The organism is Pseudomonas sp. 8O, from assembly GCF_902506495.1.
Lineage (GTDB): Bacteria > Pseudomonadota > Gammaproteobacteria > Pseudomonadales > Pseudomonadaceae > Aquipseudomonas > Aquipseudomonas chaetocerotis.
In genome coordinates this window covers 1-41,710 of the sequence record NZ_LR733266.1, presented here as the reverse complement: position 1 = coordinate 41,710, position 41,710 = coordinate 1, and the positions used below count along the sequence as shown (strand labels likewise).

General features: G+C 63.3%; 40 protein-coding genes, 1 other RNA gene and 2 pseudogenes. 24 read left to right on the top strand and 19 right to left on the bottom strand.

The window, feature by feature from the left end; translation table 11 throughout:
* Positions 1-299: 299 nt before the first annotated feature.
* Positions 300-1,490 (bottom strand): benzoate/H(+) symporter BenE family transporter, encoded by a 1,191-nt coding sequence (locus tag GV002_RS21115; protein WP_160020247.1) that lies wholly within the window; start codon positions 1,488-1,490, stop codon positions 300-302.
* Positions 1,490-2,101, bottom strand: a complete 612-nt coding sequence (locus GV002_RS21110; RefSeq protein ID WP_160020246.1) for a LysE family translocator — start codon at positions 2,099-2,101, stop codon at positions 1,490-1,492. Before GV002_RS21110 ends, GV002_RS21115 begins: the two co-directional genes overlap by 1 nt.
* A 143-nt stretch (positions 2,102-2,244) precedes the next feature.
* On the opposite strand from GV002_RS21110, the gene GV002_RS21105 reads away from it, so the two are divergent.
* Positions 2,245-2,892 (top strand): hypothetical protein, encoded by a 648-nt coding sequence (locus GV002_RS21105; protein WP_160020245.1) that lies wholly within the window; start codon positions 2,245-2,247, stop codon positions 2,890-2,892.
* A gap of 203 nt (positions 2,893-3,095) precedes the next feature.
* Here GV002_RS21105 and GV002_RS21100 read toward each other — a convergent pair whose 3' ends face one another.
* The 4 genes from GV002_RS21100 to GV002_RS21085 form a co-directional block, all read right to left on the bottom strand.
* Positions 3,096-5,504 (bottom strand): TonB-dependent siderophore receptor, encoded by a 2,409-nt coding sequence (locus GV002_RS21100; RefSeq protein ID WP_160020244.1) that lies wholly within the window; start codon positions 5,502-5,504, stop codon positions 3,096-3,098.
* Between the two features lie 79 nt (positions 5,505-5,583).
* Entirely contained in the window at positions 5,584-6,543 is a 960-nt protein-coding gene (locus tag GV002_RS21095) for a FecR domain-containing protein (RefSeq protein WP_160020243.1), read from the bottom strand.
* Positions 6,540-7,058, bottom strand: a complete 519-nt coding sequence (locus tag GV002_RS21090; RefSeq protein ID WP_160020242.1) for an RNA polymerase sigma factor — start codon at positions 7,056-7,058, stop codon at positions 6,540-6,542. The genes GV002_RS21095 and GV002_RS21090 overlap by 4 nt, the downstream gene beginning before the upstream one ends.
* Before the next feature lie 217 nt (positions 7,059-7,275).
* Positions 7,276-7,797 carry a MarR family winged helix-turn-helix transcriptional regulator gene (locus GV002_RS21085; protein WP_160020241.1) on the bottom strand — a complete coding sequence of 174 codons (522 nt, stop codon included), beginning with the start codon at positions 7,795-7,797 and terminating at the stop codon, positions 7,276-7,278.
* Between the two features lie 83 nt (positions 7,798-7,880).
* Here GV002_RS21085 and GV002_RS21080 point away from each other — a divergent pair, with 83 nt between their 5' ends.
* Both GV002_RS21080 and GV002_RS21075 read left to right on the top strand, forming a co-directional pair.
* Complete coding sequence (locus tag GV002_RS21080) at positions 7,881-9,038, top strand: PLP-dependent aminotransferase family protein (RefSeq protein ID WP_160020240.1); 1,158 nt, start codon at positions 7,881-7,883, stop codon at positions 9,036-9,038.
* A 107-nt stretch (positions 9,039-9,145) separates the two neighbouring features.
* A complete protein-coding gene (locus tag GV002_RS21075; RefSeq protein WP_160020239.1) occupies positions 9,146-9,748 on the top strand; it encodes a glutathione S-transferase family protein in 603 nt (200 codons plus the stop codon).
* On the opposite strand, the gene GV002_RS21070 is transcribed toward GV002_RS21075, so the two are convergent.
* The 8 genes from GV002_RS21070 to GV002_RS21035 all read right to left on the bottom strand — a co-directional run bounded on the left by GV002_RS21070 (position 9,749) and on the right by GV002_RS21035 (position 19,815).
* On the bottom strand, positions 9,749-10,318 hold the full coding sequence (locus GV002_RS21070; protein ID WP_160020238.1) for an AraC family transcriptional regulator: 570 nt from the start codon (positions 10,316-10,318) through the stop codon (positions 9,749-9,751).
* A gap of 86 nt (positions 10,319-10,404) precedes the next feature.
* Positions 10,405-11,046, bottom strand: coding sequence for a response regulator (locus GV002_RS21065; protein WP_160020237.1), 642 nt, complete (start codon positions 11,044-11,046; stop codon positions 10,405-10,407).
* Entirely contained in the window at positions 11,046-14,054 is a 3,009-nt protein-coding gene (locus GV002_RS21060) for a sensor histidine kinase (protein ID WP_160020236.1), read from the bottom strand. The genes GV002_RS21065 and GV002_RS21060 overlap by 1 nt, the downstream gene beginning before the upstream one ends.
* Positions 14,055-14,085: 31 nt before the next feature.
* Positions 14,086-14,823: an alpha/beta fold hydrolase gene (locus tag GV002_RS21055; RefSeq protein ID WP_160020235.1), complete on the bottom strand. Its 738-nt coding sequence runs from the start codon at positions 14,821-14,823 to the stop codon at positions 14,086-14,088.
* A 44-nt stretch (positions 14,824-14,867) separates the two neighbouring features.
* Complete coding sequence (locus GV002_RS21050; RefSeq protein ID WP_160020234.1) at positions 14,868-16,472, bottom strand: MFS transporter; 1,605 nt, start codon at positions 16,470-16,472, stop codon at positions 14,868-14,870.
* A 1-nt stretch (position 16,473) separates the two neighbouring features.
* Positions 16,474-18,315 carry an amidohydrolase gene (locus GV002_RS21045; protein ID WP_178094781.1) on the bottom strand — a complete coding sequence of 614 codons (1,842 nt, stop codon included), beginning with the start codon at positions 18,313-18,315 and terminating at the stop codon, positions 16,474-16,476.
* Between the two features lie 137 nt (positions 18,316-18,452).
* Positions 18,453-19,031 (bottom strand): antibiotic biosynthesis monooxygenase, encoded by a 579-nt coding sequence (locus tag GV002_RS21040; protein WP_178094779.1) that lies wholly within the window; start codon positions 19,029-19,031, stop codon positions 18,453-18,455.
* Positions 19,032-19,128: 97 nt separating this feature from the next.
* Positions 19,129-19,815, bottom strand: a complete 687-nt coding sequence (locus GV002_RS21035) for a hydrolase (protein WP_021489897.1) — start codon at positions 19,813-19,815, stop codon at positions 19,129-19,131.
* Between the two features lie 204 nt (positions 19,816-20,019).
* On the opposite strand from GV002_RS21035, the gene arcD reads away from it, so the two are divergent.
* From arcD to GV002_RS21000, 7 genes are all read left to right on the top strand, one after another.
* Complete coding sequence (arcD, locus tag GV002_RS21030) at positions 20,020-21,447, top strand: arginine-ornithine antiporter (protein ID WP_160020231.1); 1,428 nt, start codon at positions 20,020-20,022, stop codon at positions 21,445-21,447.
* Between the two features lie 68 nt (positions 21,448-21,515).
* Positions 21,516-21,911, top strand: a complete 396-nt coding sequence (locus GV002_RS21025) for a hypothetical protein (protein ID WP_160020230.1) — start codon at positions 21,516-21,518, stop codon at positions 21,909-21,911.
* A 74-nt stretch (positions 21,912-21,985) separates the two neighbouring features.
* Positions 21,986-22,285 (top strand): hypothetical protein, encoded by a 300-nt coding sequence (locus tag GV002_RS21020; RefSeq protein ID WP_160020229.1) that lies wholly within the window; start codon positions 21,986-21,988, stop codon positions 22,283-22,285.
* Positions 22,272-23,672: a TolC family protein gene (locus GV002_RS21015; RefSeq protein WP_160020228.1), complete on the top strand. Its 1,401-nt coding sequence runs from the start codon at positions 22,272-22,274 to the stop codon at positions 23,670-23,672. The genes GV002_RS21020 and GV002_RS21015 overlap by 14 nt, the downstream gene beginning before the upstream one ends.
* A 15-nt stretch (positions 23,673-23,687) precedes the next feature.
* A complete protein-coding gene (locus GV002_RS21010) occupies positions 23,688-25,103 on the top strand; it encodes a multicopper oxidase family protein (RefSeq protein WP_160020227.1) in 1,416 nt (471 codons plus the stop codon).
* 117 nt (positions 25,104-25,220) lie between these two features.
* Positions 25,221-25,718, top strand: coding sequence for a cupredoxin domain-containing protein (locus GV002_RS21005; RefSeq protein ID WP_178094777.1), 498 nt, complete (start codon positions 25,221-25,223; stop codon positions 25,716-25,718).
* A gap of 19 nt (positions 25,719-25,737) precedes the next feature.
* Positions 25,738-26,031: a copper-binding protein gene (locus tag GV002_RS21000; RefSeq protein ID WP_160020226.1), complete on the top strand. Its 294-nt coding sequence runs from the start codon at positions 25,738-25,740 to the stop codon at positions 26,029-26,031.
* A 45-nt stretch (positions 26,032-26,076) separates the two neighbouring features.
* Here the strand turns inward: GV002_RS21000 and GV002_RS20995 are convergent, their stop codons facing one another.
* Positions 26,077-26,355: an HU family DNA-binding protein gene (locus tag GV002_RS20995; protein WP_160020225.1), complete on the bottom strand. Its 279-nt coding sequence runs from the start codon at positions 26,353-26,355 to the stop codon at positions 26,077-26,079.
* Between the two features lie 137 nt (positions 26,356-26,492).
* Positions 26,493-28,085 (bottom strand): hypothetical protein, encoded by a 1,593-nt coding sequence (locus tag GV002_RS20990; protein WP_160020224.1) that lies wholly within the window; start codon positions 28,083-28,085, stop codon positions 26,493-26,495.
* A gap of 196 nt (positions 28,086-28,281) precedes the next feature.
* On the opposite strand from GV002_RS20990, the pseudogene GV002_RS24690 reads away from it, so the two are divergent.
* From GV002_RS24690 to ffs, 3 genes and pseudogenes are all read left to right on the top strand, one after another.
* Positions 28,282-29,058: pseudogene (locus GV002_RS24690) on the top strand (MCP four helix bundle domain-containing protein); the annotation flags it as partial.
* A 78-nt stretch (positions 29,059-29,136) separates the two neighbouring features.
* The gene (locus tag GV002_RS24685) at positions 29,137-29,916 is read left to right on the top strand and encodes a methyl-accepting chemotaxis protein (protein ID WP_370604793.1); all 780 of its coding nucleotides are present in this window, start codon (positions 29,137-29,139) and stop codon (positions 29,914-29,916) included.
* 104 nt (positions 29,917-30,020) lie between these two features.
* Positions 30,021-30,117: signal recognition particle sRNA small type (gene ffs / locus GV002_RS20980), an RNA gene on the top strand.
* Between the two features lie 125 nt (positions 30,118-30,242).
* Here the strand turns inward: ffs and GV002_RS20975 are convergent.
* Positions 30,243-30,530 carry a DUF3509 domain-containing protein gene (locus GV002_RS20975; RefSeq protein WP_119691084.1) on the bottom strand — a complete coding sequence of 96 codons (288 nt, stop codon included), beginning with the start codon at positions 30,528-30,530 and terminating at the stop codon, positions 30,243-30,245.
* A 53-nt stretch (positions 30,531-30,583) separates the two neighbouring features.
* Positions 30,584-30,805 (bottom strand): hypothetical protein, encoded by a 222-nt coding sequence (locus GV002_RS20970; RefSeq protein WP_037004057.1) that lies wholly within the window; start codon positions 30,803-30,805, stop codon positions 30,584-30,586.
* A 465-nt stretch (positions 30,806-31,270) separates the two neighbouring features.
* Between GV002_RS20970 and dnaX the strand changes: the two genes are divergently transcribed.
* The 5 genes from dnaX (at position 31,271) to GV002_RS20945 (ending at position 36,382) form a co-directional block, all read left to right on the top strand.
* Complete coding sequence (dnaX, locus tag GV002_RS20965) at positions 31,271-33,355, top strand: DNA polymerase III subunit gamma/tau (RefSeq protein ID WP_160020222.1); 2,085 nt, start codon at positions 31,271-31,273, stop codon at positions 33,353-33,355.
* A gap of 24 nt (positions 33,356-33,379) precedes the next feature.
* Positions 33,380-33,706, top strand: coding sequence for a YbaB/EbfC family nucleoid-associated protein (locus GV002_RS20960; protein ID WP_003460931.1), 327 nt, complete (start codon positions 33,380-33,382; stop codon positions 33,704-33,706).
* A 252-nt stretch (positions 33,707-33,958) separates the two neighbouring features.
* Positions 33,959-34,558 (top strand): recombination mediator RecR, encoded by a 600-nt coding sequence (gene recR / locus GV002_RS20955; RefSeq protein WP_074674874.1) that lies wholly within the window; start codon positions 33,959-33,961, stop codon positions 34,556-34,558.
* Between the two features lie 30 nt (positions 34,559-34,588).
* Entirely contained in the window at positions 34,589-35,167 is a 579-nt protein-coding gene (locus GV002_RS20950; protein WP_160020221.1) for a DUF4157 domain-containing protein, read from the top strand.
* Between the two features lie 66 nt (positions 35,168-35,233).
* On the top strand, positions 35,234-36,382 hold the full coding sequence (locus GV002_RS20945) for an acyl-CoA dehydrogenase family protein (protein ID WP_160020220.1): 1,149 nt from the start codon (positions 35,234-35,236) through the stop codon (positions 36,380-36,382).
* Between the two features lie 99 nt (positions 36,383-36,481).
* Here the strand turns inward: GV002_RS20945 and GV002_RS20940 are convergent, their stop codons facing one another.
* Positions 36,482-37,429: an AraC family transcriptional regulator gene (locus tag GV002_RS20940; RefSeq protein WP_160020219.1), complete on the bottom strand. Its 948-nt coding sequence runs from the start codon at positions 37,427-37,429 to the stop codon at positions 36,482-36,484.
* Positions 37,430-37,758: 329 nt separating this feature from the next.
* Here GV002_RS20940 and GV002_RS24180 point away from each other — a divergent pair, with 329 nt between their 5' ends.
* From GV002_RS24180 to GV002_RS20915, 6 genes and pseudogenes are all read left to right on the top strand, one after another.
* The gene (locus tag GV002_RS24180; RefSeq protein WP_017677236.1) at positions 37,759-37,905 is read left to right on the top strand and encodes a hypothetical protein; all 147 of its coding nucleotides are present in this window, start codon (positions 37,759-37,761) and stop codon (positions 37,903-37,905) included.
* 20 nt (positions 37,906-37,925) lie between these two features.
* Positions 37,926-38,225, top strand: a complete 300-nt coding sequence (locus GV002_RS20935) for an antibiotic biosynthesis monooxygenase family protein (RefSeq protein ID WP_160020218.1) — start codon at positions 37,926-37,928, stop codon at positions 38,223-38,225.
* Between the two features lie 78 nt (positions 38,226-38,303).
* On the top strand, positions 38,304-39,593 hold the full coding sequence (locus GV002_RS20930) for an NAD(P)/FAD-dependent oxidoreductase (protein ID WP_160020217.1): 1,290 nt from the start codon (positions 38,304-38,306) through the stop codon (positions 39,591-39,593).
* Positions 39,594-39,609: 16 nt separating this feature from the next.
* Positions 39,610-40,167 (top strand): helix-turn-helix domain-containing protein, encoded by a 558-nt coding sequence (locus GV002_RS20925; protein ID WP_160020216.1) that lies wholly within the window; start codon positions 39,610-39,612, stop codon positions 40,165-40,167.
* 28 nt (positions 40,168-40,195) lie between these two features.
* Positions 40,196-41,542 carry a glutamine synthetase family protein gene (locus GV002_RS20920; protein WP_160020215.1) on the top strand — a complete coding sequence of 449 codons (1,347 nt, stop codon included), beginning with the start codon at positions 40,196-40,198 and terminating at the stop codon, positions 41,540-41,542.
* A 23-nt stretch (positions 41,543-41,565) separates the two neighbouring features.
* Positions 41,566-41,710: pseudogene (locus GV002_RS20915) on the top strand (aspartate aminotransferase family protein); the annotation flags it as partial.

Below are 41,710 nucleotides of genomic sequence, written 5' to 3'. Positions count from 1 at the left end.
GCGCGCAACGGGAAGGCCGTATGGCTGGCGGTGCGCACGGCGCACCCTACTGCTTGCCCCAGAACCGTAGCCCGGATGCAATCCGGGGCGGCCTTACGGCGGTACTGTTCGGTTTGTGCGGCAACCGCATGCATGGCACCGAACTGGCCCACGAAGCGGTGGCCGAACGGTAGGGTGCGCTGCGCGCACCAAGAAGACCGCGTCGCTGGCGGTGCGCACGGCGCACCCTACTGCTTGCCCTGAACCGTAGCCCGGATGCAATCCGGGGTGGCCTTGCAGAGCGTTCCCGTACGGGGTGGCTAGCGTTTGCCGGAGTTGAGGATCGCCAGGGTCAACAGGCCAGCAACGATACCCCAGAATGCCGAGCCGACGCCGGCCAGGCTCATGCCGGAGGCGGTGACCAGGAAGGTGATCAGCGCCGCTTCGCGCTCGTTGGGCTCGCTCATGGCTTGGGTCAGGCCGCCGATGATCGAAGCGAACAGCGCCAGTGCGGCGATGGACAGGATCAACGCCGCCGGCAGCGCCGCGAACAGCGAAGCGAGGGTGGCACCGAAGATGCCGGCGATGGCGTAGAACACCCCGCACCAGACCGCCGCCGTGTAGCGCTTGCGTGGGTCCTCATGGGCCTCCGGGCCGGCGCAGATGGCGGCGCTGATGGCCGCCATGTGAATGCCATGGCTGCCGAACGGCGCCATCAGGATCGACACCAGGCCGGTGCTGGTCAGCAGCGGTGAGGCCGGCACGTCGTAGCCATTGGCGCGCAATACGGCCATGCCCGGCAGGTTCTGCGAGGCCATGGCAACGATGAACAGCGGGATGCCGATGCTGATGGCGGCGGCCAGCGAGAAGCTTGGCGTCGTCCACTCAGGCGTGGCCAGTTGCAGCTGGAAATCGCTGAAATCCAGCAGGCCGAAGATCCCGGCCAGCACGCTGCCGACGATCAACGCAGAGAGTACCGAGTAGCGCGGCCACAGGCGCTTGCCGAGCAGGTAGGCGAGCAGCATGGCAACCACCAGAATCGGCTGCTGCTCGGCGGCCACGCAGATTTCCAGGCCGATCTTGAACAGCACGCCGGCCAGCAGGGCGGCGGCGATGGAGGCGGGGATGCGGCGCATCAGGCGGTCGAAGGTGCCGGTCAGGCCGATCAGCACGATCAATCCCGAGGCCAGGATGTAGGCGCCGATGGCCTCACCGTAGGATACCTGCGGCAGGCTGGTGACCAGCAGCGCGGCGCCGGGGGTGGACCAGGCGATCATCACCGGCGCGCGATAGCGCAGCGAGAGCACGATGCAGCACAGCGCCATGCCGATCGACAGGGCCCAGATCCACGAGGAGATCTGTCCGCTGCTCAGGCCGGCAGCCTGGCCGGCCTGGAACATCAGCACCAGGGAACTGGTATAGCCGGTGAGCATGGCAATGAAGCCGGCGACCACGGCCGAGGTGGAGGTGTCCGCCAGTGGGCGCAGACGAGTAGGGGCGGCGTCTCGCATCAGAACGTTCCAGTGTCAACGATGATGGGGTAAAGCGAGGCGACCAGCAGCAGCGCCATGCCGATGTTGAAGGCGCGCAGCGCGCGTGGGTTGTCCAGCCATTTGCGCAGCAGGCTACCGGCGACGGTCCACAACCCCACGCTTGGGCAGTTGACCAGCGCGAACAGCGCGGCGATCAGCAGCACGTTGCTGAAGAAGCCATCCTGCGGCGTGTAGGTGGTGATGGCGCCGATGGCCATGATCCACGCCTTGGGGTTGACCCACTGAAAGGCCGCCGCCTGGATGAAGGTGAACGGCTTGGCCTCGGGATTCTCGCGGCTTTGCGGCGCGCCGGACTGGGCGATCTTCCAGGCCAGGTAAAGCAGGTACGCGGCGCCGACATAGCGCAGCACGTCGTGCAGCACCGGTAAGCGCTGGAACACCTGGCCGAGGCCCAGGCCCACGGCGGCCACCAGCAGCATGAAACCCAGGCTGATGCCGAGCATGTGTGGAATGCTGCGGCGCACGCCGAAGTTCACTCCAGAGGCGAGCAGCATCATGTTGTTGGGGCCGGGCGTCACCGAGGTGACGAAGGCGAAGGCGATGAAGGCGAGCAGCAGTTCGGTGGACATGGTCGTTCTCCGGTGACTGGCAAAGCCTATTGCGCGGCTGCAGTGGCGTCGCGGTACAGCCACCGGCGGGTTGAACCGTACAGTCTGGTCAAGCACTGCCTGGATGGTTAGTCTCGGTTTTTTACTGAACAAGGATAAAGGCGATGCAACCGGACAATCCCTACAGTGCACCGCAGGTGGAATTGCTCGATAGCGCTGGCGTGCAGTCGTTGCCAGGCTGGAGCGCCAGGCAGTTGCAGGTGCTGGGCTGGCTGGCACTGGTCTCGGTAGTGGTCAATGTCCTGGTAGTTGGACTGCTGTTCGCCGGTGCCCTGCTGGAGGCACATGAGGCTGAACTGCTGTTTGGCTACACCGACTGGCTGAGGCTGGCGCTGACACTACTCGGTTGCTATCTGCTGCTGCGTTTCAAGGCTTTTGCCGAAGCTCGCTTCGCTGCGCGCAACCTGAGCGTACCGGTATGGGCCGTGCTGGTAGTTTCCCTGCTGCTTGAATTGGCCGACCTGCTGTTCGGCGAGCAGCTGTTTGCAGGGCTGGACTGGCAGACGCTGAGTTATGTGGCGCTGCTGTGCCTGACGGGGCTCTGCACCACTTGGCTGGGGATACGGTTGCTTAAACTGCAATATCCCTATCCGTCGCTGAAGGTGATGGCCTGGCTCGATATCGTCGGTGGGCTGATGCTGACCAGCGTGCTGTTGATGCTGGTGGCGCTGCTGCCGTTGCTCGGTGCCGGGGTGGCGCTGATGCTGGTGTTCTTCAAGGGCGCTGCCGAGTTGCAGGGGGGGGCGCACTGACTGCGTCCAAACGGCAAGAGCTGTCTGATGGGCACAAGGCCAAATCACCGCGGGGCAGCGCTACAGCCCTGTAGGAGCCGGCTTACCGGCGATGCTTTGCCTCTGTGAGGCTGGTGCTCGCCGAGACGCTTGATCGCCAGCAAGCTGGCTCCTACACAGTCATTTTTCTACGTTTGACTGACAGGCATTAGCCCATCGGCTGGTCACCATTTGTAATCGAGGCTGGCCGTGACCCGGCGCGGGTCACCTGCGTAGCAATAGAAACCATCGCAGGTCGAAAGGTATTCCTTGTCGAACAGGTTGTTGGCGTTGAGCGATACGCTGGCGCCACGCAGGTTGGCATCGAGCTGACCGAGGTCGTAGCGCACTGCGGCGTCGTAGACGGTATAGGCGCTGCTGTGGCCGTCGGAAGGATCACGCACGAAGCCCATGCTGCCGACGGCAATGTTGTCGGTGGAGCCGACGAAGCGGGCACCAAAACCGATGCCGACGCCCGCCAGTACACCCTTGTTCCAGTCATAGTCGGCCCAGATCGACGCCTGATGTTCGGGGATCAGCGGCAGGGCGCGGTTCTTGTCGCGCGGGTCACCGACCTCGGTCATCTTGCTGTTGGTATAGCTGTAGGACGCCGTCAGGCTGAGGTTCTCGGTGACGTTACCGGTAGCCTCCAGCTCTAGGCCGCGCACTTGCACCTCGCTCACCGGCTCGGTGGCGCCGGCGGTGTTGGTGGTGACGATGTTCTGCCGCTTCAGGTCATAGACGGCGGCGGTGAACAGCATGTCGCTGCCCGGCGGTTGATACTTGATGCCCAGTTCGTACTGCTTGCCGGTGCTGGGTTTGAACGCGGCGCCGCTGTTGCCGCCCGCTTCGGCCTGGAAGGATTCGGCATAAGACACATAGGGCGTGAAGCCGGAATCGAACACGTAGCTCAGCGCTGCGTTGCCGCTGAATTGGCTGTCGCGACGGCTGTCCTTGGCGTTATTGGCGTTGTAGAACACCGAGTCGGTATCCAGCCGGTCCCAGCGACCACCCAGGGTCAGGCGCCAGGCGTCGAGTGCCATCTGATCCTGCAGGTAGAGGCCGGTGTTGCGCCGCTTCTGGTTGTAGTCCTGGAAAGCGGTATAGGCGACACCGCTGAAATCCTGACCGTAGATCGGGCGAATGATGTTGCTGCTCGGGGCAGTGCCGTACAGCCAGCGGTAATCGGTGTTGACGCGCAGATAATCTACGCCGAGCAGCAGGGTGTGACCGATTGCGCCAGTGTTGAAGTCCGCCTGGAAGTTGTTGTCCACGGCGAAGTGACTGATGTTCTCGTCGTACACGTTGGCACCGCGTGCCACCGTGCCGTCATCGGCCACGGCGCTTGCCCAGCCGCCAGCGGTGATGATCTGGTTGTCCAGTTCGAGCTTGCTGTAACGCAGGTTCTGATTGAACTGCCAGGTATCGTTGATGCGGTGCTCGAAGGCGTAGCCCAGTGCGTAGAACGTCTTGTCGTAGAACTCCCAGTCAGGGTCACCCAGGTTCTTGTTGTAATCGACCTTGCCGGCTGGCGTGCCCAGCTTGGTGCCCTGCAGGGGCAGGAACTGGCTGGTGCCGCCGGTATCGTCGCGGTTGAACTGGCCGAGGAAGGTCAGTCTGGTGTCGTCGGCAATATTCCAGGTCAGGCTGGGCGCCAGGTTGAAACGCTGGTCGTCCATATGTTCGATAACGGTGCCACTGTCACGGCCGGTACCGCTGAAACGGTAGAGAAAGCGACCTTCATCGTCGATCTTGCCGGTGCTGTCGAAGCTGATCTGCTTGTGATTGTAGTTACCAACCTGCACCTGCACTTCATGGCTGCTTTCGGCCTGCGGGCGGCGGCTGACCGCATCCACCAGGCCGCCGGGCGGGGTCTGGCCATACACGGCCGAGGCCGGGCCGCGCAGTACGGCAACGCGCTCCAGGTTCCAGGTTTCCAGCTTGGCCATGGTGTAGCTGCCCTTGGGCAGCGGCAGGCCGTCGAGCATCTGGATCGGTTCGAAGCCGCGGATCTTCATCCAGTCGGCGCGGCTGTCGCTGCCGTAGCTGCTGGCGATGACACCCGGCATATAACGCACGGCATCATCGAGGTTCTGCACCTTGCGGTCCTGCATCTGCTCGCGGGTGGCGACGGAGATCGAGCGTGGGGTTTCCAGCAGCGGCGTGTCGGCCTTGGTGCCGGTTGCGGTGCGGTTGGCCAGATAACCACGGGTCGGGCCCCAGGCGGTCTCGGCGGCCTGTTCGCTGGCTGTCACGGTCACGTCCGGCAGTGCCATTGCCGCTTCTGCTGCAGGGGCCAGGCTGTAGGTGCCACCGCTGCCGCCTTGCAGCTGCAGGCCGGTGCCACGCAGCGCCTGATCGAGGGCTTCGATGGCTTCGTAGTCGCCGCTGACCGGTGCCGAGTTTTTGCCCTCGGTCAGGGCCGGATCGATGCTCAGGGTCACGCCGGCCTGGCTGGCGATCTGGTTGAGCGTGGCTGCCAGAGGGCCGGCAGGCAGTTGGTAGGCCTCGGCATGGGCCAGCCCGGCATGGCCGGCAAAGGCGATGGTCAGGGCCAGCAGCGTGTGGCGGAAGGGAGCAGGGCGGAAGGACATTGCGAACGTCTCCTAAGAGTTAATGTATCTCAATGTCCTTTTGCCGAAGCACGAAAGAAAAATGACAGGGGGGAGAAAATTATTTTTCTGCCGGCACCACGCGAGTCCACCAGGGGCCCAGTTGTTCGCTACGCACGGGCAGGCTCAGCGCCAAAGCGGCCAGTGCCTTGTCGCTGTCGTGCAGCGGGAAGCTGCCGCTGATGCGCAGCCCGGCCAGGCTCGGATCGAGGCTCAGATAACCGCTGCGGTATTCGCCAAGCTGATCGATCAGACGCTGCAAGGGCAGGTTGTCCGCCACCAGCATGCCGCGGCTCCACGCGTCGGCGCCGATGGGGGCAGGATGGCTGTAGCCGAGGTGCTGGCTGTCCATGCGCACCTGCTCGCCGCTGTGGATGATGCGTTCCTGCGAACTGGCCAACGGCCTGGCAGCAACCGCCGACTGCAATACGATCAATTCGGTCGCAGTCCCTTCGCGTCGGACCAGAAAGCGAGTACCCAACGCACGCAGTCGCCCCTGGTCCGTCTCGACGATGAAGGGACGGGTATCGCCCTGGGCGGTCTGGATCAGGATTTCGCCGCTGCGCAGGCGCAGGCGTCGTTCGTTGTCGTCGAATTCGATATCCAGCGCACTGCGGCTGTTGAGGCGCACCTGGCTGCGGTCGGCGAGCAGCAGGTCGCGCTGTTCTCCGCTGGCGGTGTGGTAATCGGCGAGGTAATCGCCAAGCGGGCGCTGCTGAGCCAGCAGTACCAGCGTTACACCTGCGGCCAGCAGCAGGCTCAGGGCGCTACCGCCAAGACGGCGCAGGCTGCGCCGACGGCTGATGCTGCTCTGCAACAGGGCGCGCCGCGCCATCGGCGCGTTGGCGGCAGACAGTTGCTGGTCGATGCCGCCTAGGCGTCGCCAGACCAGGCCATGCTCCGGGTGCGCGGCCAGCCAGTCGGCGAAGGCGTGGCGCTGCTGCTCGCTGGCTTCGCCCGAGTCCAGGCACAGCTGCCAGGCGATGGCCTCATCGAGCACGCGAGCCGATACCTGGCTCACTGCGGCGCTCCGTACAGCGCGATGTAGCACTGGCGCAGGCCCTGGGCGAGGTATTGACGCACGCGCGACGGGGACACGCCAAGACGCTCGGCGATCTCGGCATGACCGAGGCCATCCAGACGGTTATAGAGGAAAGCGGCGCGTGCCTTACTCGACAATTGGCCGAGCAGGCGGTCGATTTCGGCCAGTTGCTCTAGCGCCAGCGCCTGTTCTTCCGGGCTGGGCTGCACGGCTTGCGGAGCCAGCGCGAGTTCTTCCAGGTAGGCACGTTCCAACGCATTGCGGCGAAACTGGTCGACCAGCAGCCCCTTGGCGATGGTGGTCAGCAGGGCTCTGGGCTCGCGCGGGCTGTGCAGGTCAGTGCGACCGAGCAGGCGGACGAAGGTGTCCTGGCTCAGGTCTTCGGCGCGCTGCGCGCAATTCAGGCTTTTGCGCAGCCAGCCGAACAGCCAGTCACGGTGATCGCGATAAAGCAGACCGACCAGTTGCTGATTGCTGGAATCCTGAACCGACACGCGCACCTCGCGAGATCTAAGTTAAGGTGATAATGATTCGCATATGATCGCAGAGGTCGTGTCAGGGTGCAATCACGCTTTGGCGTGGCGTGACCGGTGGCGCGAAGGGCAGGGGAAGGACGGCAAGGAAATTGCGGATGCAGGCGTGAGCGCGGCCCGTAAAGGGCGCGGGTTCGCGAGCAGAGCTCGCTCCTACGGGGAAGTGCGACGATGATGCTTAGGTGCGTTCCTGGCGGCTACGTGCCAGGGCGTGATTGACTTCCAGCCAGCCCTGCACGGCCTCTTCGCCCATCTCGCCGAACACGCGCTGCAACAGGCGCGCCTGTTCGCGGCGCAGAGCCTGCTCCAGTTTGGCGCCCTCGGCGGTGAAGCCGAGCACACGCTTGCGCTTGTCGTCCGCGGCTGCCTCACTCTGCACCAGATTCATCTCGATCAACTGGCGCAACGGCATGTTCAGCGCCTGCTTGCTCACGCCCAGGTAGCCCAGCAGCTCGGTCATGTTCAGGCCCGGGTACTTGGCGATGAAGAACAGGATGCGGTGATGCACGCGCGACAGGCCGCGCTTGGCGAGCATTTCGTCGGGCTTGGCAGTGAAGGCCTGGTAGCCGAAGAAGAAGGCTTCCATGGCAGCCTGCTGAGCGGCGGCGTTTTTGATGACCTGCGAACCATGACGGCCGGCCTGCGTGCCCTCGGCGGGTGACGTTAAAAATTTCTCGGGGAAATTTTTTAGGTCAGTCATATTGACGTATCTCTGTTTGGCGGCGTAGTTTCGGTCAAGCAGTTTGACTTAATTCCAATGACTTTTGCACCCCAGGACATCCCATGGCCTTCTCCGAACGCATCGCCCGCCTGAAAAGCTCCCTGATCCGTGAAATTCTTGCCGCGGCGCAGCGTCCGGAAGTGATGTCCTTCGCCGGTGGCCTGCCGGCCGAGCCGATGCTGCCGAAAGTGGACTGGGCCGAGATGCCGGCGAGCATGGGCCAGTACGGCATGAGCGAAGGCGAGCCGGCGCTGCGCGAGGCCATCGCCGCTGAGGCACGTACGCTGGGTGTGCCCTGCGATGCCAGCCAGGTACTGATCGTCAGCGGTTCGCAGCAGACCCTGGACCTGGCCTCCAAGCTGTTCATCGATCCGGGCACCGAAGTGCTGCTCGAAGCGCCGACCTACCTGGCTGCCCTGCAGGCCTTTCAACTGTTTGGTGCCGACTGCATCAGCGTACCGCAGGAGGCCGACGGCCCCGAGTTGGCGGCGCTGCGTCAGCGTCTGGAAAACCACAAGCCGGCCTTCGCCTACCTGATCCCGACTTTCCAGAATCCGTCCGGCACCCGTTACAGCGAAGCCAAGCGTGAAGCCGTGGCGGCGCTGCTCGACGAGTTCGGCGTGACCCTGATCGAGGACGAGCCGTACCGCGAGCTGGTGTTCGATGCCGGTAGCGCCACCCCCATCGTCAGCCGTCTGCAGAAGACCAGCTGGATCTACACCGGTACCGTGTCCAAGACGCTGCTGCCAGGCCTGCGCGTCGGCTATCTGATCGCCACCAAGGACCTGTATCCGCACCTGCTGCGCCTGAAACAGTCGGCTGACCTGCACACCAACCGCATCGGTCAGTGGCAGGCGCTGCAGTGGCTGGGCAGCGAGCAGTATCGTGGCCACCTGGCCGAGCTGCGCGACTTCTACCGCATTCGCCGCGACGCCATGCAGGCGGCGCTGCTGGAGCACTTCGGCGACCTGGCCGAGTGGGAAATTCCTCAGGGTGGCCTGTTCTTCTGGCTGACCCTGAAGCAGCCGCTCGACACCCGCACGCTGCTCGATGCGGCGCTGGCGCAGAACGTCGCCTTCATGCCTGGCGAGCCGTTCTTCATTGATCCGGACGCCAACCCAGGCCATCTGCGACTGAATTTCAGTCACGTGGCGCCGGAGCGCCTGGGCGAAGGGTTGCGCCGCCTGTCGGAGGTGATTCAAGCGGCACAGGCGAAGTAGAAGCTTGAAGCGTAGGAGCCGGCTCGCTGGCGATGCGCTTGCTAAGGCGGATCGCCGGCAAGCCGGCTCCTACAGGTAAAAGAAGGAAACACGGGGAGGGCAACGAGATGTTCAAGGTCTACGGCGATTACCGCTCGGGCAACTGCTACAAGGTCAAGCTGATGCTGCATCTGCTGGGCAAGGAGTACCAGTGGATTGCCATCGATATCCTCAAGGGCGAAACGCAGAGCGAAGCCTTCCTGGCCAAGAACCCCAACGGCAAGATCCCGGTGCTGGAGCTGGAAGACGGCACCTGCCTGTGGGAGTCCAACGCCATCCTCAACTACCTCGCCGATGGCAGCGAGTTCCTGCCCAGTGAGCCGCGTTTGCGCACCCAGGTGCTGCAGTGGCAGTTCTTCGAGCAATACAGTCACGAGCCATACGTCGCGGTGGCGCGTTTCATCCAGCTTTATCAGGGGATGCCGGAGGCCCGCCTTGAAGAGCATGCGCGCTGCCTGAAGCTTGGCTACAAGGCTTTGAAGGTGATGGAGAAACAGCTCGAGCGCACGTCTTATCTGGTCGGTGAGCAGTATTCCATTGCCGATATCGCCCTGTATGCCTACACCCATGTGGCGGGCGAAGGTGGCTTCAGCCTCGAAGACTTTCCGGCCGTGCGCGCCTGGATCGAGCGCGTCGCCAGTCACCCACGCCACGTGACCATGCTCGGCTGATCACGGCTCGGCGGTGGCTTTGGACTTTGCTGTGCAGCGCTGCCGCCATATCAAGGGACTCAATCCGGTCTCGCGGCGGAAGGTGCGGGTGAAATGCGACTGGTCGCAGAACCCGTGGGCGTGCGCGATCTGCGTCAATGGTTGGTCGGTGGACAGCATCATCTCTCTGGCTGCTTCGATGCGTTTGCGTGCCACATAGGCCAGCGGTGTGATGCCGAAGGTCTGTTTGAATACATGAGAGAAATGGCTGCTGCTCAGGCTGAGTTGGGCTGCCAGGTCGCAGGTGCGAATGGCGGTGGCCAGGTTGTCGCCGATGTACTGATCCAGGCGTCGCGTCTGCCAGCGTGTCAGACCGTTTGCGCAATGACGAATACCACACTGCTTGCAGGCGTTGACCTGGCGTAGCAGCGTCATGGCCTGCTCGACCTGCAAGTAGGCGCTTTGCGTGTCCTCCAGCAGTTGCCTTTCAGCCTCCGCGAGCAAGGCAGCGATACGGTCCAGTAGCTGCGGGTCGTGCCCGGCCTGGTGCGGGCAGGGCGTAATTGCCTGAAGTTCGCCGAACGAGCCCATTGCCAGCCTCCTTATCTTATTGGTTGCAAAGCATGCGCGGCGCCGTCGGCGGCGCACAGCTCACAAGGAGGGGAAGGGTGGCAACACTAAAGTGGGGTGCCGATCTCCAGTACACCGCGTTGCACGGCGATGGCCACGGCGTGTGTGCGATTGTTGGCGCGGAGCTTGTCCATGATCAGGCGCATATGGCCTTTGACCGTGTCTTCAGTGATGCGCAGTTGCAGCGCGATATCGCGATTCGAATAACCCAGAGCTGCTGCCTGCAGAACCTCCACTTCACGTGGGCTGAGGCACTGCTGGCCGATGTGCTGGGCCAGGTCGGCGGCGATCTCGGGCGGAATATGGCGTCTGCCGGCGGCTAGGCTGCGAATGGTCTCCACCAGCTCCTTGCGCAGTGTGCTTTTCAGTAGATAGGCCTGCGCGCCCGCCTGGATCGCATGCAGCGCACGCACGTCACCGCGATAGGTCGTGAGGATCGCGATGCGTGCATCCGGGCATTCGCCGCGAATCGCCAGGATGCTGTCGATGCCGTTCATATGAGGCATTTGCAGGTCCATCAGGGTAACGTCCGGTCGCAGGTGGCGAAAACATTCCAGTGCTTCGCGGCCGTCGCTGGCTTCGCCGACCAGATCGATATCCGCCTGTCCGGCGAGCACGGCAGCGATGCCCTCGCGCAGCAGAGGGTGGTCGTCGGCGACCAGCACGCGGATGGGGTTGGCAGCGGTCATTACTGCGAGCTCCTGATCAATCTTTTCCAGTTTAGCCAACGCCGCGCGCGAGGGGGCGACTGGCGGTAGGCCAATGGTCCGGCCAGGGTCAGTCGTACCTGGCAACCGTGGCCGGGGGTGCTGTCGATATTAAGTGTGCCGCCAATCTTGGCGGCGCGTTCATACATGCCTCTCAGGCCCCAGTGATCGACCGGCTCTGCGCCCAGCAGGTACTCGGCCAGCAGGCCGCGGCCATCGTCGATAACGCGCAATGAGAACTGCCGGGGGTGGTAATCCAGCTGCACGCAAATATGGCGAGCCCCGGCATGACGAAAGGCATTGCTGACCGCCTCGCGGGCGAGTTGGCTGAGCTCGTCATGCACCACCGGGTGTAGGGCGCAGGGTGTGCCTGCGATCTCGACTCGGTACTCGGTATCCGCATGTTCATGCAATTGATCGAACTCGTGTAGCGTCTGCGGCAAGTCATTCGACGCCTCTTGTGCGTGGCGCAGGTTGCGCACCCGCTCACGCCCTTCGGCAATCACCTGATCGGCACGATCCAGGGCATTCTCCAGCTTGCCCCGCGCAGGCTGATCGACTGGCAGACTGTTTGCCGCAGCCTGCACGTGGAGCATCAGCCCTTGCACGCCCTGCAACAAGGTGTCGTGCAGTTCGCGGGCGATGCGCTCGCGTTCGTCGTGACGTTCTTCCAGACGTGTGCGCAGGCGTTCGGCTGCGCGCTGCATGTTATTGCGATAGAGCAGGTGCAGGGTCAGTAGCACGACCAATGCCATGGTCAGGATGAACAGCGGATGACTGTAGAACACCTGATCGATGCTGAACCTGAGTTCGGCATCCTGCTCGCTGGCCACGCCATTTTGATTGAGCGCACGCACGCGAAAGCGATAGTCGCCGGCGTGCAGGCCGGTATAGGTCGCCTCGCGCTGACGTCCGGCGGAGTGCCATTCGCTGTCGAAACCATCGAGACGGTAGAGAAAATGCAGCCCCTCGGGCGCAGACAGGCTCAGGGCGCCGTAGTGAATGACCAGGCGCTTGCTGTCTGCAGGCAGGGTTGGCGGCGTTTGCACGGAGAGGGTCGCACCGTCAGCCATGAGCGAGTCGATACGCACCCTGGGGGGCTTGTCGCTATGTATCGCCTTATGTGGACTCAAGCCGGCCACGCCGTTGCGGGTGACGAACCACAGACGACCATCGCTGCTGCGCACCGCTGTTGGTAGGGCGAGCACCTGGTGCGGGTTGTTGGCGAGCCCGCCTTGCAGATCGTAGGTACGGTAATGGATATGGTGCTTGGGATCGTTCAGCGCCTTTTCGATTTCTGCGGCCGGCAACTGAAAGACGCCACCTTTGCCGTGCAGCCAGAGGTCTTCTCCCTGAGGACCGGTGACCGGGATGATCGCGTAGAGATTGTTGAACAGCCCATTCTCGCTCAGCGGCAGATGCTGGAAGCGCTCCCCATCGAAGCGTGCCAGGCCTCGTTGACCGCCGAACCAGCTGTGGTCCTGCAAATGAGCCATCGCCGTCACGTGACCAATATCCAGCCCATCTGCGCTGCCCCACTGGCGTTCGCCCTGATCGTCATGGCTGACGATCAGGTTGTTGCGATAGCCGAACCAGCGCCTGCCATCAGGGGCGAGGGCAGAGCTCACCGGCATCAGTTGCGTCGGGTCCTTGCTGGGGGCGGGAAGTCGTCGCCAGTTGCCATTGCGCAGAACGTAGAGACCCTGACGGTTGAGTGAGAGCCAGAGCGCGCCCTGAGCGTCGATCAGCAGAGTGCGCACCGATGAATCCAGGTCGTGCTCGACCGGCAGGGCGGAGATTTTCTCCACCTGTTCGTCAGCGCTGCGCCAGATACCTTCGGGGCCGGCCAGCCAGACCGAGCCGTGAGGGCCTTTGCTGATTGCGCTGATCGGTGTACGCAGCGGCAGCTCGTGCAAACCCTGTTCATCCAGGCGCATGAGCGGCAGGTTGCTGCTGGCAGCCCAGAGATTGCCGGCGTCATCTGCGGCAATCGCCAGGTTGTTCGCCTCGGGCGGAAAGCCAGCCGGGCGCAGAGGGCGTTCGCGCAGCCGATCAAGCCCGTTCTGCGTGCCGATCCACAGGCTGCCTTCGCTGTCCTCCAGCAGCGGCCAGGCGAAGTCAGAGCTCAGACCATCACGTGAAGAAAGCCGCTCGATATCATCGAAGCTGCCGTTGTCATGTTCGTTGGGTTTGGCCACGTGCAACAGACCACCGCCAGCGGTGCTCAGCCAGAGACAGCCATGCTGGTCGAACAGCATGGCGTTGGCCACTTCGCCAAGAGCTATTTGGGTCGCCTGCAGTTGCGGCTGATCTGTCTTTACCCGCAGCAGGCTGTCGCGGTCGCGTTCGATCAACCACAGTGCGCCATCGGCGGCTTGCGCTATCTGACGCGTGCGTTGGCTGCGAACGCCGGTGTCGTGCAGCTTCCGGGTGCCAGGCGGCAGTACATAAAGGCGCTGCTCATCAGCTACCCAGAGACGGTCACTGCTGTCGACGAAGACGCTGTAGGCATTTTCGCCGATAAAACCTTCTGCGATGCCCAGTTGCTGCCAGTGTTTGCCGTCGAAACGCATCAGGCCGTCGTTGGCGGCAGCCCAGATGCTGCCGTCCGCTGTCTGTGCCAGGGCGTAGATTACCCCTCGGGCCAGATCGAAGCTGCTGGGGTGTTCCTCCCCCGATGCGATCAGGTGAACGCCGCCGTTGCGCAAACCGACCCAAAGCCCGGCGTCGCTGGCCAGCAGGCTGGATACGATACCCAGTTCATGGCCACCAGGCGTGCGATATCGGGTGAAGTCGAAGCCATCGAAGCGATACAGGGAGTCGTGAGTACCCAGCCACAGGTAGCCGTCACGGGCTTCGGCCAAAGCGCCGATCTGGCTGGGACTGTCATCGTTGAGCGTCCAGCGCCGATGTTCCAGTTGCTGCTCCAGAGCGCTTCTGTCGGCCAGCGCGACAGCGCTGAAAAACACCAGGCAAAACAGGCTTGCCATGACGCCGAGGCGAGCTTGTGGGGTGTGTGCTTTAAAAACGTCCAACTTGGTTCTGAACCCATTCGATGCTGTAGTCGGCAATTCTCTCCCAACCGGGTTCGGCGATCAGCCAGTGGCTGTAGCCGGGGAACTGCTTGAAGCTGGTGATGGCTGACGAGCCTCGGTGGCGACGATAGAGGGCGGCCACTACGCTGGCGCGAACGATGTGGGAATTGCCTGCAGCCAGCAACAACAGAGGTGCACGTTCGCCGTTGCTGAAGTCGACGGTGCTACCGATGCCTAGCGCAGCCTCGACGAACACCCGGCCGGGCGCCGGAACGATGTGGCGCGCATAGGCCGCGTTTTGCTGTGCAGGTGTCAGCGTTTGCGCCATATTGCGCGCGAAATACTGCGGTGTCATGTACAGAAGGTCACGCCAACCCACCCAAGGCAATGGCCATGGCCAGGTGCTATACAAACCCAGCAAACCGGCGCGTGGTGGCAGTGGGGCAATGGCGATGCCGGCCTGGCCCAGGCCGCGGTCGAGCAGCAATTGAACCAGCAGACCACCGAGGTCATGGCCAATCAGTAGCGGCGGCTGCTCCAGGTTGCGTACCAGTGTTTCGTAGTGAGCGAGGAGGTCGCTGATGCCGGGTTGTCGACCGCCTATGGCAACCGGCCAGGCTGGCGCCGTGCAGCGATAACCGCAGGCGCTGAAGCGTCTCTGAAATGGCTCCCAGATCGCTGGCGTGAGCCAGATGCCGTGGATGAACAGGGCGTGACGAGGCATGCTGCACTCAACCTGTCATGCCCTGGTTCGGGCGGTTGCCGTCGTCAGGGGCTGGCATGGGGCACATCCTTGGCCGGCATCAGAAAATGCTCGATGTGCACGGGCACGTCCGGATTCTGGAAATGCCTGGCCGCCGCCTCGATGCGTTGCTCGGCACGCGTTACCCGGCCGTGATGACGCAGGTGTTCGAGCCAGGATTCGTCAAAGAAGAACTCCTGCCAGTGGCGAGGATTTTCGCTGTTCTGTACCAGCCCCCAGGAGAACGCGCCGTTGCGTCTGCGCATGTGGGCGACCTCGGCCATCGCCTGGCGGAAGTCGGACGCATGCTCAGGTGCGATGTCGTACTGCAGGGTGACCATGACTGGGCCGCGCTCCAGATCGGCTTCGTCAGCCAGAATCGGCGCTGGCCAGTGCAGCGATGGGGCGAGGTCTTCGCTTTCGGTTACCGGCAGGGGGAAATGCAGCGTCAGCGACACGCCCAGCACCAGGCAAGCCGCTGCGGCGAACAGGGCGACCGGAATCGACGCCTGACTGGCGACATAACCCCAGAGTGCGCCGCCAGCAGCCATGCTGCCGAAGAACACCAGGATATACACCGACAGCGCACGGGCTCGCACCCAATCCGGTACCGAGGTCTGCGCGCTGACCTGCAGGCTCGACAGCACGGCAATCCACGCCGCACCGCTGAGCAGCATCACCGGCAGCAGCACGGCGAAGTCGCGCACCCAGGCCAGGGCCAGCAGCACCAGTGCGTAGAGCACGCTGGCCCCGGCGACAAGCGTGTTGGCGCTGATGCGCTCGCGTAGCTTGGGCAGCAGCATGGCGCCGAGCACTGCGCCGATGCCGACGCTACCCAGCAGTAGGCCAAAGTCGCTGGCACTGCCTTGCAATTCGCCACGTACGATCAGCGGCAGCAGCGACATGCCGGCGCTGGCGCCGACGAAGAACGCTGCGGCGCGTACCAGTACCGCCTGTAACGGCCGCGATGCGCGGCTGTAGCGCCAACCGGCACGCATGGCGCCGAGCAGGCGTTCGGCGGGGAAGGCAGCGACCTGGCGCTCGCGCTTCCAGGTCAGCAGCACCGCCATCACCGCGAAGAACGACAGGGCATTGAGGGCGAAGGTCGCCCAGGGGCCACTGAGGCTGACCAATACTCCGGCGATGGCCGGGCCGAGTGCGCGGGCGACATTGATGCCGAGGCTCGACAGGGCGATGGCCGAGGGCAGGTCGCGCTTGCTCACCAACTCTGGTGTCAGCGCCGACCAGGCCGGCATCATCAGCGCGGTACCGACTCCCATGGCCAGGGTCAGGCTGAGCAGCAGCCAGACCGTGGTCAGTCCGAGTAGCGTCAGGGTGGCCAGCAGTGTCGCCACTGCCGCCATCCACAGCTGCACGCCAAGCAGGTAGCGACGCTTGTCGATGATGTCGGCCATGGCTCCGGCCGGCAGCGCCAAAAGGAACATCGGCGCCGAGCCCGCGACCTGTACCAGCGCCACGTGCATGGGGTTGCTCGACAGGCCGGTCATCAGCCAGCCGGCACCGACCTCGTGCATCCAGGTGCCGATGTTCGAGGCGATGCTGGCCAGCCACAGCCAACGAAACGTGACGTGGTTGAGTGCGCTCCACGGCGAAGCTTTTTCCGCGGTCATGTCAGAACGCAAAGCACGAGCAGCCGAAGGCGCCCCAGAAGCCCTGGTGATCGCTCACCGGGATGCTGCTGCGACGTGCGCGGTCATGCTGGTGCTGATGCACCGCGCATGAGCCGATGCACTGGTGGATGCTGGCGGCCATGGGGGCGGCTGCCGGCTTCCAGTGCCCGGGTACCATGGCCACCGGCGACCAGTCCGGCAGCACTGGCAGCGTCGGCGGGGCGAGTTTGTCGAACTCGCCGGTACCATGTACGACCTTGCCGCCGACGATGGTGAGTACCGACTCCAGCCACTTGATCTGCTCTTCCTCGACGCTGAAGAAGTCTGCGTTCAAGGCCACCAGATCGGCCAGCTGGCCCACTTTGATCTGACCCTTCTTGCCCTGTTCGCTGGAGAACCAGGCGCTGCCGTGGGTGAACAGTTGTAGCGCAGTGGCGCGTGACAGGCCCTGCGGGTTGAGCGTGGTGCCGCCGACGGTCTTGCCGCTGACCAGCCAGTACAGCGCCGTCCAGGGGTTGTAGCTGGCCACGCGGGTGGCATCGGTGCCGCCGCCGACCGGCACGCCTTCGGCCAGCATGCGCTGGATCGGTGGCGTGGCTTCGGCAGCCTTGGCGCCGTAGCGGTCGATGAAGTACTCACCCTGGAAGGCCATGCGGTGCTGGATGGCGATGCCGCCACCGAGCGCACGTACCCGCTCGATATTGCGCGGGCTGATGGTCTCGGCATGGTCGAACAGCCAGGGTAGGCCGTTGAATGGCATGTCGCGGTCGACCTTCTCGAACACGTCGAGCATGCGCGAGATGGACTCGTCATAGGTGGCATGCAGGCGGAATGGCCAGCGCTGCTCGACCAGGTGACGCACCACGGGCTCCAGGTCGGCCTCCATGCTCGGCGCGAGGTCCGGGCGCGGCTCGACAAAATCTTCGAAGTCGGCAGCGGAGAACACCAGCATTTCGCCCGCGCCGTTATGGCGGAGGAAATCATCGCCCTGGTGCAGCTTGACGCTACTGGTCCAGTTCTTGAAATCGGTCAGCTCTTCCTTGGGCTTCTGGGTGAACAGGTTGTAGGCGATGCGCACGGTGAGCTGATCCTTGTCGGCCAGTTCCTGGATCACCTGGTAGTCGTCTGGGTAGTTCTGGTAGCCGCCACCGGCGTCGATGGCGCTGGTCACGCCCAGGCGGTTGAGCTCGCGCATGAACTGGCGGGTGGAGTTGACCTGATACTCCAGCGGCAGCTTCGGCCCCTTGGCCAGGGTGGCGTAGAGGATCAGCGCATTGGGTCGGGCGATCAGCATGCCGGTCGGGTTGCCATTGGCGTCACGCTGGATTTCCCCACCCGGCGGGTTGGGCGTGTTCTTGTCGTAGCCCACGGCGCGCAGAGCAGCGCGGTTGAGCAGCGCACGGTCGTAGAGGTGCAGGACGAACACTGGGGTGTCCGGCGCGGCTTTGTTCAACTCGTCGAGGGTCGGCATGCGTTTTTCGGCGAATTGGAATTCGGTCCAGCCACCGACCACGCGCACCCACTGCGGCGTCGGCGTGCGATCGGCCTGGATCTTGAGCATACGCATGGCTTCGGCCACGGACGGCACGCCTTCCCAGCGCAGCTCCAGGTTGTAGTTCAGGCCGCCGCGGATCAGGTGCAGGTGCGAGTCGTTGAGGCCGGGAATGACGGTGCGCTTTTGCAGGTCGATGACGCGGGTTGTATCACCGCGCAAGGCCATGGCCTCGGCGTCGTTGCCGACGGCGACGAAGCGCCCGTCCTTGATGGCCACGGCGCTGGCCTGGGGCTTTTCGCGGTCGACCGTGTGCAGGCGACCATTGTAGAGAATGAGGTCGGCGCTCATGTTGCCTCCTGATGAACTGACGGATGATTCGCTGGCCATGGCCGCGAAGGGCATGGCTGACCACAATGCCCCGGCTGCGCCGAGCACGCTGCTGGTGGCGAGAAAGTGGCGGCGTTTCGGGTCGGAGGGGTCCTGGCTCATGGTCGATCCTCGTCTACGGTTGGGTTCAGCCAGGCGTCGAACAGGCGCGTGGCCATGGGCATGAACAGGTACACCACGAGCAGGACGATGCTCAGGGTGATCAGGACGTTGCTCGGCAGGTAAGCGCCGAGCCAGGGAACAAGATGGAATAGGGGTTGCCAGAGCAGCGGGACCAGCAGGCTCAGCGGCAGTATCACCAGGAAGGTGACGCAGGCCTGTTTCCAGCGGGGCGGTGGCGCCTGTGCGGTTTCCGGCACGAACCAGAATTCCTTGTTCTCGGCGATTTCCAACTGGTCGCCGGCGCGTAGCAGTGGCTCGACTTCGGCGATCAACTGGCGTCGTTGTTCCGATTCGATCCAGCTCTGCAACTGCTGCAGACTGGCGAAGCGCAGCACACAGGTGAACTGCGCCAGGCAGGCTTGATGGCTACGTACCACGTCGACCCCCAAGTGGCCGGGGCATTGGCTGGCAGTCGCGATGATGCGCCGTAACCAAGCCTCGTAATGTGGCACGTGACTGGGGCGAACCTGATGGCGCACCACCAGGGTGACGGTTTCCGCTTGCGTCTCGCTCATACTGGAGACTCTGCTCAATGCTTTGGATTTGGCGATCCAGTGGCGCGCACCGATGCGCGCCACTGGTCGAGTCGAGGGCGTTTCCGCCGTCATGAGGTCAGATGGGCGCCGCTACAGGGGCCAGGGTTGGACCGTGCTCGACGCGCTCGGGCGCCTTGTGGACCATGGTGTAGGCGTAGTCCACGCCCATGCCGTAGGCGCCGGAGTGCTCCTTGACCAGGGCCATCACGGCGTCGTAGGTGTCGCGGTTCTTCCAGTCGCGTTGCCATTCCAGCAGTACTTGTTGCCAGGTCACCGGCACCACGCCGGCCTGGATCATGCGCTGCATGGAGTAGTCATGGGCGGCCTGCGAGGTACCGCCGGAAGCGTCGGCGACCATGTAGATTTCGTAGCCGGCGTCATGCATGGCGGAGAGGGCGAAGGTGGTGTTGCACACCTCGGTCCACAGGCCGGAGACGATGACCTTGTTGCGACCGTTCTTCTTCAGCGCGTCACGGACTTTCTGGTCGTCCCAGGAGTTCATCGAGGTGCGCTCGAGCAGCGGTGCGTCGGGGAACACGGCGAGCAGTTCGGGATAGGTGTGGCCGGAGAAGCTCTCGGTTTCGACCGTGGTGATGATGGTCGGCACATTGAAGATCTTGGCCGCCTTGGCCAGACCCACGGTGTTGTTCTTCAGGGTTTGCCGATCGATGCTCTGCACGCCGAAGGCCATCTGCGGCTGTTGGTCGATGAAGATCAACTGGCTGTTGTGCGGGGTCAGGACTTCGGTTTTTGGATTGCTCATAGCGGTTACCTGTTGGTGGGGCGGTAGACGATGCACGCATCCCGTCGGTCGTTGCCGTCCGGGTAGGCGAAAGGACTATTGCAGAGCCGTCGCCGCCCGGATTGGATGTAACTGCGATTCTGGTATCGGGCTGTGCCGAGGTTTGCCAACTGGTACGACGTACGGGGCTGCTAGAGTGAGTGCAGGGATTGCCAGGGGAGACGCATGACAGGGAAAAGCCACAAGCTGGGGCTGGGATCGTTGACCGCGCTGGTGGTGGGCTCGATGGTGGGCGGCGGGATCTTCTCGCTGCCGCAGAATATCGCCGCGCAGGCCGATGTCGGTGCAGTGCTGATCGGCTGGGGCATCACCGCGGTGGGCATGCTGGCGCTGGCCTTCGTCTTTCAGGGCCTGGCCAACCGCAAGCCACAGCTGGATGGCGGTGTCTACATCTATGCCAAGGCCGGTCTTGGCGATTACATGGGCTTTTCCTCGGCCTGGGGCTACTGGATCAGCGCCTGGCTGGGCAATGTCGGCTACTTCGTCCTGCTGTTCTCCACCCTCGGTTACTTCTTCCCGGTCTTCGGCCAGGGCAATACGCCGCTGGCCATTGCCTGTGCCTCGGTGTTGCTTTGGTGCGTGCACGCCCTGGTACTGCGCGGCATCAAGGAAGCGGCGCTGATCAACCTGATCACCACGGTTGCCAAGCTGGTACCGATCCTGCTGTTCATCGTCATTGTCGGCCTGGCCTTCGACCGCGACATCTTCACCCGTGACATCTGGGGGCGCAGCAATCCGCAATTCGGCGGTGTGCTGGAGCAGGTGCGGCATATGATGCTGGTCACCGTGTTCGTGTTCATCGGCATCGAAGGGGCGAGTGTGTACTCGTCGCGCGCCGAGCGCCGCCGCGATGTGGGCAAGGCCACGGTGATCGGTTTTCTCGGCGTGCTGGCGCTGCTGATGCTGGTCAACCTGCTGTCGCTGGGGGTCATGAGCCAGCCCGAACTGGCAGCGCTGCAAAACCCATCCATGGCCGGGGTGCTGGAGCATGTGGTGGGGCGCTGGGGCGCGGTATTCATCAGCATCGGCCTGGCGGTATCGCTGCTCGGTGCGCTGTTGTCCTGGGCGCTGCTGTGCGCCGAAATCCTCTTCATCTGCGCCAAGGACGGCACCATGCCGGTCTTCCTGCGCAAGGAAAACGCCAACCAGGTGCCGGTCAATGCGCTGTGGCTGACCAACGGCATGATCCAGCTGTTCTTGCTGATCACCCTGTTTTCCCAGGGCACCTACCTGTCGCTGATCTACCTGGCGTCATCGATGATCCTGGTGCCCTACCTGTGGTCGGCGGTCTATGCGCTGTTGCTGACGCTGCGCGGCGAGACCTACGAAGGCCAGGCCGGAGCGCGCCGCAAGGACCTGGCAGTCGGCCTGCTGGCGGTGGGCTACGCGATCTGGCTGCTGTATGCCGGTGGGGTGAAATACCTGCTGCTATCGGCGCTGCTCTACGCGCCGGGGGCACTGTTGCTGCGCCAGGCCAAGCGCGAGCAGGGGCAGGCGCTGTTCACCCGCTACGAATGGCCGATCTTTGCCGCGGTGTTGCTGACTGCCGTGCTGGCCGGCTATGGCCTGTATGCCGGTCACCTGACGCTCTAGGGCTGGACAAAGCGGCCGGCGCGCGGATAATCCGGCCTATCGCCCCTGACTCTGGCTTCGCCACCCCTATGCGCAAAAACCTGCGTACCGCCCTGATCTGGATGCTGATGCTGGCCCTGCCGGCACAGGCCATGGCGGCGCTCGGCATGCAACTGTGCGAGCAGGTTCATCGCAGCAGTGTCCTGCAGATGAGCGGGAGCCAGCACGGCATACAACATGACATGGCGGCCGACAGCTCGCATGGTGCGCATCAGGACGCCGCCCCGGTGGCCAGCAGCGATGTTCCCGCCGACGGTAACCTCTGTACCTTGTGCGCCTTCTGCGTCGGCGTCGCCGCGCCCAGCCAGCCGTTTCTGAACGACTCTGTCCTGCAAGCCGTCGAGCTGCCTGCGACCTGGCCCGATCGTCTTATCGTCGGCGTAGCCGACACGCCCGAACGCCCTCCGCGTTTTTCTCTCGCCTGAGCCTTTTAGGGAGCGCCGTCCTGCGGCGCCTGTAGCTCACGCGGCCGCCTGGCCGCCGTATGCGAGAACACATCATGACTTTGCATTTCCTTGCCGGAAGGCTGCTGGGCTTTGCTGCCCTGGCGCTACCCGGCATCTTGGTGGCGGCCCAGCCCGACCCGCTGGACGCCAACGCCATCGTACCGGCGCAGGATTACCGTTCCCCCCTCGAAGACTACCGCGCCCAGGCTGACGAGCCGTTGCAGGACTGGCGCGCGGCCAACGACCTGGTCGGCCGTATCGGCGGCTGGCGTACCTACAGCATGGAAGGCTGGGAGCAGCCGGACGAACAGGGCGCTGATCCGTCCGAGGGAGGTGGCCATGGCCATCACTAGACCCCTCGCGCTGCTCTGCGCCGTGTCGCTGGTGGCCGGCTGCGCCAGCTTCAGCCAGGACGGCGGTTTCGGGCCGGTGCAGCAGGCCAGCGAGCGCCAGCTGGACAAGCAACTGCTGTGGGCCCGGGACGAAGCCGGTCGCGGTCAGATCGACGCGCGGGTGACCGAGCTGCTGGCCGAACCCCTCAACCTGGATGCTGCTGTACAGCTGGCGCTGCTCAACAACCGCGGTCTGCAGGCCTCCCTCGACGAGCTGGGCATCGGCGAGGCCGAGCGGGTGCAGGCCGGGCGTCTGCCCAATCCCGGCTTCTCCTACGGTCGTCTGGAGAAGGGCAGTGAGGTGGAGTACGAGCGTGGCCTGCATCTGAACCTGGCGCGGCTGATCGCCTTGCCGTTGACCTCGCGCCTGGAGGAGCGGCGCTTCGAGCAACTGCAGCGCCAGACCAGCCTGGCGGTATTCGAGTTGGCCAGCGAGACGCGCAAAGCCTGGTATGAGGCGGTCGCTGCCGAGGAAAGCCTGGTCTATGCACGGCAGGTGCTGGATGCCGCTGAGGTCGGTGCCGAACTGGCAAGGCGAATGGCTGCGGTAGGCAACTTCAGCAAACTGCAGCAGGTCGAGCAGCAGGCCTTCTACGCCGATGCCGGCATCGGCCTGCTGCGGGCCGAACAGGCGCGGGTACGCAGCCGCGAGCGCCTGACCCGGTTGCTCGGCCTGTGGGGCGAACAACTCGACTATCGCCTGCCCGAACGCCTGCCGGCGCTGCCGAAAAGTGCCGACCAGCTGCCGGACGTGGAGCGCCTGGCCATGAGCCAGCGCCAGGACGTTCAGGCCTTGCGCCTGGATGCCGAGCGCCTGGCACAGAACCTCGGGCTGACCCGCACCACGCGTTTCATCAACGTGCTGGAGTTGGGCGTGGTCAACAACCGCTCCAACGAGGAACCGACCCAGCGCGGCTACGAGATCAGCGTCGAGCTGCCGCTGTTCGACTGGAGCGGCGCCAGGGTGGCGCGGGCCGAGGCGCAGTATCGTCAGGCGCTCAACCGGGCGGCCGAGACGGCGATCAATGCCCGTTCGCAGGTGCGCGAGGCCTATCACGCCTACCGCAATGCCTTCGAGCTGGCGCAGCACTACCGTGCCGAGGTGTTGCCGCTGCGCCAGCGCATCGCCGAAGAAAATCTGCTGCGCTACAACGGTATGTTCATCAGCACCTTCGACCTGCTTGCCGACGCGCGTCGCCAGGTGCAGGCGGTGGACGGCTACCTGCAGGCGCAGCGCGAATTCTGGCTGGCCCGCGCCGACCTCGACATGGCCCTGCTGGGCGCTCCCAATTCTTCGCTCGGCGCGGCACCTGCCGCTACCGCCGAGCCGGCCGCCGCCGGCCACTGAACAAGGATTTCTCTGATGGTTTCACGACGCGATTTCTTTCTCGGGGCCAGCGCCATCGGCGCTGCGGTGGCCACTTCTTCAGTCAGCAGGGTAGCCATGGCTGCCCTACCCGAGCCGGTGCTGCAGGGCAGTGCCGAGACCCAGCCGCCGCTGCAGCCGGGCAGCGGGCGACCCTACAACCCGGTAGTTACCCTCAACGGCTGGACCCTGCCATGGCGCATGAACAACGGCGTCAAGGAGTTCCACCTGGTTGCCGAGCCGGTGGTGCGCGAGCTGGCGCCCGGCTACAAGGCCCACCTGTGGGGCTACAACGGCCAGTCGCCGGGGCCGACCATCGAGGTGGTGGAGGGCGACCGAGTGCGCGTCTTCGTCACCAACAAGCTGCCCGAACACACCAGTATCCACTGGCACGGCCAGCGTCTGCCCAACGGCATGGACGGCGTGGCGGGGCTGACCCAGCCGGCGATCCCGGTAGGCAAGACCTTCGTCTACGAGTTCGTCGCCCGCCGCCCCGGCACCTTCATGTACCACCCGCACGCCGACGAGATGGTGCAGATGGCCATGGGCATGATGGGCTTCTGGGTCACCCACCCCAGAGAGCATCACCCGCTGATCGCCGAGGTGGACCGCGACTACTGCTTCCTGCTCAGCGCCTACGACATCGAGCCGGGCGCCTACACGCCGAAGATCATGCAGATGCTCGATTTCAACCTGTGGACCTTCAACAGCCGCGTGTTCCCCGGTATCGACCCGCTGGTGGCGCGCCAGGGCGAGCGCGTGCGCCTGCGTGTCGGCAACCTGACCATGACCAACCACCCGATCCACCTGCACGGTCACGAGTTCGAGGTCACCGGCACCGACGGCGGGCCGACCCCGGTCGGCTCGCGCTGGCCGGAAGTGACCGCCGACGTGGCAGTGGGGCAGATGCGCCAGCTCGAGCTCATCGCCGACGAGGAGGGCGACTGGGCGCTGCACTGCCACAAGAGCCACCACACCATGAACGCCATGGGCCACGACGTACCGACTCTGGTCGGCGTCGATCATCGCGAGATGACCCGCAAGATTGCCAAACTGGTGCCGGACTACATGGTGATGGGCGAGCGCGGCATGGCCGACATGGCGGAGATGCAGATGCCACTACCGGACAACACCGTGCCGATGATGACCGGCGACGGCCCGTTCGGCTCGGTGGAGATGGGCGGCATGTTCACCATGCTCAAGGTGCGCAAGGACCAGGCCGCCGGCGATTACCGCGACCCCGGCTGGTTCAAGCATCCGGCCGGCACGGTGGCTTATGAATGGAAGGGGGCGGAGTTGGCCAGCCCGAGTCGCTCGCACGACGGCGGCGGCCAGTCGATGCCGCTCAAGCAGCCGATCGAGGCGCCGGTGGAGGTTCAGGTGCGTAAGCCGGACGGGCATGCCGGGCATTGACGGACACCGGAAGTAGTGTGAGTAGGAGCGGCTGGGCGGCATTCCGCTTTAGCCGCGAAGCGAACTGACGCAGCGCCAGGTTAAAGGCGTTGCCAGCGCAATTTGAGGAATCCGCAGATGAAACCGATAAATTTTTCCACCCCGATGCTCCTGGTCGGCTTGCTGGTTGCCGCTCCTGCCCTGGCCCACAGCCAGGCGCACGAGGGTCATCACGCTCAGGCGACGATCAAGGAACAGAAACCCTGGGGCATCGCCGGTGATGCCGGAGAGGTCGACCGCAGCATCGAGATTCGCATGACCGACCAGATGCGCTTCTCCCCGGATCACCTGCAGGTCAAACAGGGCGAGACAATCCGCTTCGTCCATCACAACGACGGCCAGATGCTGCACGAGTTCGTTCTCGGTACCCGCACCGAGCTGGATCGGCACGCCGAGATGATGGCCAGGTTTCCCGGCATGCAGCATGACGAGCCCTATATGGCTCACATCGCCGCGGGGCAGAGCGGCGAGATGATCTGGACCTTCAACCGCGCCGGCGAATTCGATTTCGCCTGCCTGATCGCCGGCCACTACCAAGCTGGCATGGTCGGCACCATCCATGTGCTGGCCGACTGACCTACGAGAGGAAAAACGCATGAAGAAGCAACTGATGATCGCTGCCCTGGCCGCCCTGTTCAGCCTGCCGCTGCTAGCCGCAGACCCCGCGCCGCTGAGTCAGGGCGAGGTGCGTAAGGTGGACGTCGCTGCGCAGAAAATCACCCTGCGCCACGGCCCCATCGCCAGTATTGACATGCCGCCGATGACCATGGTGTTCGAGGTCGAGAAGCCGGAACTGCTGGAAGGGGTTTCAGCGGGAGAAAAGGTGAGTTTTCAAGTGCAGCAACAAGGAAATCGCTACATCGTCACCGAGTTGCAGGTAATGCAATAAGCAGGGTCGAGCCGGCCCAGGCATTGCGCCTGGGCTGGCAAACACTCAGTTCAGACCGTCGGTCAGGGCCTTGGCAGGTACCAGCTTGACCACTTTCTTGGCAGCGATTTCGATGGCTTTGCCAGTCTGCGGGTTACGGCCGGTGCGTGCCGGGCGCTCAGTCACTTTCAGCTTGCCGATGCCTGGCAGGGTGATCTCACCGTCGTTTTCCAGTGCGTCGCCGACAATTTCGCCCAGCTGATCGATCAGGGTGCGGACAGTGGCTTTGGGCAGGGATACGGCCTCGGCCAGGTCGCTGATCAGTTGGTCTTTGGTGATTGCCATGATGTAACTCCGTTTGCAGGTGAGAGGTTCGACGCTGCAGATAGGGATCTGCGCAGCCGAAAACATGGGAACGCTAACATAAAAGGGGTGGCTCGGCAGCGCCGTAACCGGCTCTTCCGATAGGGCTTAGTGTCGCATCAGTCCTGGTGGTTCCAGCGTGCGACCAAAAAACGCAGCCGGCCGCTGATGCCGGGTTCGCTGGCGCTGTCAAACGGCACCTCGATCTCCAGACTTCCGTCCTTCAGGACGTTGCCATCGAGTTTGCGGTCGGCACCATGCACTCCCTGGTTCTGCCAGGCGTGGCTTACCTGCCAGCCACTGTCGGCACCGGGCGGGGTTATTTCCAGCACCAGACTGTTGCGGAACAGATAGCTGCCCTCGAAGTGCTGGTTGATCCAAAGCTTGCGCTCCACCTCGTAGTCCGGCACCCGCACGTTAAAGGTCAAGGTATAGGCCAGCCCCTTGCGTCTGCTGTTCACGCGCGCTCGATCAGCGAGAAACAAACTGCCAAGGTACAGCTTGCCGTTCTCCTGTGGTGCCTTGAGCCAGTGCTGATGGGCGAGACAGGCCACCGAATCCTCTTCGGCGGTACGCCGGCTCAGGTACCAGAGCTTGCCACGGGGTGCGGCGAGCACTTCGAACTGATACAGAGCGTTGATCGTTTGCCCCTGGCTTTCAGACTTGCGCAGCTCCTTGGGCAGGGTGATGGCGTCGACTTCAGCCCAGATGTCCACCCGTACATCGCCGAACAGAAAGCGCGTGAGATTCTGGTAAGCCTCCTCACTGTTGACGATGCCGAAGTAGCCGGAATGTGCTCGATAGGTAAAGGCCTTGGCGCAGGGTGCTGTCGGTTTGTCGTGAGCGTCCAGGCCGCAGAGGGTTGCGTTGTCGATGCGCACCAGGCCGTCGCTACCATGTCCGGCGAAGGTACGCGACAGGCCCAGGCCAGCTTCGTAGTCCATGCGGTTGGTGCCAACCATGCAGAAGAAACGTTTGGATGGAAAGCGTGCCTCGGGTAACCAGTCGACCCGCTCGGTAAGTGTGTAGGCGGCTTCCAGATCCAGAAAGGTCGCCAGGCGCTGGCGGTTGAAATTGCTGATGTCGCTTGGGCTCAGCCAGCTCGGCGGGTTGATGCCGAGCAGGTCGATGCCGTTGTGCGGCGTGGCGTAGGTGAACACCTTGTCCACCAGCTGAGCCGCTCCGCCCGGGTCCAGTTTGGAATTTTGCAGCAGGCCGCGGCAGACCAGGCCCCCCATCGAGTGGGCTACCAGGTAGCAGCGGAAGTCGGTCTTGGTGATGTCGTTCTTCGGGTTGGCGCACACCAGTTCGCGCACCTTGAGTATCAGCTCGCCAAGCTTGCTGGCGAACACCTCCAGGCTCGGTGTGTTGCCGATACCCAGCAGTCTTGAGGCCTCGTCGTAGTAGCGATAGATGATGATCGAACGGCTGCCCAGGCGATTGTCGGCGTTGGCGGCCCATTCCGGATCGAGAATGTCGTAGCCGTCTTCGTATACGTCCTGATAGCCGAACTCCGAGGCCAGGCGGATCACTGGCGACTCGAAGACGAACTTGCGTGGCTGGCGGGTCTTTTCCGCTACCGCGCGGTAGACGGTAGATCCGAGGTTGAAGCCGCAGAACGGGTCTGCGCTGGTCTGGTCGATCTCCCCCGGGGTCATGGCGTAGCCACGCACGTAGATGATCGGATGGAAGGGGCTATGCGAATTGGCCATGGTTGCTCCTGAGGTGGCGTGCGCGTGCCTCGGGAATGCTCATCATGGCCGAACTGCGGGATGCGACGAGTGGCGCGAGTAAGAGTGGAGAAGGTTAGCTCAGCGCCAGAGGTTTTCCGGGTTTTTGCACGGCCAGACGGCGACTTGGCACGGCTCGACTAAGCTACTGATACTTGCCTAGTGCTGGAGTGCCATCATGTTGCGCGCATTTGCCGATCTGGGGTTCCGTTGGAAGATTGCTCTGCCCATTCTGTTGCTGGCCGCCTTGCTGGTAGCGATGGGAACCTTGGGTGTGCGCGGTATCACTCAGGTTGCCGAATCCAGTACCACGCTGACCAATCGCCATCTGCCGGCCATCAGCTTGCTGCTGAATGCTGACCGCGATCTTTACCAGGCCTTCGTCGCTGAGCGCAGTCTGCTCGATGAGGATTCCGGTGCGCACGCCGCACAATTACGTGCCTCGCATGCGGAGAACTTGCAGCAGGCCTACGACCGCGTGCACAAGTTCGCTGACATGCAGCCCGGTAGCGAGGCGCTGGCACTGGTGGCGGAGTTCGATCGCGGCTTCGACCGTTGGAAGGCGACTTCGTTGCGCGTGCTGGAAATGGCCGGCAGCGATCCCAATGCAGCCAGTCGGCTGAGTTTCGCAGACAGCGAGGCGCAATTCGAAGAGGCGCGTACTGCCATCGACAAGCTCGGTGAGTTGGAAGACAGCGCCGCCAATGCCGTTGGCACCGAGGCCATTGCCCGCGGCGAAGCGCTGGTCTGGCAGCAGGGACTCATCATCGCCATAGGCCTGCTGGTGTGCCTGATCCTGGTGGTTGGTTTTCCGTTGTTGGTGACTCGTCCGCTGCATAACCTGCTCTATCGCATCGAACAGATCGCCGACGGTGACGGCGACTTGCGGGTGCGCCTGGACGTGCTCTCCAGGGACGAGTTGGGCAAGCTCAGTCATGCCTTCAACCGCTTTCTCGACAAGCTGCAGCCGTTGATCAAGGAGGTCGGAAGGGTCACGGGTGAGGTGGCTGACTCGGCGCAGAGTCTCGCTGGCATGGCGGCGGCCAATGACCGGTTGATCAGCAGCGAGCACGCGGCGGTCGATCAGGTCAGCACAGCGGCCACCGAAATGAGCGTGGCCGTGCATGAGGTGGCGCGCAATGCGCAGAATGCCGCCGATGCAGCGCGGCACGCCGAAGTGCAGTCGCGAGAGGGCGCTCAGGTGGTCGGCGCGACCATTCATTCGATCCGCCAACTGGCCCAGGAAGTGGAGAGCGCCTCCGACACCATCCAGACCCTGGAGCAGGAAACCGCCAACATCGGTGCGGTGCTGGCGGTGATCAAGGGCATTGCCGAACAGACCAACCTGCTGGCGCTCAACGCGGCCATCGAGGCGGCGCGCGCAGGCGAACAGGGTCGTGGTTTCGCCGTGGTCGCCGATGAGGTGCGGGCGCTGGCAGCGCGTACACAGGAGTCGACCAAGGATATCCAACAGATGATCGAGCGTCTGCAAGCCGGTGTGCAGAACGCGGTCAAGGCCACGCATTCGGGCAGCGCGCGAGCGCGGCAAAGTGTGGAACAGGCGGCCGGTGTGGACCAGGCGCTGAGCGTGACCGGTGATTCGGTACAGCGCATCAACGATATGGCCGCGCAGATCGCTACCGCCTGTGAGGAACAGAGCAGCGTCACCGAGGAAATCGCACGCAATATCAGCGACATTCGCGACCTCTCCAACGAAGCAGCGCAGACCTCCGAACAGAGCACGCGGGCCAGCCAGCATCTGTCCGAGCTGTCCCACGGGCTGGCCCAGTTGGTGGGACGTTTCCGGGTGTAACCTGAGTGTCTCGCGTATCTAAGTGTTTGAAGCGGTTGTAAGTTTACGTTTAGTCGTTACAATGGCGCGGCCCGTCGCAATGGCGAGCAGCGTTATGGTGGCCCTGCCGGTCCCCTCGCAACGATTACCCGTCAACCTGGTCAGGCCCGGAAGGGAGCAGCCACAGCGGGAACATTGTGTGCCGGGGTGTGGCTGGTAGGGTCCACCTCCAGTTTTCCAGGCTGTTGCCTCTCCCTTATCCCCATCTTCAGCGCCCATCTGGCGGTTTTTGCTGTGCGCAATAAAAAAGCCCGCGCTTTGGGCGCGGGCTTTGGGTGTTTGCAGGCTCAGGCAATGCGGTAATTCAACACGCTGTCCTGTTCCTTGAGCGTCTTGCGCAGGTCGGCGGGTATGTTGCCGGCGCGTACGGCCAGTTCCAGGCGGATTTCTTCCAAGCTCTGGGCGAAGGCATTCTGGTCGGTGATCTGTGGCTTGGCCAGGACGCGGCTGTAGACGGTGCTGTCGCTCTCGTCGAGCAAGGCGAGGATGATGCTGCCGTCCGGTCGTGGTGAGCTGAAGCTGGCACGCAACGGATTGAACAGGTGATCGACGAGCTGTTGGTTGGTGAGTTCCATGTCCTACTCCATCCTGAGGTTGGTCACCTTCGACCTCAGGATGACGACTAAGTTCAGGCGGTGAGCGACTGGCGGGTACGCTCGATCACCTGCTGCAGAGACTCGTCGCTGTACTGGCCTGGGTAAAGACGCTGGCTGTACTGAGCGATACCGGTCTTGTCGACCAGGGTAAAGCTGAAGCTGCCCTTGCGCGTTGCCAGGATGCGGCAATCGAACGGAGCGAAGGCGTGAGTCAGGGTGCTGATGGCTTTCTGAATTTGATGTTGAGCATTCATTTTTCTGGGTATTCCTTAAAGCATGTGCGCTTCGTTGCGCGTGGTGTAGCTCCATGTGGTTGGCCGAAAAGCGGCCATAGCATGTCAACCGATCGGAGCTTGATTAGCACGATAAAGTTCCATTGTTACGGTTCTTCGGCGTGGTCGGTACGTCGGAGGCAGGCAGAGGAACTGCGCCGATAAACGGCGAGTCGGCCTGATCAGTCAGCAGATGGGATCGGGGAGGGCGGCAGCGCAGAGACGCGCTAGACGTTGAACCGGGAAACCAGCGAGGGGGCGCAAAGGCCTTTAATGACTTACAGCGTGGTACGAACGGCGCGAATACTAATGCTTTGTGCAAGAAATGACCAGTGTTATTTCTCAAGCTGGGGCGATGCTGCTCCACACAAGCGGGTGGCGGATGCAATTTGCCGGTTGCTCCGCTAGGATTAGCCCACTTTTGCTTTCCTCATATGACGGTTTTCCATGAGTTATCAGGTTCTTGCACGTAAATGGCGTCCGCGCTCGTTCCGCGAAATGGTCGGCCAGACGCATGTGCTCAAGGCCCTGATCAACGCCCTGGACAGCCAGCGCCTGCACCATGCCTACCTGTTTACCGGCACGCGTGGTGTGGGCAAGACCACTATTGCGCGGATCATCGCCAAGTGCCTGAACTGCGAAACCGGCATCAGCTCTACCCCTTGTGGCACCTGCTCGGTGTGCAGGGAAATCGATGAGGGTCGTTTCGTCGACCTGATCGAAGTGGACGCCGCCAGCCGCACCAAGGTCGAAGACACCCGTGAGCTGCTCGATAATGTGCAGTACTCGCCAAGTCGGGGCCGTTTCAAGGTCTACCTGATCGACGAAGTGCACATGCTCTCCACCAGCTCCTTCAACGCCCTGTTGAAGACCCTGGAGGAGCCGCCGCCCCACGTCAAATTTCTGCTCGCCACCACTGATCCACAGAAACTGCCGGTCACAGTGCTGTCGCGCTGCCTGCAGTTCTCGCTGAAGAACATGCCGCCGGAGCGGGTGGTCGAGCACCTGACACATGTATTGACTGCCGAGAACGTGCCGTTCGAGGACGATGCCCTGTGGCTGCTCGGTCGTGCTGCCGATGGTTCGATGCGCGACGCCATGAGCTTGACCGACCAAGCCATTGCCTTCGGCGAGGGCAAGGTGTTGGCGGCCGACGTGCGCGCCATGCTCGGCACCCTCGATCACGGTCAGGTCTACGGTGTGCTGCATGCGCTGATCGAGGGCGATGCCCGGGCGCTGATCGAGGCGGTGCGTCATCTCGCCGAGCAGGGGCCGGACTGGAATGGCGTGCTGTCGGAGATGCTCAACGTTCTGCATCGCGTTGCGATTGCCCAGGCGCTGCCGGAGGCCGTCGACAATGGCCAGGGCGACCGCGAGCGCGTGCTGCAACTGGCCCAGGCGCTGCCGGCCGAAGACGTGCAGTTCTACTATCAGATGGGTTTGATCGGCCGTCGCGATCTACCCTTGGCACCTGAACCGCGTGGCGGCTTCGAGATGGTGCTGCTGCGTATGCTGGCCTTCCGCCCGGCGGGCGCCGATGACGCGCCGAAGGTCACGCTAAAGCCCTTGGGGATCAGCCAGGCCACTGCTGATTCCCAACAAAACCCAGTGGCCGGCACCGCTATGCCGGCTCCCGTGGTTTCTGCTCCGGCACCTGTTATCGCTCCTGCTGCACAGGCTCCCGTTGTTCCGGCATCGGTCGAGCCGAGCCCTGTTGTGCCGGCTGCGAGTGTCACGCCTGACGTGAGCGAGCCGGTCCAGCCTGTTGAGGCGCCTGTAGCTCCGGTCGCTGACCTGCCCGCCGAGCCCGAGCCCGAGCCCGAGCCCGCTGCTTCTGCAGTTGACGTGCCTTGGGAAACTGCCGAGCCTGTGGCTGAGCCTGCTCAGTCTGTCGCTCCGGCAGAACCAGAGGTGAACGCCGCAGAGCCAGCAGCGCTGCAAGTTGCGTCGGTCGAAGTGTCCGCACCGAATGAGATCGCACAGCCAGTAGCCGATGCTGATGGCAGTGAGGACGAGCCACCGCTCGGCGACTACGACTATGTCGAAATGGACGCCGAGACCCTCGATTACGATTTCGACCAAGCCGAAGCCGTGACGCCTGCGGTCGAAGAACCGTTGCCGGCCGCCAAACCGGCTACCGGTCTGGCGGCAGAATGGCTGTCACTGTTCCCGCAGCTTGGCCTGGGCGGCATGACGGGCAGCATCGCCGCCAACTGCACCCTGATCGAAGCCAATGGTGATGACTGGCTGCTGCACCTGGACCCTGCGCACAGTGCGCTGTTCAACCCGACTCAGCAGCGTCGTCTCAATGATGCGCTGAACCAGCAGCAAGGGCGCAGCATCAAATTGCGCATCGAGCTGTGCAAGCCCGAGCAGGAAACTCCGGCGCAGGCCGCTGCTCGGCGCCGCGCCGACCGCCAGCGCAGCGCTGAGGCATCGATCCATGCCGACCCGCTGGTGCAGCAGATGATTCAGCAGTTCGCCGCCAAGGTGCGCGACGACAGCATCGAACCTATCGATACTCCCAGTTAAACCCCGAACACCGAGGATACCGACATGATGAAAGGTGGCATGGCAGGCCTGATGAAGCAGGCTCAGCAAATGCAGGAAAAAATGCAGAAGATGCAGGAAGAGCTGGCCAACGCCGAAGTCACCGGCCAGTCCGGCGCCGGCCTGGTCAGCGTGGTGATGACCGGTCGTCACGACGTCAAGCGCATCACCCTGGATGACAGCCTGATGCAGGAAGACAAGGAAGTGCTCGAAGACCTGATCGCTGCTGCCGTCAACGACGCGGTGCGCAAGGTTGAGCAGAATAGCCAGGAGAAGATGTCCGGCATGACTGCAGGGATGCAGCTCCCCCCCGGCTTCAAAATGCCCTTCTGACAGGCCCCGTGCCGTCCAGTCGACGCACATGGCGGCGTTGCCGGCGAACTCGGAATCCTCATGTGCTCCAGCACACTGCGGTTCCTCGTCCTTCGGCGCCTTGCCCTGCACGTCGCCTGATCGCCACTCTTATTGTGTTGATCGCATGTGCAGGGCGGCGACGGGCTTCAAATTTGTAGCCCGGATGCAATCCGGGAATGACCTGTGACCTGTGCTCCCGGATTGTATCCGGGCTACGACCTTAGGAACGCCATGAGTTTCAGCCCTCTGATTCGCCAGTTGATCGACTCCCTGCGCATCCTGCCCGGTGTCGGGCAGAAGACGGCGCAGCGCATGGCGCTGCAGCTGCTCGAGCGTGATCGCAGTGGCGGCCAGCGTCTGGCGCAGGCACTGAATGCCGCGATGGAAGGCGTGGGGCACTGCAAGCGCTGCCGCAGCCTGAGCGAGGACGAGATCTGCCAGCTGTGCCTGGACGAGCGGCGTGACGACAGCCTGCTGTGTGTGGTGGAAGGTCCGATGGACGTGCATGCCGTGGAGCAGACCGGCTTTCGCGGTCGCTACTTCGTGCTCAAGGGACATCTGTCACCGCTCGATGGTCTGGGGCCAGAGGCCATCGGTATTCCTGCGCTGCTCGAGCGCATCGATGCCGGTGCTTTCAGCGAAGTGATCCTGGCCACCAATCCGACGGTGGAAGGTGAGGCCACGGCGCACTACATCGCCCAGATACTCGTCGGCAAAGGTCTGGTCGCCTCGCGCATCGCCCATGGTATGCCGCTTGGTGGCGAGCTAGAACTGGTCGACGGCGGCACCCTGGCCCATGCCTTGGCAGGTCGACGCCCGATCAGCCTGTAAGCAATCAGGCCCTTCAGATTCGGAGTGCCAGTGACCACCGACACTCTGCGCCGTATGGCTCTGGTGCTCCTGCTTGGGGGGCCTCTGGCCGCACAGGCTCAATGTCCGACCGGGCAGGTGCAGGTGTGTCTGGGCGCTTCCTGCTTGTGCGTGCCCGATCCCGTGCAGGTCCGTGAGGACGGCCTGAATCTGGCTGCGGCACGTCTCGAAGCCTGGTTGCTGCACTCTCGCCAGGCAGCACTGCGAGCCGGCACAGAGCCGATTCCTTTGATGATCCGTGCGCAGCTTGCGTCGTTCTACGACGATGCATTGCTCGATGAAGTGCGCTATCGCGTGGGCATCACCGACGAGATGGACGCCGCCACCGTCATGCTGCAGAACCCTGATGTACAGGCCGTTACGCTGGTCGATGTGGTGGTGTTTCGCAACGCCGATGCTGCCGCAGAGGATGCAGCGTTGTGGGCGCATGAACTGTGGCATGTACAGCAATACCGCGAGTGGGGCACCGATGGCTTCGCCCAGCGCTACACGCGCAATTTCCAGTCGGTGGAGGGGCCAGCCTACGAGATGGGCGAGCGGGTGAGAAAGGTGTTGCGCGAGCAGAAATGAAACGCTCGCTTGAAAACCAAGCAAGCGCTAGGTTAGGGTTCCCAAAACAATAACGGGAGTACCCGCATGGCCGCCCCTTTGTCGTATTTCGATGAATCTCACCGACTGATTCGTGATTCCGTTCGGCGCTTTGTCGAGCGCGAGATCCTGCCGCATATCGATGAATGGGAAGAGGCCGAGGCGTTTCCTCGCGAGCTGTATCAGAAGGCGGGAGCGGCGGGCATTCTAGGTATCGGTTACCCCGAGCAGTACGGTGGCAGCCATGAGGGTGACGTGTTCGCCAAGGTCGCGGCCAGCGAAGAGCTGATGCGTTGTGGTTCCGGCGGCCTGGTGGCCGGGCTCGGCTCACTGGATATCGGGCTGCCTCCCATCGTCAAATGGGCCAAACCCTCTGTGCGTGAGCGTGTGGTGCCACAGGTGCTGGCCGGTGAGAAGATCATGGCGCTGGCGGTGACCGAGCCTTCCGGTGGCTCCGACGTGGCCAATCTCAAGACCCGCGCCGTACGCGATGGCGATCACTACCGTATCAGTGGCAGCAAGACCTTCATCACCAGCGGTGTGCGTGCCGATTACTACACGGTCGCGGTACGCACTGGCGGCGAGGGTTTTGGTGGCGTCAGCCTGCTGCTGGTGGAGAAGGGCACGCCGGGCTTCAGCGTGGGCCGCAAGCTGAAGAAGATGGGTTGGTGGGCTTCGGATACCGCCGAGCTGTTCTTCGATGACTGCAAGGTGCCGGTGGAAAACCTGATCGGCGCAGAGAACGCCGGCTTCGCCTGCATCATGGCCAACTTCCAGAGCGAACGCCTGAGCCTGGCGATCATGGCCAACATGACCGCGCAACTGGCACTGGAAGAGTCGCTGAAGTGGGCGCGTGAGCGCCAGGCGTTCGGCAAGCCGGTGGGCAAGTTCCAGGTGCTCAAGCATCGCCTGGCCGAGATGGCGACGCAGCTGGAGGTCTCCCGCGAATTCACCTACCGTCAGGCCGCGCAGATGGCCGCCGGCAGGAGCGTGATCAAGGAGATTTCCATGGCCAAGAACTTCGCCACCGATATCTCCGACCGTCTCACCTATGATGCGGTGCAGATCATGGGCGGCATGGGTTACATGCGCGAAAGCCTGGTCGAGCGCTTGTACCGCGACAACCGCATCCTCTCTATCGGTGGTGGTACGCGCGAGATCATGAACGAGATCATCGCGAAGCAGATGGGGCTGTAGCAGGTGTCGTGGGAGGGGCTTTAGCCGCGATCAGAGGCGCTGCTGAGCACCGTCGCCGCTGAAGCGCCTCCCACGGGGGGGCATGGTCCTGCGCTGTTATCAGGAAGCGACCTGATTCTGCGCCGCCTGGCGCAGGCGGGCGATGTCGCGTTGCGGCGGGTCGCCGAACAGACGACTGTACTCGCGGCTGAACTGCGATGGGCTTTCATAACCAACGCGGTAGCTGGCCGCTGCCGCTTCGAGGTTGTCGCACAGCATCAGCCGGCGGGCCTCCTGCAAGCGCAGCTGCTTCTGATACTGCAGTGGGCTGAACGCCGTGACGGCCTTGAATCTATGGTGCAGGGTCGAGGGGCTCAGGTTCACTTCGCGGGCCAGTTCCTCGATACGCAGCGGTTGATCGAAGTTCTTGCGCAGCCACTCGATGGCGCGGGAGATTCGCTGGCTCTGGCTGTCGGCGATGACCACTTCATGCAGGCGGTGGCCCTGCGGACTGAGCAGCATGCGATAGAAAATCTCGCGCAATGCCAATGGCGCCAGCATGGCGATATCGCGCGGGGTTTCCAGCAGGCGCAGCAGACGGATCACCGCATCCAGCAGGCGCGGGTCGAGACGATCGAGAAACAGCGCCCGTTGCGAGGCGGCATCAGGAGCTGGAATGGGCGGCATCTCGGTGATCAAGCTGCTGATCAATGCTGGATCTATCTCCAGTGCGAGGCTCAGGTACGGCGCCTCCTGGCTGGCTTCGATCACTCGACCGGTGACCGGCAGCACCACCGACGCCACCAGATAATTCAACGGATCATAAACGTAGAGTTCGTCACCCAGACGAATCTCCTTGCGGCCCTGGGCGATGATGCACAGGCACGGGTCGTAGACCGTCTGCATCGGCAGGCTGGGTGTTGTGGCGCGCGCCAGTTTCAGGCCGGGGATGGCGGTGAGGTGTAAGCCATCCTCGGGGACGAAGCGCTCGACCAGGCGCGCCATTTCGTGGCTCAGCTCGGCAAGTGGGGTGTCGAGAGTTGTGGCGGTGTTAATGGGTGAATACATGGCACGCCTCCGGAAAGTCAGCGAAGCCTATCCAGGTTTTTCAGGCAAGTCATGAGGTGCGGCAGGATTAGGCAAATATTTGCCAGTAATGGGCAAATGGCCAGTGATACAGAGTGTTTCAAGGGGGTTAGGGTGCGATGCGCTCGGTTGCAGCAATTCCATTGCTATAGAGTTTTAGGCAAGGATTTGCCAGAAATCGACTAACGCTCTGATGACCTTCTGCCTGATCTTTGTAGCCATCGAGCGGTGCCTCTGTGCCGGCTCGAGCGCATGCAGTAGCGATATCACCCGCTGAGCGGTGCCCACACATGTCAAGAAAGGAGCGAGCCATGTCCAGTAAATGGTTGATCGCGCCGCTGACCCTGTTGCTGCTCGCCACTGCCTGGCTCGACTCAAGAGCCGTTGGCGAAGCGGCTTTTGCAGAGCCGGACGCAGCGCCCCATGTTCTGCAGCGAAACGCTGCCGGTATGTATTGATTCAACTCCAGGAGGTTGCCATGAGCATCATTCACCGTATGACCGTTCGCGCCCGCCCCGACCGTTCAGGCCGGTTGGGGCAGTGCCTGGCGCGCTTGCATGAGGTCGGCCGGGATATCCCAGGTTGCGAACGCCTGCATGTGTTCTCTCTGCGCACTGACCCGTTGATCTGGCAGGTAGAAGGGCAGTGGCGCTCGGCAGCGGCACGCGACGCTTTCCTCGGTAGTGAAGGCCTGCGCGGGGTAGTGGCCCAGGCGATAGATGAAGGGTTGCTCACTCATCTTGAATGCGGCATGGAGTTGCAGCAGCAGGTCGCCTGAGCTGCTCAGGCTTGCCTTTGTGAAATTATCTCTATAGATTTTCATGAAATTAATTATTTTAAATTTCATGAGTCGTCTATGTTCCGCCAGGCCAGTGAGCACGTCGACAGCTATTACGCCCATAGCTGCAAGGATCGACTGACGCATCATCCAGTGCTGCAAGGTGATCTGCAGTGCGAGGTGCTGGTGATCGGTGCCGGTTTCAGTGGCCTGCACACCGCCTTGCGCCTGGCCGAAGCGGGACGCAGGGTCATTCTGCTGGAGGCCAGTCGTGTTGCCTGGGCAGCCTCTGGACGCAACGGTGGGCAGGCGATTCTGGGCTGGTCGTGCGATATGCCGCCGCTGGAAAAAGCGCTGGGCATCGAGCGCGCTCGCCGTCTGTGGGACGGCATGAGCTGGGCAGCCCACGAGCTGCGTGAACTGCCCCAGCGCCATGGCTTCGACTGCGATTACCGCCATGGTCATTTGTGGACGGCGGTGCTGCCCCGTCGCGTAACGCTGCTGCACGAGTGGCAGGAGGAAGCCACCTATAAATGGGGGCACCGCGCGCTGCAGTTCATTTCTCGTGAGCAGATGCCGGAATGGGTCGCCAGCGAACGTTACCGCGCCGGCCTCTATGACCCCGAGGCTGGGTCTCTCAACCCGCTCAAGCTGGCACTTGGTCTGGCCGAGGCCTTCGTCCGTGCCGGTGGGCAGATCTTCGAGCAGAGCCGCGCGCTGAGCCAGGATGTGCACGGCGACGGCTACCGCGTGCGTACCGAGCAGGGCAGTGTGCAGGCTGACAACCTGGTGCTGGCTTGCAACACCTATATCGACGATCTTGAGCCGCGACTGGCCCGGCGCATCCTGCCGGTCGGTACCTACCAGATCGCCACCGAGCCGCTGGGCGCCGAGCGCGCCGAGGCGTTGTTGCCGCGCAATGCCTGCGTCACCGACAACCAGTTCGTCCTCGATTACTTCCGCCGCACCCCGGATCACCGCCTGCTGTTTGGCGGTGGCTGCACCTACCTGGGTGGCTTGCCAAAGGACATTGCCGCTGCCACTCGGCCGTTCCTCGAGCGCGTATTCCCGCAGTTGTCAGGCGTGGCCATCGACTTCGCCTGGGGCGGCCATATCGACGTGACCCGTGCCCGTACCCCGGACGTTGGTGGCAATAACGGCCGTTACTGGCTGCAGGGTTTTTCCGGTCACGGTGTGCTGCCGACCCTGGCAGCGGCGCGGGCGGTCAGCGATGCCATCCTGGGTGATGACGACGAACTGGCGTTGTACCGGCAACTGCGCAACCCCGAATTCCCGTTCGGCGAGCGTCTGGCTGCGCCGCTCGAGGCCATCGGCAAAGCCTGGTATCGACTCAGAGACAGCTTCTGAAATGGACAGCCCTGACATGGACAAGAATCTGGAAATGGCGGCCCTGGCCGTGCTCATCCACGACCTGCGCAAGCACAAGAAGGTCACCCTCAACGAGCTGGCCGAGCGTATCGGCCGTTCCGTGGGCTTTGTCTCGCAGGTCGAGCGCGGCCTGTCGCGTCCGACGGTCGAGGACCTGACCGCCATCAGCGAGGCGCTCGACGTACCCACCACCTATTTCTACAGCCTGCCCAAACCCAAGGCGCTGGACTGGGTCACGCGCCCGGACGAGCGCCGCACCCTGTACCTGGCCGGTGGCATCACCGACATCATGGCTTCGCCGACCTTGCAGGGCGCCTTCATGGTGGTCGAAAGCCTGCTCGAACCTGGTGCCAGCAGTGGCGAGCGGCAGATGAGCGACCGCTCGGAACAGGCCGGCTACGTACTCGACGGCCAGCTGACGCTATGGCTGGGCGAGGACGAAGAAAGTACCACGCTGTATCCCGGCGATGCCTTCCAAGTCCCGAGCTACGCGCGTTTGCGCTACGCCAACCAGGGCGAAACGCCAGCGCGTGTGCTGTGGATCTACACCTGACCCTTCCCGTGAACCGGACATAACTCCAATGAACGTCACCCGAGTCGAGCTGCTCGACGAAGTCCGCCAATTCCGCCAGGCCCACCCAGAGTTGCGCTTCGTCGACCTGATCTGCCTGGATATTCCCGGACATTTCTATGGCAAGCGCTACCCCATCGAGATGCTGGAAAAGGTCGCTGCCGGCAGCGCCCTGAAGCTACCGCAGAACTGCGTGCTGCTCGGTGCCCAGGGCGGTCTCTACGAGATCGGCGACTACTGCTTTCATGACGGTGACCCGGACGCGCCACGGCGCCTGATCCCCGGCACGCTCAAGCTGGTGAACTGGGAGCGCCAGCCGTTGGGGCAGATGCTGATCAGCTCCGACGGCACCGAAGCGCCCATCGAATTCGAACCGCGCGAGGTGCTGGCGCGCGTGGTGCAGCGTCTGGCCGCACGCGGCATTCGCCCGGTGGTGGCCTTCGAGCTGGAGTTCTACCTGTTCGACAAGGCGCTCAAGGACGGCTTGCCGCAGTACCCGCGCGACGACCTCAGCGGCGATGCCGACGACCAGCCGAACATGCACATCGAGCGGCTGTCGCGTTTTTCCGACGTGCTCGACGACATCACCGAGACCGCACGCCTGCAGGGCATCGATACCACGGTGATCACCGCCGAGATCGGCCCGGGACAGTTCGAGATCAACTTCAGCCACAACACCGACCCGATGCAGGCGGCCGACTGGTCGGCGCTGTTCTGTCGGCTGACCCGTGGCGTGGCGCTCAAATACGGCCATCGCGCCAGCTTCATGGCCAAACCGTACCTGCAGTATCCGGGTAGTGGCATGCACATCCACGTCAGCCTCTACGACGAAGCCGGTGACAACCTGCTGGCGTGTGACGAGCAGCGCCCGCTGCGGCATGCCGTGGCCGGCTGCCTGGAACTGCTGCCGGAGCTGATGCCGATCTACGCGCCGAACCACAATAGCTACCGTCGCTTCGGTGCCCAGGTGAACTCGGCGAGCAAGGCCAGTTGGGGTTTCGAGGACCGTGACGCCTGCGTACGCATCCCCGAGTCGGATGCGCGCAACCTGCGTCTGGAGTTCCGCCTGCCGGGCGCCGATGCCAACCCCTATCTGGTGCTGGCGGCATTGCTGACCAGTATCGAGCATGGCCTCGACGCCAAGGTCGAGCCCATCGCACCCCTGAATGACGACCGCGAAAGCGGCGTCGACTTTCCCAAGGACATGCTCGACGCTGTGCGCCGCATGCAGGCCAGCGAGCGTGTCGCCGCTGGTCTCGGCAGCGAGTTCGTCATGGTCTATTGCGAGAACAAACGCCAGGATCACCTGGCCTTCATGCACGACATCAGCCCGCGCGAATACCGCTGGTACCTGTGATGTCACGGATAGAAGGAGGCGCCATGAATAACGCCGTGAACAACCCCAAGACCGCCCACTGGCAAGCCCTCAGCCAGGCCCACCACCTGGCGCCGTTCAGTGATTACAAGCAACTGGCCGAGAAGGGCCCGCGCATCATCACTGAAGCAAAGGGTGTGCACCTGTGGG

Bases quoted from the DNA above. Each gene is read 5' to 3' on its own strand.
- GV002_RS21115 (WP_160020247.1), bottom strand. From the start codon at position 1,490: ATGCGAGACGCCGCCCCTACTCGTCTGCGCCCACTGGCGGACACCTCC.
- GV002_RS21110 (WP_160020246.1), bottom strand. From the start codon at position 2,101: ATGTCCACCGAACTGCTGCTCGCCTTCATCGCCTTCGCCTTCGTCACC.
- GV002_RS21105 (WP_160020245.1), top strand. From the start codon at position 2,245: ATGCAACCGGACAATCCCTACAGTGCACCGCAGGTGGAATTGCTCGAT.
- GV002_RS21100 (WP_160020244.1), bottom strand. From the start codon at position 5,504: ATGTCCTTCCGCCCTGCTCCCTTCCGCCACACGCTGCTGGCCCTGACC.
- GV002_RS21085 (WP_160020241.1), bottom strand. From the start codon at position 7,797: ATGACTGACCTAAAAAATTTCCCCGAGAAATTTTTAACGTCACCCGCC.
- GV002_RS21080 (WP_160020240.1), top strand. From the start codon at position 7,881: ATGGCCTTCTCCGAACGCATCGCCCGCCTGAAAAGCTCCCTGATCCGT.
- GV002_RS21075 (WP_160020239.1), top strand. From the start codon at position 9,146: ATGTTCAAGGTCTACGGCGATTACCGCTCGGGCAACTGCTACAAGGTC.
- GV002_RS21070 (WP_160020238.1), bottom strand. From the start codon at position 10,318: ATGGGCTCGTTCGGCGAACTTCAGGCAATTACGCCCTGCCCGCACCAG.
- GV002_RS21065 (WP_160020237.1), bottom strand. From the start codon at position 11,046: ATGACCGCTGCCAACCCCATCCGCGTGCTGGTCGCCGACGACCACCCT.
- GV002_RS21060 (WP_160020236.1), bottom strand. From the start codon at position 14,054: ATGGCAAGCCTGTTTTGCCTGGTGTTTTTCAGCGCTGTCGCGCTGGCC.
- GV002_RS21055 (WP_160020235.1), bottom strand. From the start codon at position 14,823: ATGCCTCGTCACGCCCTGTTCATCCACGGCATCTGGCTCACGCCAGCG.
- GV002_RS21050 (WP_160020234.1), bottom strand. From the start codon at position 16,472: ATGACCGCGGAAAAAGCTTCGCCGTGGAGCGCACTCAACCACGTCACG.
- GV002_RS21045 (WP_178094781.1), bottom strand. From the start codon at position 18,315: ATGAGCGCCGACCTCATTCTCTACAATGGTCGCCTGCACACGGTCGAC.
- GV002_RS21040 (WP_178094779.1), bottom strand. From the start codon at position 19,031: ATGAGCGAGACGCAAGCGGAAACCGTCACCCTGGTGGTGCGCCATCAG.
- GV002_RS21035 (WP_021489897.1), bottom strand. From the start codon at position 19,815: ATGAGCAATCCAAAAACCGAAGTCCTGACCCCGCACAACAGCCAGTTG.
- arcD (WP_160020231.1), top strand. From the start codon at position 20,020: ATGACAGGGAAAAGCCACAAGCTGGGGCTGGGATCGTTGACCGCGCTG.
- GV002_RS21025 (WP_160020230.1), top strand. From the start codon at position 21,516: ATGCGCAAAAACCTGCGTACCGCCCTGATCTGGATGCTGATGCTGGCC.
- GV002_RS21020 (WP_160020229.1), top strand. From the start codon at position 21,986: ATGACTTTGCATTTCCTTGCCGGAAGGCTGCTGGGCTTTGCTGCCCTG.
- GV002_RS21015 (WP_160020228.1), top strand. From the start codon at position 22,272: ATGGCCATCACTAGACCCCTCGCGCTGCTCTGCGCCGTGTCGCTGGTG.
- GV002_RS21010 (WP_160020227.1), top strand. From the start codon at position 23,688: ATGGTTTCACGACGCGATTTCTTTCTCGGGGCCAGCGCCATCGGCGCT.
- GV002_RS21005 (WP_178094777.1), top strand. From the start codon at position 25,221: ATGAAACCGATAAATTTTTCCACCCCGATGCTCCTGGTCGGCTTGCTG.
- GV002_RS21000 (WP_160020226.1), top strand. From the start codon at position 25,738: ATGAAGAAGCAACTGATGATCGCTGCCCTGGCCGCCCTGTTCAGCCTG.
- GV002_RS20995 (WP_160020225.1), bottom strand. From the start codon at position 26,355: ATGGCAATCACCAAAGACCAACTGATCAGCGACCTGGCCGAGGCCGTA.
- GV002_RS20990 (WP_160020224.1), bottom strand. From the start codon at position 28,085: ATGGCCAATTCGCATAGCCCCTTCCATCCGATCATCTACGTGCGTGGC.
- GV002_RS24685 (WP_370604793.1), top strand. From the start codon at position 29,137: ATGGCGGCGGCCAATGACCGGTTGATCAGCAGCGAGCACGCGGCGGTC.
- GV002_RS20975 (WP_119691084.1), bottom strand. From the start codon at position 30,530: ATGGAACTCACCAACCAACAGCTCGTCGATCACCTGTTCAATCCGTTG.
- GV002_RS20970 (WP_037004057.1), bottom strand. From the start codon at position 30,805: ATGAATGCTCAACATCAAATTCAGAAAGCCATCAGCACCCTGACTCAC.
- dnaX (WP_160020222.1), top strand. From the start codon at position 31,271: ATGAGTTATCAGGTTCTTGCACGTAAATGGCGTCCGCGCTCGTTCCGC.
- GV002_RS20960 (WP_003460931.1), top strand. From the start codon at position 33,380: ATGATGAAAGGTGGCATGGCAGGCCTGATGAAGCAGGCTCAGCAAATG.
- recR (WP_074674874.1), top strand. From the start codon at position 33,959: ATGAGTTTCAGCCCTCTGATTCGCCAGTTGATCGACTCCCTGCGCATC.
- GV002_RS20945 (WP_160020220.1), top strand. From the start codon at position 35,234: ATGGCCGCCCCTTTGTCGTATTTCGATGAATCTCACCGACTGATTCGT.
- GV002_RS20940 (WP_160020219.1), bottom strand. From the start codon at position 37,429: ATGTATTCACCCATTAACACCGCCACAACTCTCGACACCCCACTTGCC.
- GV002_RS24180 (WP_017677236.1), top strand. From the start codon at position 37,759: ATGTCCAGTAAATGGTTGATCGCGCCGCTGACCCTGTTGCTGCTCGCC.
- GV002_RS20935 (WP_160020218.1), top strand. From the start codon at position 37,926: ATGAGCATCATTCACCGTATGACCGTTCGCGCCCGCCCCGACCGTTCA.
- GV002_RS20930 (WP_160020217.1), top strand. From the start codon at position 38,304: ATGTTCCGCCAGGCCAGTGAGCACGTCGACAGCTATTACGCCCATAGC.
- GV002_RS20925 (WP_160020216.1), top strand. From the start codon at position 39,610: ATGGACAAGAATCTGGAAATGGCGGCCCTGGCCGTGCTCATCCACGAC.
- GV002_RS20920 (WP_160020215.1), top strand. From the start codon at position 40,196: ATGAACGTCACCCGAGTCGAGCTGCTCGACGAAGTCCGCCAATTCCGC.